48 protein-coding genes (1 of these 48 only partly in view) are annotated in these 48406 nt (G+C 68.0%); 23 read left to right on the forward strand and 25 right to left on the reverse strand.

Features of this window, described 5'->3' with window-relative positions; all coding sequences use genetic code 11:
- The 3 genes from VF522_RS02220 to VF522_RS02230 form a co-directional block, all read right to left on the reverse strand.
- A protein-coding gene (locus tag VF522_RS02220; RefSeq protein ID WP_330906576.1) for a 4a-hydroxytetrahydrobiopterin dehydratase crosses the window boundary here: on the reverse strand, window positions 1–15 show its 5' end (the start). It extends 375 nt beyond the left edge of the window; 15 of the gene's 390 nt are visible here — the first part of the coding sequence; its start codon is at window positions 13–15; its stop codon lies off the left edge, out of view.
- 45 nt (window positions 16–60) lie between these two features.
- Window positions 61–264 carry a hypothetical protein gene (locus VF522_RS02225; RefSeq protein ID WP_330906577.1) on the reverse strand — a complete coding sequence of 68 codons (204 nt, stop codon included), beginning with the start codon at window positions 262–264 and terminating at the stop codon, window positions 61–63.
- Window positions 265–347: 83 nt separating this feature from the next.
- The gene (locus tag VF522_RS02230) at window positions 348–521 is read right to left on the reverse strand and encodes a hypothetical protein (protein ID WP_330906578.1); all 174 of its coding nucleotides are present in this window, start codon (window positions 519–521) and stop codon (window positions 348–350) included.
- A 163-nt stretch (window positions 522–684) separates the two neighbouring features.
- Here VF522_RS02230 and aat point away from each other — a divergent pair, with 163 nt between their 5' ends.
- The 3 genes from aat to VF522_RS02245 all read left to right on the forward strand — a co-directional run bounded on the left by aat (window position 685) and on the right by VF522_RS02245 (window position 3043).
- Window positions 685–1431 (forward strand): leucyl/phenylalanyl-tRNA--protein transferase, encoded by a 747-nt coding sequence (aat, locus tag VF522_RS02235; RefSeq protein WP_330906579.1) that lies wholly within the window; start codon window positions 685–687, stop codon window positions 1429–1431.
- Window positions 1428–2168, forward strand: coding sequence for an arginyltransferase (locus tag VF522_RS02240; RefSeq protein WP_330906580.1), 741 nt, complete (start codon window positions 1428–1430; stop codon window positions 2166–2168). Before aat ends, VF522_RS02240 begins: the two co-directional genes overlap by 4 nt.
- Before the next feature lie 77 nt (window positions 2169–2245).
- On the forward strand, window positions 2246–3043 hold the full coding sequence (locus VF522_RS02245; RefSeq protein ID WP_330906581.1) for an IclR family transcriptional regulator: 798 nt from the start codon (window positions 2246–2248) through the stop codon (window positions 3041–3043).
- Between the two features lie 7 nt (window positions 3044–3050).
- On the opposite strand, the gene VF522_RS02250 is transcribed toward VF522_RS02245, so the two are convergent.
- The 8 genes from VF522_RS02250 to VF522_RS02285 form a co-directional block, all read right to left on the reverse strand.
- Window positions 3051–4196 (reverse strand): 2OG-Fe(II) oxygenase, encoded by a 1146-nt coding sequence (locus VF522_RS02250; protein WP_330906582.1) that lies wholly within the window; start codon window positions 4194–4196, stop codon window positions 3051–3053.
- A gap of 104 nt (window positions 4197–4300) precedes the next feature.
- The gene (gene pbpG / locus VF522_RS02255) at window positions 4301–5329 is read right to left on the reverse strand and encodes a D-alanyl-D-alanine endopeptidase (RefSeq protein WP_414709425.1); all 1029 of its coding nucleotides are present in this window, start codon (window positions 5327–5329) and stop codon (window positions 4301–4303) included.
- Window positions 5330–5485: 156 nt separating this feature from the next.
- On the reverse strand, window positions 5486–7036 hold the full coding sequence (locus VF522_RS02260) for a 2-isopropylmalate synthase (RefSeq protein ID WP_330906583.1): 1551 nt from the start codon (window positions 7034–7036) through the stop codon (window positions 5486–5488).
- On the reverse strand, window positions 7021–8715 hold the full coding sequence (gene leuA, locus VF522_RS02265) for a 2-isopropylmalate synthase (RefSeq protein ID WP_330906584.1): 1695 nt from the start codon (window positions 8713–8715) through the stop codon (window positions 7021–7023). The genes VF522_RS02260 and leuA overlap by 16 nt, the downstream gene beginning before the upstream one ends.
- 267 nt (window positions 8716–8982) lie before the next feature.
- Window positions 8983–9795 carry a CDP-diacylglycerol--serine O-phosphatidyltransferase gene (gene pssA, locus VF522_RS02270; RefSeq protein WP_330906585.1) on the reverse strand — a complete coding sequence of 271 codons (813 nt, stop codon included), beginning with the start codon at window positions 9793–9795 and terminating at the stop codon, window positions 8983–8985.
- 135 nt (window positions 9796–9930) lie between these two features.
- On the reverse strand, window positions 9931–10947 hold the full coding sequence (gene ilvC, locus VF522_RS02275) for a ketol-acid reductoisomerase (protein WP_330906586.1): 1017 nt from the start codon (window positions 10945–10947) through the stop codon (window positions 9931–9933).
- A gap of 41 nt (window positions 10948–10988) precedes the next feature.
- Window positions 10989–11480, reverse strand: a complete 492-nt coding sequence (ilvN, locus tag VF522_RS02280; protein ID WP_330906587.1) for an acetolactate synthase small subunit — start codon at window positions 11478–11480, stop codon at window positions 10989–10991.
- Window positions 11481–11663: 183 nt separating this feature from the next.
- Window positions 11664–13439, reverse strand: coding sequence for an acetolactate synthase 3 catalytic subunit (locus VF522_RS02285; RefSeq protein ID WP_330906588.1), 1776 nt, complete (start codon window positions 13437–13439; stop codon window positions 11664–11666).
- Between the two features lie 268 nt (window positions 13440–13707).
- Here VF522_RS02285 and VF522_RS02290 point away from each other — a divergent pair, with 268 nt between their 5' ends.
- The 6 genes from VF522_RS02290 to VF522_RS02315 are packed head-to-tail and all read left to right on the forward strand — an operon-like array spanning window position 13708 to window position 16956.
- Window positions 13708–14274 (forward strand): RNA polymerase sigma factor, encoded by a 567-nt coding sequence (locus VF522_RS02290; protein ID WP_330906589.1) that lies wholly within the window; start codon window positions 13708–13710, stop codon window positions 14272–14274.
- Window positions 14271–14699: a DUF3619 family protein gene (locus VF522_RS02295; RefSeq protein ID WP_330906590.1), complete on the forward strand. Its 429-nt coding sequence runs from the start codon at window positions 14271–14273 to the stop codon at window positions 14697–14699. The genes VF522_RS02290 and VF522_RS02295 overlap by 4 nt, the downstream gene beginning before the upstream one ends.
- Window positions 14700–14712: 13 nt before the next feature.
- The gene (locus VF522_RS02300; RefSeq protein WP_330906591.1) at window positions 14713–15447 is read left to right on the forward strand and encodes a DUF3106 domain-containing protein; all 735 of its coding nucleotides are present in this window, start codon (window positions 14713–14715) and stop codon (window positions 15445–15447) included.
- Window positions 15444–15962: an RDD family protein gene (locus VF522_RS02305; RefSeq protein ID WP_330906592.1), complete on the forward strand. Its 519-nt coding sequence runs from the start codon at window positions 15444–15446 to the stop codon at window positions 15960–15962. The genes VF522_RS02300 and VF522_RS02305 overlap by 4 nt, the downstream gene beginning before the upstream one ends.
- Window positions 15959–16372, forward strand: a complete 414-nt coding sequence (locus tag VF522_RS02310; protein ID WP_330906593.1) for a diacylglycerol kinase — start codon at window positions 15959–15961, stop codon at window positions 16370–16372. The genes VF522_RS02305 and VF522_RS02310 overlap by 4 nt, the downstream gene beginning before the upstream one ends.
- Window positions 16369–16956, forward strand: coding sequence for a TIGR00730 family Rossman fold protein (locus VF522_RS02315; RefSeq protein WP_330906594.1), 588 nt, complete (start codon window positions 16369–16371; stop codon window positions 16954–16956). Before VF522_RS02310 ends, VF522_RS02315 begins: the two co-directional genes overlap by 4 nt.
- Before the next feature lie 72 nt (window positions 16957–17028).
- Here the strand turns inward: VF522_RS02315 and VF522_RS02320 are convergent, their stop codons facing one another.
- Entirely contained in the window at window positions 17029–17367 is a 339-nt protein-coding gene (locus VF522_RS02320) for a P-II family nitrogen regulator (protein WP_330906595.1), read from the reverse strand.
- Between the two features lie 26 nt (window positions 17368–17393).
- Window positions 17394–19058 carry an NAD+ synthase gene (locus VF522_RS02325; RefSeq protein WP_330906596.1) on the reverse strand — a complete coding sequence of 555 codons (1665 nt, stop codon included), beginning with the start codon at window positions 19056–19058 and terminating at the stop codon, window positions 17394–17396.
- Between the two features lie 7 nt (window positions 19059–19065).
- Between VF522_RS02325 and VF522_RS02330 the strand changes: the two genes are divergently transcribed.
- The gene (locus VF522_RS02330; RefSeq protein ID WP_330906597.1) at window positions 19066–20217 is read left to right on the forward strand and encodes a GNAT family N-acetyltransferase; all 1152 of its coding nucleotides are present in this window, start codon (window positions 19066–19068) and stop codon (window positions 20215–20217) included.
- Window positions 20218–20253: 36 nt separating this feature from the next.
- Here the strand turns inward: VF522_RS02330 and ppa are convergent, their stop codons facing one another.
- On the reverse strand, window positions 20254–20796 hold the full coding sequence (gene ppa, locus VF522_RS02335) for an inorganic diphosphatase (RefSeq protein ID WP_330906598.1): 543 nt from the start codon (window positions 20794–20796) through the stop codon (window positions 20254–20256).
- Window positions 20797–21022: 226 nt separating this feature from the next.
- Here ppa and VF522_RS02340 point away from each other — a divergent pair, with 226 nt between their 5' ends.
- The gene (locus tag VF522_RS02340; protein WP_330906599.1) at window positions 21023–23089 is read left to right on the forward strand and encodes a sodium-translocating pyrophosphatase; all 2067 of its coding nucleotides are present in this window, start codon (window positions 21023–21025) and stop codon (window positions 23087–23089) included.
- A 122-nt stretch (window positions 23090–23211) separates the two neighbouring features.
- Here the strand turns inward: VF522_RS02340 and VF522_RS02345 are convergent, their stop codons facing one another.
- Together VF522_RS02345 and VF522_RS02350 are read right to left on the reverse strand one after the other, a co-directional pair.
- Window positions 23212–26076, reverse strand: coding sequence for a PAS domain-containing protein (locus VF522_RS02345; RefSeq protein ID WP_330906600.1), 2865 nt, complete (start codon window positions 26074–26076; stop codon window positions 23212–23214).
- A gap of 120 nt (window positions 26077–26196) precedes the next feature.
- Window positions 26197–26781: a TetR/AcrR family transcriptional regulator gene (locus tag VF522_RS02350; protein ID WP_330906601.1), complete on the reverse strand. Its 585-nt coding sequence runs from the start codon at window positions 26779–26781 to the stop codon at window positions 26197–26199.
- Window positions 26782–26865: 84 nt separating this feature from the next.
- On the opposite strand from VF522_RS02350, the gene VF522_RS02355 reads away from it, so the two are divergent.
- The 3 genes from VF522_RS02355 to VF522_RS02365 all read left to right on the forward strand — a co-directional run bounded on the left by VF522_RS02355 (window position 26866) and on the right by VF522_RS02365 (window position 30099).
- Complete coding sequence (locus tag VF522_RS02355; protein WP_330906602.1) at window positions 26866–27684, forward strand: metal-dependent hydrolase; 819 nt, start codon at window positions 26866–26868, stop codon at window positions 27682–27684.
- 60 nt (window positions 27685–27744) lie between these two features.
- Entirely contained in the window at window positions 27745–28563 is an 819-nt protein-coding gene (locus tag VF522_RS02360) for a metal-dependent hydrolase (protein ID WP_330906603.1), read from the forward strand.
- Between the two features lie 102 nt (window positions 28564–28665).
- A complete protein-coding gene (locus VF522_RS02365) occupies window positions 28666–30099 on the forward strand; it encodes an aldehyde dehydrogenase family protein (protein WP_330906604.1) in 1434 nt (477 codons plus the stop codon).
- Between the two features lie 111 nt (window positions 30100–30210).
- On the opposite strand, the gene VF522_RS02370 is transcribed toward VF522_RS02365, so the two are convergent.
- From VF522_RS02370 to VF522_RS02380, 3 genes are read right to left on the reverse strand one after another with little or no spacing between them, the layout of a single operon-like run.
- Window positions 30211–30816 carry a hypothetical protein gene (locus tag VF522_RS02370; RefSeq protein ID WP_330906605.1) on the reverse strand — a complete coding sequence of 202 codons (606 nt, stop codon included), beginning with the start codon at window positions 30814–30816 and terminating at the stop codon, window positions 30211–30213.
- Window positions 30816–31997, reverse strand: coding sequence for a tetratricopeptide repeat protein (locus tag VF522_RS02375; protein WP_330906606.1), 1182 nt, complete (start codon window positions 31995–31997; stop codon window positions 30816–30818). The genes VF522_RS02370 and VF522_RS02375 overlap by 1 nt, the downstream gene beginning before the upstream one ends.
- A gap of 8 nt (window positions 31998–32005) precedes the next feature.
- A complete protein-coding gene (locus tag VF522_RS02380; protein WP_330906607.1) occupies window positions 32006–32662 on the reverse strand; it encodes a hypothetical protein in 657 nt (218 codons plus the stop codon).
- A 305-nt stretch (window positions 32663–32967) separates the two neighbouring features.
- Here VF522_RS02380 and moaA point away from each other — a divergent pair, with 305 nt between their 5' ends.
- From moaA to VF522_RS02410, 6 genes are all read left to right on the forward strand, one after another.
- Window positions 32968–34083, forward strand: coding sequence for a GTP 3',8-cyclase MoaA (gene moaA, locus VF522_RS02385; RefSeq protein WP_330906608.1), 1116 nt, complete (start codon window positions 32968–32970; stop codon window positions 34081–34083).
- A 9-nt stretch (window positions 34084–34092) separates the two neighbouring features.
- Window positions 34093–34728, forward strand: a complete 636-nt coding sequence (gene mobA / locus VF522_RS02390) for a molybdenum cofactor guanylyltransferase MobA (protein ID WP_330906609.1) — start codon at window positions 34093–34095, stop codon at window positions 34726–34728.
- The gene (gene glp, locus VF522_RS02395; RefSeq protein ID WP_330906610.1) at window positions 34725–35993 is read left to right on the forward strand and encodes a gephyrin-like molybdotransferase Glp; all 1269 of its coding nucleotides are present in this window, start codon (window positions 34725–34727) and stop codon (window positions 35991–35993) included. The genes mobA and glp overlap by 4 nt, the downstream gene beginning before the upstream one ends.
- A gap of 280 nt (window positions 35994–36273) precedes the next feature.
- Complete coding sequence (locus tag VF522_RS02400) at window positions 36274–36867, forward strand: PIN domain-containing protein (RefSeq protein ID WP_330906611.1); 594 nt, start codon at window positions 36274–36276, stop codon at window positions 36865–36867.
- Between the two features lie 8 nt (window positions 36868–36875).
- Window positions 36876–37382, forward strand: coding sequence for a hypothetical protein (locus tag VF522_RS02405; protein ID WP_330906612.1), 507 nt, complete (start codon window positions 36876–36878; stop codon window positions 37380–37382).
- Window positions 37383–37396: 14 nt separating this feature from the next.
- A complete protein-coding gene (locus tag VF522_RS02410) occupies window positions 37397–37954 on the forward strand; it encodes a hypothetical protein (RefSeq protein WP_330906613.1) in 558 nt (185 codons plus the stop codon).
- A 19-nt stretch (window positions 37955–37973) separates the two neighbouring features.
- On the opposite strand, the gene VF522_RS02415 is transcribed toward VF522_RS02410, so the two are convergent.
- From VF522_RS02415 to VF522_RS02440, 6 genes are all read right to left on the reverse strand, one after another.
- A complete protein-coding gene (locus VF522_RS02415; RefSeq protein WP_330906614.1) occupies window positions 37974–39062 on the reverse strand; it encodes an exo-alpha-sialidase in 1089 nt (362 codons plus the stop codon).
- Window position 39063: 1 nt separating this feature from the next.
- Window positions 39064–39333, reverse strand: coding sequence for a MoaD/ThiS family protein (locus tag VF522_RS02420; protein ID WP_330906615.1), 270 nt, complete (start codon window positions 39331–39333; stop codon window positions 39064–39066).
- Window positions 39334–39500: 167 nt separating this feature from the next.
- The gene (locus tag VF522_RS02425; RefSeq protein WP_330906616.1) at window positions 39501–42650 is read right to left on the reverse strand and encodes an efflux RND transporter permease subunit; all 3150 of its coding nucleotides are present in this window, start codon (window positions 42648–42650) and stop codon (window positions 39501–39503) included.
- 16 nt (window positions 42651–42666) lie between these two features.
- The gene (locus VF522_RS02430) at window positions 42667–43971 is read right to left on the reverse strand and encodes an efflux RND transporter periplasmic adaptor subunit (RefSeq protein ID WP_330906617.1); all 1305 of its coding nucleotides are present in this window, start codon (window positions 43969–43971) and stop codon (window positions 42667–42669) included.
- Window positions 43972–44134: 163 nt separating this feature from the next.
- Window positions 44135–44581, reverse strand: coding sequence for a ribonuclease HI (gene rnhA, locus VF522_RS02435; protein ID WP_330906618.1), 447 nt, complete (start codon window positions 44579–44581; stop codon window positions 44135–44137).
- Entirely contained in the window at window positions 44578–45345 is a 768-nt protein-coding gene (locus VF522_RS02440) for a class I SAM-dependent methyltransferase (protein WP_330906619.1), read from the reverse strand. Before VF522_RS02440 ends, rnhA begins: the two co-directional genes overlap by 4 nt.
- Window positions 45346–45364: 19 nt before the next feature.
- Here VF522_RS02440 and gloB point away from each other — a divergent pair, with 19 nt between their 5' ends.
- From gloB to VF522_RS02455, 3 genes are all read left to right on the forward strand, one after another.
- A complete protein-coding gene (gene gloB, locus VF522_RS02445; protein ID WP_330906620.1) occupies window positions 45365–46138 on the forward strand; it encodes a hydroxyacylglutathione hydrolase in 774 nt (257 codons plus the stop codon).
- On the forward strand, window positions 46135–47649 hold the full coding sequence (locus tag VF522_RS02450) for a transglycosylase SLT domain-containing protein (RefSeq protein ID WP_330906621.1): 1515 nt from the start codon (window positions 46135–46137) through the stop codon (window positions 47647–47649). The genes gloB and VF522_RS02450 overlap by 4 nt, the downstream gene beginning before the upstream one ends.
- Before the next feature lie 154 nt (window positions 47650–47803).
- Window positions 47804–48259 carry a hypothetical protein gene (locus VF522_RS02455; RefSeq protein ID WP_330906622.1) on the forward strand — a complete coding sequence of 152 codons (456 nt, stop codon included), beginning with the start codon at window positions 47804–47806 and terminating at the stop codon, window positions 48257–48259.
- The last annotated feature ends 147 nt before the right edge of the window (window positions 48260–48406 follow it).

Raw genomic sequence — 48406 nt, forward strand, 5'->3', positions numbered from 1 at the left:
GCGCCATTGAGCCATGGGGGCCTCCTTGCGATGCCGCGAAAGGGGCGGCAGGACAGGAGGCTAGTGCCGCGAGCGCAGTTCGCGCAACGCCTTTTCCATCTGCGGGAATACCGGATTGCGGATCGAGGCGGCGGCCTCGGCCTCGGCCGCGCGCGCGTCGAGCAGCGCCGCGAGATAGGGCAACACGCTGTGCGCGCCAAAGCCCCAGCGGCGGCCTTCGGGCAGCAGGCGGGAATGGGGCGGATGGAAGGGGGACTGGCGCATACGCAAGCTCGACACCGGCAGTGTGTCACAGAGCTCCGGTACAGGCCCCGCTTTTTTATTGGCCCACCGGGGACGCAGGGAATTCAGGCGGTCGTGAGCAGGAATGCGAGCGCGGTCCACAGCAGCAGGCCCGCGCCTCCGGTGAGCCAGACCGCGGCGGCTTCGACGCCGCTTTCGGCCGGATCGCTGGACGGGATGCCCCAGGCCATCATGGTCGTGGGGGTCTCGGTACGGCCTTCGCGCTGGATCTCCGGCATCGCCATTCCTTCACGCAACGAGCGGCCATCGTGGGATGCGGGTGCGGCCCACCTTGTCGGATTCCGCCTTCGCCTTGCGTAGTCGGCCCGCTGCCGGGTACGCCCGCCGGCGACCGACCTGGCGGGCGGCAGGCACAATGGGCGAGCGATCCGCGTTTCGACGATGCACCTGCCCTGGCTCCAACCCGGCGACCCCTTCCCCGATCCCACCCACGCCTGGGACCAGAAGCAGCCGGCCCCCGGACTGCTGGCCGCCGGCGGCGCGCTCGACGTCGACAGCCTGCAGCGCGCCTACGCCCGCGGCATCTTCCCCTGGTTCAGCGAAGGCCAGCCCATCCTGTGGTGGAGCACGGACCCGCGCATGGTGCTGTCCACCGGCGAGTTCAGGCTGCACCGGTCGCTGCGCAAGACGATCGCGCGCTTCGCCGCGGATCCTCGCTGCGAGATCCGGTTCGACAGCGACTTCGACGCGGTGATCCAGGCCTGCGCCACCAGCGACCGGCCCGGCCAGTCCGGCACCTGGATCGTGCCGGCCATGGTGCAGGCCTACCGCGCCTTCCACCGCGCGGGCTTCGCGCACAGCGTCGAGACCTGGATCGACGGACAGCTCGCGGGCGGCCTCTACTGCGTGGTCCTGGGCCGCGCCGTGTTCGGCGAGTCGATGTTCACGAACGTGCCCGATGCGTCGAAGATCGCGCTCGCCGCGCTGGTCGCGTGGTCGCGCGCGCACGAGGTCCCCGCGATCGACTGCCAGCAGAACACGCGGCATCTCGCCTCGCTCGGCGCGCGCGAGATCCCCAGGGCGGAATTTGTTCAACAAGTCGCCTTGCAGGCGCGCCGACCCCCTGCTCCGTGGCGATTCGAGCCCGTATACTGGAACGCAATCCTGCCGGACCCCCGAAGCGCGTGACGCACCTCAAGGACCTCCCGCTCCAGACGCTGCAGTTCTACGCAACGGCGCCTTACCCGTGCAGCTATCTTCCGGGCAAGCAGGCCCGCTCCCAGGTGGCCACGCCCAGCCACCTGATCCACAACGACGCGTACTCGGACCTGGTCACCAGCGGTTTCCGCCGCAGCGGCATGTTCACGTACCGGCCCTATTGCGACGGTTGCCGCGCCTGCGTGCCGCTGCGCGTGGTGGTCGATGCGTTCGGCGCGACGCGCAGCCAGCGCCGCGCATGGAAGCAGCACGAGCACCTGCAGGCGCGCGTGCTCAAGCTCTGCTTCGTGCCGGAGCACTACCACCTGTACCTGCGCTACCAGACGGGCCGCCATGCGGGCGGCGGCATGGACCACGACAGCATCGACCAGTACACGCAGTTCCTGCTGCAGAGCCGGGTCAACTCGCGGCTCGTGGAATTCCGCGAGAAGCTGGCGGACGGCAGCACCGGGCCGCTGCGCATGGTGTCCATCCTCGACGTGCTCAACGACGGCATCTCCGCCGTGTACACCTTCTACGAGCCGACCTCGGACGCGAGCTACGGCACCTACAGCGTGCTGTGGCAGATCGACCAGGCCCGGCGGCTGAAGCTGCCGCACGTGTACCTGGGCTACTGGATCGGCGAGAGTCCCAAGATGAATTACAAGGCCCGCTTCCACCCGCACGAAGTGCTGGTCGACGGCGAGTGGAAGCCCGGCCATTCCTGAGGCCGGCGCTGCGGAATGCACCCGGAACTGGCCGGGCTCTTTTCACCAGGTAAAATGGCGGACGAGGAAAAACCGCCATGCGAAAAACCGACCCCCACGCCCCGGCCACGCCCACCATCCAGGTGATCGAGCGCATGTTCGCGCTGATCGACGTGCTGGCTTCGCGCGAGGAAGCGATCTCGCTCAAGGAGATCAGCGAGAAGACGGGCCTGCATCCCTCGACGACGCACCGGATCCTCAACGACCTCGCCACCGGCCGCTTCGTGGACCGGCCCGAGGCGGGCAGCTACCGGCTCGGCATGCGCCTGCTGGAACTCGGCAACATGGTGAAGGCCCGCCTCAACGTGCGCGACGCCGCTCTCTCGCCGATGCGCGAACTGCACCGGCAGATCCAGCAGCCGGTGAACCTCAGCGTGCGCCAGGGCGACGAGATCGTGTATGTCGAGCGCGCCTACAGCGAGCGCTCCGGCATGCAGGTGGTGCGCGCGATCGGCGGCCGCGCGCCGCTGCACCTCACCTCCACCGGCAAGCTGTTCCTGGCCGCCGACGACGCACAGCGCGTGCGCGCCTATGCGACGCGCACGGGCCTCGCGGGCCACACCAAGAACAGCATCACGCAGCTGCCCATCCTCGAGCGCGAACTGGCCAAGGCGCGCCAGTACGGCATCGCCCGCGACAACGAGGAACTGGAACTCGGCGTGCGCTGCATGGCCGCGGGCATCTACGACGACCAGGCCAAGCTGATCGCGGGCCTGTCGATCTCCGCGCCGGCCGATCGCCTCGACGAGAACTGGCTGGTGAAGCTGCAGGCGACGGCCCAGGAGATCTCGACGGCGCTGGGATACAAGTCGCCGGCGCAGCGGCTGGCGGCCTGAAGCCCGCCTACGTCCTCGCCGCCCGGTAGTCGCGGCCGGCCCCCAGCAGGAAGCTGCTGTTCCTTTCGCGCAGCGCGGCCGCTTCGTCGTCGTACAGGAACGGCAGGAACGCAAACCGGCGCCCCGCCGTGACCGGCGACACGGCATGCAGCAGCGAGCAGGAAAAGACGATCGCCGTCCCGGGCGGCGGCTTGTAGCCGCGCGGACCGTACTCGGGAAACGCGAGCTCCCCGCCGTCGAACGCGGCATTGAGGTTGATGGTGACGGCGAAGCGGCGGTGCGCCGTGCCCATCGTGGTGTTGTCGCGGTGGGGCCGGAAATGGCCGCCGTCTTCCGCCGAATAACAGGACACGATGAAACGCTCCATCCGCGTGGCCTGGAAGAAGTGGATCTTCTCGATCTCCGGCCGCACGCGCCGCGCGAACCGGCCCTGCAGGGCGGCCATGAGGCCTTCGTCCTCGATGAGGTAATCCTTGCGCACCTTGTGTCGGTGGTCGTTGACGAGCACGGTCTTGCCCTCGACGGTGCGCATGAACCCGCTGTCCGCGCCTCCGTTTCGCTCATAGAGGTCGATCAGGTGCCGGCACAACTCCGGTTCGAACACGTTGGAGATGGTGAGGATCGGTGCCTGCACCTCGAAGCCCGGGTAGGCCGACACCGGCGGAAGCGCGCGGAGGTACTCGAAGACCTGTGCTGGCGCGCCGCCGTCCGCGTCGAAGGGGAACACGGCGCGAACGCGCAGGTTGGGATCGAGCACGAACCAGAGCCGCCTGAAGTGGGGCTTCGGATTCTCGACGTCCCCGGGCACCGCTCCGAAGAGGCCGGCCACGCGGCAGTCGAAGTCCCAGAAATAGCGGATCCCGGGCAGCTCCCCACGCACCCGTGCCGCCGACCGGTCCTCGGGATCGGCGCTGATGCCGAAGAAGCATGCATGCGTGTCGTCGAACAGCTGCCGATGGGCCTGCACTGCCTCGATCGCGGCGCGGCCCGCCGCATCCCCGGCGGTGCCGAAGAAGCACATCAGGATGTACCGGCCTGCCGCCGTGTCGAACTTGTACCTGGGGTTGGTCGTCGAGGCCTGCTCGAACCACGGCGCCGCATCTCCCGGTTGCAGATTCCGGTAGCGCAGCTGGGCCGGTTCGGATCGCGACATGGCTGTAACGATGCTAACCCAGCGCATCGGAAAAACACAAAGCGGCCGGATGGCCGCTTTGCTTGGAATCCCCGGGTCCCGCCTGCGCGGGAATGACGCGACGGTCAGCCGCTGACCTGGCGGATCAGCGTGTTCCCGTTCGACGGCACGACGCCGTTCGGCGCATGCGTTTCCACCCAGCGGCGCACGCGCTCGGCGTCGCCGATGCGGCTCAGTTTGCCGGCGGAGTCGAGGAACACCATGATCAGCTTGCGGCCCGCGACCTTCGCCTGCATCACCAGGCACTGGCCCGCTTCCGAGATGTAGCCGGTCTTCTGCAGGCCGATTTCCCAGTTGGGGTTCTTCACCAGGCGGTTGGTGTTGTGGAAGGCGAGCGTGCGGCGCCCGATCTCGACTTCGTGGCCGGGCGAGGTGGACAGCTCGCTGAGCATCTTGTCCTGTGCGGCGAAGGCCACCAGGCGCGCGAGGTCCTGCGCGCTGGACTGGTTGCGGCTGGACAGGCCGGTCGGCTCGACGTACTTGGTGTCGTTCATGCCCAGCAGCTTGGCGCGCGAGTTCATCGCCTCGACGAAAGCGTTGAGGCCGCCCGGGTAGGAGCGGCCCAGCGCGTGCGCGGCGCGGTTCTCGCTGGACATCAGCGCCAGGTGCATCAACTCGCCGCGGCTCAGCGTGGTGCCCACGCGCAGGCGCGAGCTGCTGCCCTTCTCGGTGTCGACGTCGTCCTGGCCGATGGTGATCTGCTCGTCCATCGGCAGCTTGGCCTCGCTGACGACCAGGCCCGTCATCAGCTTGGTGATGGAAGCGATGGGCAGCACGGCGGAATCGTTCTTCGACAGCAGCACCTGCTGCGTGTCCTGGTCGATCACGAGCGCGACGCTGGACTTCAGCTCCAGTTCATCCTGCGTCGAATGCAGGCCGGCGAGCTGGCCGAAGGAAGGTTTCGCGGGGGCCAGGCGGATGATCGAAGCGCGGCGCGACTGTTTCGCGACGAAGCTCTTGCTCACGCGGGCACGCTTCACCACGCTGGTGCTTTCCTGCTTGGCGGCGCGCTTGCCGGTGCCGGCCTCTGCACTGGCCGGCGCGAGAGCCAGCGCCAGGAGACTCAGCGCGATGGTGTGAACAACTCGATTCAAGTTCGGATACTCCTGGCAACAGCGCACGGATGTAGGAAACAACTGACATCCGGAAACGCAGTGTACTTCGGCCGTGTACCTCGTGTGGGTAAAGTTACAAAAATCAAGGACTTACGAAGGTAACTTCACGGCCGAGTCAGAGTATCCGTAGTAACCCTATACGTTGCCTCCACCCTGCGCCGCGACCCGTTCGACCTTGCTGCGGAGCTTGTTCAACGCGCTGAGGTACGCCTTCGCCGACGCGACCACGATGTCCGGGTCCGCGCCGACCCCGTTGACCACGCGGCCCGAGTTCTGGAGACGGACGGTCACCTCTCCCTGACTCTCGGTGGAGCCCGAGATGGCGTTCACGGAATACAGCACCATCTCGGCGCCGCTCTGCACCAGGGTTTCGATCGCCTTGAGCGAGGCGTCGACCGGGCCGTTGCCGTCCGACTCGCCGCGCACCTCCTTGCCGTCGGCGGTGAAAACCACCTCGGCATGCGGCCGCTCGCCGGTCTCGCTGTGTTGCCGCAGCGAGACAAGGCGATAGGTTTCCTGTTCGTGCGTTACAGCTTCGTCGCTGACCAGCGCCAGGATGTCCTCGTCGAAGATCTCGCTCTTGCGGTCGGCGAGCTCCTTGAACTTGGTGAAGGCGGCATTGATGTCGGCCTCGCTCTCCAGCTGCACGCCCAGCTCCTGCAGGCGCTGCTTGAAGGCATTGCGGCCCGACAGCTTGCCCAGCACGATCTTGTTGGCCGACCAGCCGACGTCCTCCGCCCGCATGATCTCGTAGGTGTCGCGCGCCTTGAGCACGCCGTCCTGGTGGATGCCGCTCGCGTGCGCGAAGGCGTTGGCGCCCACCACGGCCTTGTTCGGCTGCACCACGAAGCCGGTGGTCTGGCTGACCATGCGGCTGGCGGGCACGATGTGCTTGGTGTCGATCCCGACGTCCAGCCCGAAGTAGTCCCTGCGGGTCTTCACGGCCATGACGATCTCTTCCAGCGAGCAGTTGCCCGCGCGCTCGCCGAGGCCGTTGATGGTGCACTCCACCTGGCGCGCGCCGCCAATCTTCACGCCGGCCAGCGAGTTGGCCACCGCCATGCCGAGGTCGTTGTGGCAGTGCACCGACCAGACCGCCTTGTCGGAGTTCGGGATGCGCTCGCGCAGCGTCTTGATGAAGTTCCCGTACAGCTCGGGGACGGCGTAGCCGACCGTGTCGGGCACGTTGATCGTGGTCGCGCCTTCCTTGATCACCGTTTCCAGCACGCGGCAGAGGAAGTCGACCTCGCTGCGGTAGCCGTCCTCGGGCGAGAACTCGATGTCGGCGCACAGGTTGCGCGCGAAGCGCACCGACTGCTTCGCCTGCTCCAGCACCTGCTCGGGCGTCATCCGCAGCTTCTTCTCCATGTGCAGCGGCGACGTGGCGATGAAGGTGTGGATGCGGGCGCGGCTCGCGCCCTTCAGTGCCTCGGCGGCCCGCGAGATGTCGCGGTCGTTGGCGCGCGACAGCGAGCACACCGTCGAGTCCTTGATCGCATGGGCGATCGCCTGCACGGCCTCGAAGTCGCCGTTGGAGCTGGCCGCGAAGCCGGCCTCGATCACGTCGACCTTCAGCCGCTCGAGCTGGCGCGCGATGCGCAATTTCTCGTCCTTGGTCATGGACGCGCCGGGCGACTGCTCGCCGTCGCGCAGCGTCGTGTCGAAGATGATCAGTTGGTCTGCCATGTCTTTTCCTCTTGCTCGGTGGCCAGCCCGGCGCGCTGCAGGCCGGAGACGATCGCCTTCAGCGAAGCCGAGACGATGTTGGAATCCATGCCCACGCCGAAGCGCGTGCGGTCGCCGACGCGCAGTTCCAGGTAGGCGACGGCGCGCGCATCCGCACCGGAGGCGATCGCGTGCTCATGGTAGTCGAGCACGCGGATCGTTTCGCCGGTGACCTGGCTCAGGCCTTCGACGAAGGCGTCGATCGGGCCGTTGCCGGCGCCGCGCACGGCCATGCTGCGCCCGCCGAGGTCCACGTCGGCGGCGAGCGTGACGAGCTCCCCGCTCGCCCCGGCGCCCTGCTCCAGCACCTGGTGCGCCACCGAAGCGGCGCCCAGCTTGTACTCGCGCTGGAACAGTGCCCACAGGTCCTGCGCAGAGAGTTCCTTGCCGCTCGCGTCCATCACGCCCTGCACCACCTGGCTGAACTCGATCTGCAGGCGGCGCGGCAGCTCCAGGCCGTACTCGGCTTCCAGCAGGTAGGAGATGCCGCCCTTGCCCGACTGGCTGTTGACGCGGATCACCGCCTCGTAGCTGCGGCCCAGGTCCTTCGGGTCGATCGGCAGGTAAGGCATGTCCCAGAGCTCGCCTTCCCTGCGCGCGGCGAAGGCCTTCTTGATCGCGTCCTGGTGCGAGCCGGAGAAGGAGGTGTAGACGAGGTCGCCGACGTAGGGATGGCGCGGATGCACCGGCAGCTGGTTGCAGTGCTCCACGGTGCGGCGGATCTCGTCGATGTCGGAGAAGTCCAGGCCCGGGTCCACGCCCTGGCTGTACATGTTGAGCGCCACGTTCACCAGGTCGAGGTTGCCGGTGCGCTCGCCGTTGCCGAACAGGCAGCCTTCGAGACGGTCGGCGCCGGCCATGATCGCGAACTCGCCGGCGGCGGTGCCCGTGCCGCGGTCGTTGTGCGGATGGACCGACAGCACGATGGCATCGCGGCGCGCCAGGTGGCGGTGCATCCACTCGATCTGGTCGGCGAAGATGTTGGGCGTGGAGTGCTCCACCGTCGACGGCAGGTTGACGATGCACTTGCGCTCGCGCGTCGGCTGCCAGACTTCCGTCACCGCGTCGACCACGCGCTTGGCGAAGGCGAGCTCGGTGCCCGAGAACATCTCGGGCGAGTACTGGAAGACCCAATCGGTCTGCGGCTGCTGCGCCGCGAGTTCCTGGAACAGGCGCGCGTTGGCGGTGGCGAGTTCCACGATGCCGTCCTCGTCCAGCCCCAGCACCACCTTGCGCATCACGGGCGCGGTGGCGTTGTACAGGTGGACGATCGCGCGGCGGGCCCCCTGCAGCGCCTCGAAGGTGCGGCGGATCAGGGGCTCGCGTGCCTGCGTCAGCACCTGGATCGTCACGTCGCGCGGGATCAGGTCCTCGTCGATCAGCCTGCGCAGGAAGTCGAACTCCACCTGCGACGCCGAGGGGAAGCCCACCTCGATCTCCTTGAAGCCGATGTCCACCAGCGCCTCGAACATGCGCAGCTTGCGCGGGATGTCCATCGGCTCGATCAGCGCCTGGTTGCCGTCCCTCAGGTCGACGCTGCACCACACGGGGGGCTTCGTGATCACGGCGTCCGGCCAGCGGCGGTCCGCCAGGCGCACGGGCGCGGAGGGGCGGTACTTGCTGGCGGGGTTCTTCAACATCGGCATGGTCGTGTCTCGCTTCGGGGGGGTTGGGCGCCAGCAGCCCCAATAAAAAACGGCCCGCTGCTGGTGCAAACGGGCCGTGATCCGGGAATCTTCTACGCGTGCGCGCTACCGTCTCCGCCCGTGGGGGATTAGCAGCAGTAGGGCCAGCGCGATGCGGTTCATGGGTTCAATGTAGCACAGAAAATTCCGTCATTCCCGCGGAGGCGGGAACCCAGGGCTTTCCTGGATGCTCCGGATCCCCGCCATCCGCGGGGATCACGTTCAACGGTGCAGGCCGCTCTCCTCGGGCTCTTCGGTGGACGTGCTGATCACGCTGGCGCGCTCGCCGCGCGCCTTGCGCCAGAAATACAGGACGTAGCCGGAGAGGCCGTAGACCACGAACAGGCCGAACAGCACGATCGGCGGGTGGATGTTGATGACGGCGATGCCCAGGGCGATCAGCACGATCACCACGAAGGGCACGCTCTTCTTCATCTGGATGTCCTTGAAGCTGTAGAACGGCACGTTGGTGACCATGGTCAGGCCCGCGTACAGCGCCACGCCGAACATCACCCACGGCACGTCGTAGGGCTTCACCGCCGACTCCGTCATGATCCAGATGAAGCCCGTCACCAGCGCCGCGGCCGCCGGCGAAGGCAGGCCCTGGAAGTAGCGCTTGTCGACCACGCCGGTGTTGACGTTGAAGCGCGCCAGCCGCAGCGCGGCGCAGGCGCAGTAGACGAAGGCGGCGATCCAGCCCCAGCGGCCCAGGCCCTTGAGCGCCCATTCGTAGGCGATCAGCGCCGGCGCGGCGCCGAAGGACACCATGTCGGAGAGCGAGTCCATCTGCTCGCCGAAGGCGCTCTGCGTGTTGGTCATGCGGGCCACGCGCCCGTCGAGGCTGTCCAGCACCATGGCGCTGAACACGCCGATGGCGGCGAGGTCGAAACGGCCGTTCATGGCCATCACGATGGCGTAGAAGCCGCCGAACAGCGCGGCCAGCGTGAAGAGGTTCGGCAGGATGTAGATGCCCTTGCGGCGCTTGCGCACCACCACTCCCTCGGCAGGCATCTCGTCTTCGTGTCCGTCGTGCATCCGGCAAGTGTAGGCGACCGGCCACGCCCCCCGTCACCCCCGCGAAGGCGGGGGCCCAGGGCTCCCAAAGAAAAAGCCCGCACTGCGGGCTTTCTCCAACGCTCTGGATCCCCGCCTGCGCGGGGATGACAGGGTTTAGTTACGGGTCTGATCGACCAGCTTGTTCTTCTTGATCCAGGGCATCATCGCGCGCAGCTGCTCGCCCACCACCTCGATGGAGTGCTCGGCGTTCAGGCGGCGGCGCGACTGCAGGGTCGGGGCGCCGGCGCGGTTTTCCAGGATGAAGCTCTTGGCGTATTCGCCGGTCTGGATGTCCTTCAGCACCTGCTTCATCACCTTCTTGGTCTCCTCGGTGATGACGCGCGGGCCCGTGACGTACTCGCCGTACTCCGCGTTGTTGGAGATCGAGTAGTTCATGTTGGCGATGCCGCCTTCGTAGATCAGGTCCACGATCAGCTTCAGCTCGTGCAGGCACTCGAAGTAGGCCATCTCGGGCGCGTAGCCGGCTTCCACCAGCGTCTCGTAGCCGGCCTTGATCAGTTCCACGGTGCCGCCGCACAGCACGGCCTGCTCGCCGAACAGGTCGGTCTCGGTCTCTTCGCGGAAGTTGGTCTCGATGATGCCGGCCTTGCCGCCGCCGTTCGCCATCGCGTACGACAGGGCCAGGTCACGGGCGCGGCCCGACTTGTCGGCATGCACGGCCACCAGGTGGGGCACGCCGCCGCCCTGGGTGTAGGTGCTGCGCACGGTGTGGCCGGGGGCCTTGGGGGCGACCATCCACACGTCGAGGTCGCCGCGGGGCACGACCTGGCCGTAGTGCACGTTGAAGCCGTGGGCGAAGGCGAGCGAGGCGCCCTGCTTGATGTTCGGCTCGACGTCGTTCTTGTAGACGGTGGCGATCTGCTCGTCGGGCAGCAGGATCATGACGACGTCGGCCATCTTCACGGCCTCGCCGACGGCGGCGACCTTCAGGCCGGCCTTCTCGACCTTCGGCCAGGAAGCGCCGCCCTGGCGCAGGCCGACGACGACCTTCACGCCGCTGTCGTTCAGGTTCTGCGCGTGCGCATGGCCCTGCGAGCCGTAGCCGATGATGGCGACCGTCTTGCCCTTGATCAGGCTCAGGTCACAGTCCTTGTCGTAATAAACCTTCATGGTTCTCTCCGGGGGGTGAAATCGTTTCAGGAAAAATGCGTTCAGACGCGAAGGATCCGTTCGCCGCGGCCGATGCCGCTGGCGCCCGTGCGCACCGTCTCGAGGATGGCGCTGCGGTCGATCGCCTGCAGGAAGGCGTCGTTCTTGGCCTGGTCGCCGGTGAGCTCGATGGTGTAGCTCTTGTCGGTGACGTCGATGACGCGGCCGCGGAAGATGTCGGCCATGCGCTTCATCTCCTCGCGTTCCTTGCCCACCGCGCGCACCTTCACCATCATGAGCTCGCGCTCGGTGTAGCTGCCCTCGGTGAGGTCGACCACCTTCACCACCTCGATCAGGCGGTTCAGGTGCTTGGTGATCTGCTCGATGACGTCCTCCGACCCGGCGGTCTGGATCGTCATGCGCGACAGCGACGGGTCTTCCGTCGGCGCCACGGTGAGCGACTCGATGTTGTAGCCGCGGGCGGAAAACAGGCCCACCACGCGGGAAAGTGCGCCGGGCTCGTTCTCGAGCAGCACGGCAATGATGTGCTTCATGTCGTCGATTCCTCTTTTCGCCGCCCTCCCCTGGTGCCGGTAAACACCAGGCTCGGCGGGCAATAGATTCGTCTTGCTTTCGTCATCCCCGCGGAGGCGGGGATCCAGGGCATCCGGACTGCGCGCTGCGCGGGCAGCTTGAACGCCCTGGGTTCCCGCCTTCGCGGGAATGACGGCCTTGGGTTACAGGTCCTCCGACCCGAGCAGCATCTCCGTGATGCCCTGCCCGGCCTTCACCATCGGCCAGACGTTTTCCGTCGGGTCGGTGCGGAAGTCCATGAACACGGTGCGGTCCTTCAGCTTGCGCGCCTCGCGCAGCGCCGGTTCCACGTCCGCGGGCCGCTCGATCAGCATGCCGACGTGGCCGTAGGCCTCGGCGAGCTTCACGAAGTTGGGCAGCGCGTCCATGTAGCTGTGGCTGTAGCGGCCCTCGTAATCGAGCTGCTGCCACTGGCGCACCATGCCCAGGTAGCGGTTGTTCAGGGAGATGACCTTGATCGGCGTGTTGTACTGCAGGCAGGTCGAGAGCTCCTGGATGCACATCTGCACCGAGCCTTCGCCGGTGACGCAGTACACCTCGGACTCCGGCTTGGCCAGCTTGATGCCCATGGCGTAGGGGATGCCCACGCCCATGGTGCCCAGGCCGCCGGAGTTGATCCAGCGGCGCGGCTCGGGGAACTTGTAGAACTGCGCGGCCCACATCTGGTGCTGGCCGACGTCGGACGTGATGTAGGTCTCGACGTCCTTCGTCATGTTCCACAGCGTCTCGATCACGTGCTGCGGCTTGATCACGTCGCGGTTGCCGCGGTCGTAGCGCAGGCAGTCGCGCTTGCGCCAGCCCTCGATGGTGTCCCACCAGCCGCCCAGCGCGCCCTGGTCCGGCTTCTGGCCGGATTCCTTCAGCTGCGCGATCAGCTCGGCGAGCACCTCCCTGACGTCGCCGACGATCGGGATGTCGACCTTCACGCGCTTGGAGATGCTGGAGGGATCCACGTCGATGTGGATGATCTTGCGGTCGCTGGAGCCGAAGTGCTTCGGGTTGCCGATCACGCGGTCGTCGAAGCGCGCGCCCACGGCCAGCAGCACGTCGCAGTTCTGCATCGCGTTGTTGGCCTCGATCGTGCCGTGCATGCCCAGCATGCCCAGGAACTTCGGGTCGGTGCCGGGGATGGCACCCAGGCCCATCAGCGTGTTGGTGCAGGGGAAGCCGAGCAGGTTCGCCAGCGTGCGCAGTTCCTCGCTGGCGTTGCCCAGGACCACGCCGCCGCCGGAGTAGATGTAGGGACGCTTGGCGGCCAGCAGCAGCTGCAGCGCCTTGCGGATCTGCCCGCTGTGGCCCTTGCGCACCGGGTTGTACGAGCGCATCTCCACCTTGTCCGGGTAGCCGGTCCAGGCGGTCTTGTTGAACGAGACGTCCTTGGGGATGTCCACCACCACCGGGCCGGGACGGCCGCTGCGGGCGATGTGGAAGGCCCGCTTCATCACCGTGGCCAGGTCGCGCACGTCCTTCACCAGGAAGTTGTGCTTGACGATGGGACGCGTGATGCCGACGGTGTCGCACTCCTGGAACGCATCGAGGCCGATCGCCGCCGTGGGGACCTGCCCCGTGACGATCACCATCGGGATCGAGTCCATGTAGGCGGTGGCGATGCCGGTGATCGCGTTCGTCACGCCGGGGCCGGACGTCACCAGGGCCACGCCGACGTCGCCGGTGGCGCGCGCATAGCCGTCGGCCGCGTGCACCGCCGCCTGCTCGTGGCGCACCAGCACGTGCTGGATGGTGTCCTGCTTGTAGAAGGCGTCGTAGATGTGCAGCACCGCGCCGCCCGGGTAGCCCCAGACGTATTTCACGCCTTCGGCCTGGAGGGACTTGACGAGGATTTCGGCGCCGCGAAGGTCTTGCGAGGGGCCGCCCTGGACGGCGGCCGCGGAGCTCAGCTCCGTGCGGGAGATTTCCATGATCAACCTTTCGGGTTTCGATTCGAACCTTGGGGTGCCCCTTCGCCCGCCCTCGTGAGGCTGCGTCGGGACTTAGAACACCGGGCCATGGGCGCGCGCTTCGCTTCGCCGGATCCGGGCTCGTTTGCCTTTTGACTTGCGGGCGCATTATCGCACTGCAACAGAAGAGTGCCCAGCCCCCCGGCCGCGCGATGCCATAATTTCCGGCTGTCCGGCAGTGCCACGTCCTGCCGCGCACTACGAACAACGACACCGCCCGCGGGACTCCTTGGCCACCGAACGCGAACTTTCCGACTTCCTGCTGAGCGTCGAGAAACGCGCTTTCAAGCGCACCGTCTACCACGTGCGCGACGAGGAAGCCGCCCTGGACATCGTCCAGGACAGCATGATGAAGCTGGCCGAACACTACGGGGACAAGCCGCCCAACGAGCTGCCCATGCTGTTCCAGCGGATCCTGTCCAACTGCACCCTGGACTATTTCCGCCGCCAGAAGACGCGCAACGCGCTGTTCTCGAACCTGAGCGACTTCGAATCCGCGTCGGAGGACGGGGATTTCGACCTGCTGGAAACTTATGACTCGTCCGACAAGTCACAGCAGGTCGAGAGCGCGGAAGACGCCACCCGGCGGGCGCAGATCCTGCGGGAGATCGAGGCCGAGATCATGGAATTGCCCGCCCGTCAACGGGAAGCGTTTCTGATGCGTTACTGGGAGGACATGGATGTTGCCGAAACGGCGGCGGCCATGGGCTGCTCGGAAGGCAGTGTCAAGACGCACTGTTCCCGGGCGGTCGCCGCCCTCAGCAAGGCACTGAAGGCCAAGGGAATTCAACTATGACCAGCACGGACCACCTGAGAAAGCAAGACCTGGCCGACCAGTTCGGCCGGTCGGTGGCCGCCCGCCTGTCCGCCGGAACGAGCGCCCTGCCCTACGAAGCGCGCGAGCGGCTGCGCGCCGCCCGCGTGCGTGCCCTGCAGGCCCGCAAGATCCCGGCCGTTGCACCGGTGATCGTGCGCAACGGCGGAGGTTCGGCGGCCCTGGCGCTCGGCGACGGCCGTCCCGGCCTGTTCACGCGCATCGCCTCGGTGCTGCCGCTCGTCGTGCTGGCGGCGGGCCTCGTCGCGATCCACTCCGTCCAGAGCGACCAGCGGGCGAGCGAGCTCGCCGAAGTCGATGCCGCCCTGCTGACGGACGACCTGCCCCCGGCGGCCTATGCCGATCCGGGCTTCGTCCAGTTCCTGAAGCAATCCGGGCGCGAGTGACAAGGCGCCCGGCATGACCCCGCCCCACCGCCTGCACCTGGCCATCGCCGGCACGCTCCTCGCCGCCGCCGGTTGGGCCTGGGCGCAAGCCGTGCCGCCGGGGCTGGCCCCCGCGCCCCCGGCAACGGCGCAGCCGTCGCGCAGCGCCCAGATCGCCCCCTCCGTCTCCACCCAGGCGCCGATCCGCCCGGCCAAGGTGCGCAACGCCCCCGCGCCCAAGCCCGAGGCGCAGCCCACCTGGGCGGGACTCAATCCCCAGCAGCAGCAGTCGCTGGCCCCGCTGGCCGCCACCTGGCGCACGCTGAGCGAGGCGCACAAGCGCAAGTGGATCGCCCTGTCCGCCAACTACCCCACCATGGCGCCGTCGGACCAGGCACTCCTGCACAGCCGCATGGCCGAATGGGCCGCGCTGTCGCCGCAGCAGCGCACCCAGGCCCGCCTGAACTTCGCCGAAAGCAAGGCGGTGCCGACCACCGACAAGAAAGCCAAGTGGGAGGCCTACCAGGCCCTGCCGCCGGAGGAAAAGCGCAGGCTCGCCGCCGGCGCCGCCGCCGCCAAGCCCGCGCCGCCGCCCACCGCCCCGGCGCTGAAGCCGGTGCCGCAGCAGAAGCTCGCCAGGATCCCCAAGCCCAAGAAGCCGGACAGCACCGCCAAGATCGCCGTGGTCCCCGGCCAGCTCGATCGCAACACCCTGCTGCCGCAGCCGGGCCTCGCGCCGATCCAGCCGCCCCCGCCGCAACCCAATTGACCGTTCCCGCTCCCCTGGTCGCGCCCAGCCTGCGGCGCCGCATGGCGTGCTGGCTGTACGAGGCGCTGATCCTGTTCGCCGTGGCGCTGATCGCCACGCTCGTGTTCTCGGTCGCGGCGCAGATGCGCCACGGACTCGATCCGCGCCAGTGGCTGCTGCAGCTGTTCATCGCCGCGGTGTTCGGCGTCTACTTCGCCTACTTCTGGTCCAGGGGGCAGACGCTGCCGATGAAGACCTGGCGCATCGCCATCGTCGATCGCGAAGGCCGGCCGCTGACCCAGGGCCGCGCCTTCCTGCGTTACGTCTTTTGCGCGATCTGGGTGCTGCCCCCGCTGGCCGCGTTGGCTTCGCGCCACTTCACCTTGCCGGAGCTCGGGGTCATCTTCGCCGGCTGGGTCGCCTTCTGGGCACTCCTCAGCCGCTTCCATCCGCAGCGGCAGTTCTGGCACGACGCCTGGGCCGGGACCCGGCTGGTGGATGCGCCCGAACCGGTCCGCGCCACAATCCGCGCATGACGCCACCCGAGCAAACCATCGACAAGTACGTCAACGAGCAGAAGGGGCGCACCGGTTTCACCCGGCTGCGCTATGCGGCGATGTATTCCTGGCAGGGACTGCGCGCGGGCTGGGACGAGCCGGCCTTCCGGCTCGAGGCCGTGTTCTCCTTCGTGTTCGTCCCGCTCGCCTTCTGGGTCGGCCGCACCTGGGTGGAAGTGGCCCTGCTCGCCGGCTCGATCCTGCTGGTGATGATGGTCGAACTCCTCAACACCGCGGTGGAGGCGGCCATCGACCGCATCGGCCCCGAACGCCACGACCTCTCCAAGCGCGCCAAGGACATGGGCAGCGGCGCCGTGCTGTTGTCCGTCCTGCTCGCCCTCGGCATCTGGCTCGCGGCGCTCTACCAATTCTTCGCCCAGCTGAAATGACCCCGAAGTTCTCGCTCTGCGTGTATTGCGGCTCGCGCCCCGGCGCCACGCCGAAGTTCGCCGACGCCGCCATCGCGGTCGGCCGCTGGATCGGCCAGAACGGCGGCCAGCTCGTTTACGGCGGCGGCAACAACGGAACGATGGGCATCCTCGCCGATGCGACGCTCGCCGCCGGCGGCCGCGTCGTCGGCGTCATCCCGCGCTCGATGGTGGAGCGCGAGTGGGCCAAGCAGGATTGCGACGAACTGCACGTCGTGGACAACATGCACCAGCGCAAGAGCCTGATGGCCGAACGCGCCGATGCCTTCCTGGCGCTGCCCGGCGGGCTGGGGACCTTCGAGGAATTCTTCGAAGCCTGGACTTGGCGGGTGCTGGACTTCCACCGCAAGCCGGTGGCGCTGCTGGACCTGGACGGCTACTACGCGCCGCTGCTGGCCTTCCTGCGCCAGAGCGTCGGCCATGGCTTCATGAACGACTGGCAGATGGACATGCTGACGGTGGGCAACGATGTGGGCACGCTGTTGCCGCAGATCGTCGAGGCTGCGTTGCGCAGTCCGGGCGGGATGGATACGTCGGAGATCTAGCGTTTCGTCATCCCCGCGCAGGCGGGGATCCAGGGCGCCCTGGGTTCCCGCCTCCGCGGGAATGACGGAACGTCAGACCGCCGACTCGTCCAGTTCCCCGGTGCGGATGCGCACCACGCGCTCCACCGAGGTGATGAAGATCTTGCCGTCGCCGATCTTGCCGGTGCGGGCGGCCTTGATGATCGCGTCGACGCAGCGGTCCACCTCGTCGTCCTTCACCACCACTTCCACCTTCACCTTGGGCAGGAAGTCCACGATGTACTCGGCGCCCCGGTACAGCTCCGTGTGGCCCTTCTGCCGGCCGAAGCCCTTGACCTCCGTGACCGTCAAGCCCGTCACGCCGCATTCGGCAAGGCCCTCGCGGACCTCCTCCAGCTTGAACGGCTTGATGATGGCGGTGATCTGTTTCATGCGCTCTCCAGGATGATGTTCTCGTTCTAGGCCTTGAACTTGCCGGTAATAGGATAGCGCCAATCCTTGCCGAAGCTGCGGTGCGTCACGCGGATGCCCACCGGCGCCTGCCGCCGCTTGTATTCGTTGATGCGGATCAGGCGCGCGACGCGCTCCACCACCGCGCGATCGAAGCCCTCCGCCACGATGTCCTCGATGCCGCGGTCGTTCTCCATGTAGCGCGAGAGGATCGCGTCGAGGACCTCGTAGGGCGGCAGGCTGTCCTGGTCCACCTGGTCGGGCCGCAGTTCGGCGCTGGGCGGGCGCGTGATGATGCGGTCGGGGATCGGGTTCCCGCCGGTGCCGTAGGGGTCGTTCGCGTTGCGCCAGCGCGCGAGCTTGAACACCACCGTCTTGAGCACGTCCTTGATCACCGCGAAGCCGCCCGCCATGTCGCCATACAGCGTGGCGTAGCCGGTGGCCATCTCGCTCTTGTTGCCGGTCGTCAGCACGATGCTGCCGAACTTGTTCGACAGCGCCATCAGCAGCACGCCGCGGATGCGCGCCTGGATGTTCTCCTCGGTCGCGTCCTCGGGCTTGCCGGCGAACTCCTGCGCCAGCGCCTGCTTGAAGGACTCGAACATCGGCTTGATCGAGATCTCGTCGTAGCGCACGCCCATCCGCCGGGACATCTCCGCCGCGTCGATCCAGGAGATGCTCGCCGTGTACGGCGACGGCATCATCACCGCGCGCACCTTGTCGGCGCCGAGCGCGTCGACCGCGATCGCCAGCACCAGCGCCGAGTCGATGCCGCCCGACAGGCCCAGCAGCACGCCCGGGAAGCCGTTCTTGCCGATGTAGTCGCGCACGCCCATCACCAGCGCGTGCCACAGTTCCGCCTCGCCATCGGGCTGGTTGGCCTTGGGGCCGGAGAGCTGGATGCGGTCGCCGTCGATCGTGGCGTCGACGTAGAACAGGTCCTCGACGAAGGCCGGCGCGATCGCGGCCAGGCTGCCGTCGGCGTTCACCGCGAAGGAAGCGCCGTCGAACACCACTTCGTCCTGCCCGCCCACCAGGTGCGAGTACACGAGAGGAAGGTCGACGTCCTGCGCCCGGTCCACCATGCGCGCCAGGCGCTCGCCGCTCTTGCCGGCGTGGAAGGGCGATGCGTTCGGCACCACCATCAGCTGCGCGCCGGAAGCGCGCGCCAGCCGCGCCGGTTCGGCGAACCAGGCGTCCTCGCAGATCATCAGGCCGACGCTGATGCCTTCGACCTGGAACACGCAGGTGCCCTGCCCCCGCGTGAAGTAGCGGTACTCGTCGAACACCTGGTAGTTGGGCAGCTCGCGCTTGGCGTAGGTCTCGAGCACGCGGCCTTCGCACAGCACGCTGGCGGCGTTGTAGCGCTGCTGGACTTCCACCGACTTGCCGCGGATCGCGGTGCCGTGGGGATGGCCCACGACGACGTGCAGGCCCTTCAACCCCGCGAGTTCGCGGGCCACCAGTTTCACGGCATCATCGCAGGCATCCATGAACGCGGGCCGCAGCAGCAGGTCTTCGGCGGGATAGCCGCAGATCGACAGCTCCGGGGTGACCACGAGGCGGGCGCCCTGCGCGTAGGCGGTGCGGGCGGCGGCGATGATTTTTTGCGCGTTGCCCACCGTGTCGCCGACGGTGACGTTGAGCTGCGCCGTACAGATTTTGAGTGTCATACCAGACGTGCCGGACATCTCGAACGATTATGTCACCCGGGTGCTCGCCGCGCCGTCGGAAGCGGACGCCTGCGCATGGAACGCGCTGCTCGCGATGGCGGGCGGCTCGCCCTTCATGCGGCACGAATACCTCGCGGCCCTGCACGACAGCGACAGCGCCACGCGCGACACGGGCTGGTCGCCGCAGTTCCTGACCCTCTGGCGGGACGACGAACTGCAGGCGGCCTGCCCGCTGTACGTGAAGAGCCATTCCTACGGCGAGTACGTCTTCGACTGGGCCTGGGCCAACGCCTACGAGCAGCACGGCCTGCGCTACTACCCCAAGGCCCTCACCGCCGTTCCCTTCACGCCGGTGCCAGGCCCGCGCCTGCTCGCGCGCGATGCGAAGGCGCGCGCCGCGCTGGTGCAGGCGGTGCTGGCCTGGTGCAGGAAGAAGAAGGTGTCGTCCTGGCACCTGCTGTTCGGTGATGACGACGACGTGCAGGCCTGCGGCGATGCCGGCCTGATGCTGCGCCACACGGTGCAGTTCCACTGGATGAACCAAGGTTACGCCGACTTCGACGCCTTCCTCGCGAGCCTCGCGCAGGAGAAGCGCAAGAAGATCCGGCAGGAGCGGCGCAAGGTGCAGGAGGCCGGCGTCGCGTTCCGCCACGCGCAGGGCAGCGCGATCACGCGCCCGGACTGGGACTTCTTCTACCGCTGCTACGAGCGCACCTACCTCGAACACGGCAACCCGCCCTATCTCACCCGCGAGTTCTTCCGTCGCATGGCCCATGCGATGCCGAACAACTGGCTGCTGTTCCTCGCGGAGCGGAACGGCAAGCCCGTTGCCTGCAGCCTGATCGGGTTGGAAGGCAAGGTCGCCTACGGCCGCTACTGGGGCGCGCTGGAGCGGGTGGACTGCCTGCACTTCGAGGCCTGCTACTACCAGCCGCTCGCCTGGTGCATCGCCAACGGCTACGAGCGCTTCGAAGGCGGCGCGCAGGGGGAGCACAAGATGGCGCGGGCGCTGATGCCGGTGAAGACCACCAGCGCGCATTGGCTGGCGCATCCGGGGTTCGCGGATGCGGTGGAGAAGTTCCTGGCGCGCGAGGGGCGGGGGATCGGGAACTACATGGAGCATCTCGAGGCGCGCTCGCCGTTTCGACACGACGCCTGACGCCCTGGGCCCCCGCCTCCGCGGGGGTGACGAGGTTCAACCCTTCGGGTTCACCTTCTTGTAGTTCGCGATCCCGTCCAGCACTTCCTGCTTCGCCGACTCCGGGCCTTCCCAGCCCAGAACCTTCACCCACTTGCCGGGCTCCAGGTCCTTGTAGTGCTCGAAGAAGTGCGAGATGGTCTTCAGGCGCAGCGGGTTCAGGTCTTCCGGCTTCTGCCACTGCGTGTAGATCGACAGGATCTTGTCGGTGGGCACGGCCAGCACCTTGGCGTCGTCGCCGGCCTCGTCCTGCATCTTCAGGATGCCGATCGGGCGGCAGGTCACCACCACGCCGGGGATCAGCGGCACCGGGGTGATCACCAGCACGTCGACCGGGTCGCCGTCGCCGCTGATGGTCTTGGGCACGTACCCGTAGTTGGTCGGGTAGTGCATCGAGGTGCTCATGAAGCGGTCGACGAAGATCGCGCCCGTCTCCTTGTCCACTTCGTACTTCACGGGGTCCGCGTTCATCGGGATCTCGATGATCACGTTGAAGGCGTCGGGAACGTTCTTGCCGGGGGTGACTGCGTCGAGCGACATGGTTTGGTTCTAAGGGAGAGGAGTAAGGGGTCGGGAGAAACCCTGATTTTAGTTGGTGTCACGACGCTTTCCCCGTCGAGTCATTTGTGTGTAAAGCGCACGCCTGTATAGTGCGCCGGTTGGCCAATCGCCTCCTCTTCGGGGAGTCACGAGGAAGCAACGCAGCGGGGGCTCCGCGGCGTTGGCGCCCCCGCAAAGACTCACGAATCGACAGGAGAAACTTCAGATGAATGGCAACATGGCGCTGATCCTGGCGCTCGTCTGCGGCCTCGCGGCCGTGGTCTACGGCTTCTGGGCCCGCAGCTGGATCCTCGCAAAAGATCCCGGCAATCCCCGCATGCAGGAGATCGCGGCGGCCGTGCAGGCCGGCGCAGCCGCCTACCTGGGCCGGCAGTACCGCACCATCGCCGTCGTCGGCGTGGTGCTGGCGATCCTCATCGGCATCTTCCTCGACGGGCAGACCGCCGTCGGCTTCATCATCGGAGCGGTCCTGTCGGGCGCGTGCGGCTTCATCGGCATGAACGTGTCGGTACGCGCGAACGTGCGCACCGCGCAGGCGGCCACGCAAGGCATCGGCCCCGCGCTCGACGTCGCCTTCCGCGGCGGCGCCATCACCGGCATGCTGGTGGTGGGCCTGGGCCTGATCGGCGTCACGGTCTTCACCTGGTTCCTCATGGGCAACGGCCAGCTCACGCCGAACGTCAAGCTGGCCACCCTGCTCACCCCGCTGATCGGCCTGGCCTTCGGCGCTTCGCTGATCTCCATCTTCGCGCGCCTGGGCGGCGGCATCTTCACCAAGGGCGCCGACGTCGGCGCCGACCTGGTGGGCAAGGTCGAGGCCGGCATCCCCGAGGACGATCCGCGCAACCCGGCGGTGATCGCCGACAACGTGGGCGACAACGTCGGCGACTGCGCCGGCATGGCCGCCGACCTGTTCGAGACCTACGCGGTCACGCTGATCGCCACCATGGTGCTGGGCGCCCTGCTGGTCGCCTCCGCTCCCGTCAACGCGGTGCTGTATCCGCTGGCGCTGGGCGCCGTGTCGATCATCGCGTCGATCATCGGCTGCTTCTTCGTCAAGGCCTCCCCCGGCATGAAGAACGTGATGCCGGCCCTCTACAAGGGCCTGATCGTCGCCGGCGTGCTGTCGCTGATCGCCTTCTTCTTCGTCACCAAGTGGCTGATCCCCGACAACGCCATCGCGGCCTCCGGCAGCCAGATGAAGCTGTTCGGCGCCTGCATCATCGGCCTGCTGCTCACCGGCCTGCTGGTGTGGATCACCGAGTACTACACGGGCACGCAGTACCACCCGGTGCAGCACGTCGCGCAAGCCTCGACCACCGGCCACGGCACCAACATCATCGCGGGCCTGGGCGTGTCCATGCGCTCCACCGCCTGGCCGGTGCTGTGCGTCTGCGCCGCGATCATCGCGGCCTACTGGCTCGCCGGCCTGTACGGCATCGCGATCGCCGCCACCTCGATGCTGTCGATGGCCGGCATCGTCGTCGCCCTCGACGCCTACGGTCCGATCACCGACAACGCCGGCGGCATCGCCGAGATGGCGGAAATGCCGGCCTCGGTGCGCGAAATCACCGACCCGCTGGACGCCGTGGGCAACACCACGAAGGCCGTGACCAAGGGCTACGCGATCGGTTCCGCCGGCCTCGCCGCGCTGGTGCTGTTCGCCGACTACACGCACAAGCTGGAGAGCTACGGCCGCCAGGTCAGCTTCGACCTGTCGGACCCGATGGTGATCGTGGGCCTGTTCATCGGCGGCCTGATCCCCTACCTGTTCGGCGCCATGGCGATGGAAGCGGTCGGCCGCGCCGCCGGCTCGGTGGTGGTCGAAGTCCGCCGCCAGTTCCGCGAGATCCGCGGGATCATGGAAGGCACGGCCAAGCCGGAATACGGCGTCGCCGTCGACATGCTGACCAAGGCGGCCATCAAGGAAATGATGATTCCGTCGCTGCTGCCCGTGGTGGTGCCGATCGTGGTCGGCCTGCTCCTCGGGCCGAAGGCGCTGGGCGGCCTGCTCATGGGCACGATCGTCACGGGTCTCTTCGTCGCGATCTCCATGTGCACCGGCGGCGGCGCCTGGGACAACGCCAAGAAGTACATCGAGGACGGCCACCACGGCGGCAAGGGCTCCGAGGCGCACAAGGCGGCCGTGACCGGCGACACCGTGGGCGACCCCTACAAGGACACCGCCGGCCCCGCGGTGAACCCGCTGATCAAGATCATCAACATCGTGGCGCTGCTGATCGTGCCGCTGGTGGTGAAGTTCCACGCCTGACCGTCCTCCCCGCGCAGGCGGGGACCGAGGGCATCCAAGACAAAAGCGGCCTGCGGGCCGCTTTGTTCTTTTGGAGTCGGAAAGCCCTGGTTTCCCGCCTGCGCGGGAATGACGAAGTCGCATCAATGCCTCTGCACCGCCGCGCCTTCGCCCGCCACCGGCCCGCGCGGCATCTCCCCCAGCAACAACGCCTCCAGCTCCTCCCGATCCACCGGCTTCGTCAGGTGGAAATCGAAGCCCGCCTCGCGCGTCAGCTCGCGATCCCTCGCCTGGCCCCAGCCGGTCACGGCGATGATGCGGACCTCCCAGCCCACCTGCCGGCGCAGCTCGCGCGCCACCTCCAGCCCGTTCATCCCGGGCATGCCGATGTCGAGAAGCACGACCTCGGGCTCGAACGCGAAGGCGATGCGCAGGCCTTCCTCGCCGCCGAGCGCCAGGCGGACCTCGTGACCATCCTGCGACAGCAGCGATGCGAGGCTGTGGGCGGCGTCCTCGTTGTCGTCGACCACCAGCACGCGCCGCATGCGCTTCGCCCGCTCCCCGACCGCCTCGGCCTGCACCGCACGCTCCACCTGCCCGGGCAGCAAGGGCAGGCGGATGGTGAACTTGCTGCCCTTGCCGGTGCCGCCGCTGTGCGCGCGGACGCTGCCGCCGTGCAGTTCGACGAAGCCGCGCACCAGCGCGAGGCCGATGCCCAGCCCGCCGTGGCTGCGCTCGCGCGCGCTCTGCACCTGCGAGAACATGCCGAAGATCCCGCCCAGGTGTTCCGGCGCGATGCCGATGCCGTTGTCGGCCACGCAGACGCAGGCGTTGTCGCCATCGCGCCAGGACGACACCACGATGCGGCCGCCGCGCGGGGTGAATTTCGCGGCGTTGTTCACCAGGTTGACCACGGCCTGCGCGATGCGCGTGGCGTCGGCCTCCGCCAGCAGCGGATCGGGATCGGCGTGCACTTCCAGGTGGTGGCCTGCCGCCTCCACCGCCGGACGCGCGGCGTTGACCGCGTCGTGCACGCAATCGAGCAGCGACACCTTCTCCCGGTGCAGCATCAGCTTGCCCTGGGTGATGCGCGAGACCTCCAGCAGGTCGTCCACCAGGCGCGAGAGGTGCCTCGACTGGCGGTCCATGATGTCGCGGCTCCGCGTGACCATGGCCGGCAGCGCGCCGGCGCGCTTCATCAGTTCGACCGCGTTGCGGATGGGGGCGAGCGGGTTGCGCAGCTCGTGGGCGAGCGTCGCCAGGAATTCGTCCTTGCGCCGGTCCGCGATGCGCAGCGCCTCCTCTTCGGCGCGCTGCTGGCTGATGTCGGTGTTGGTGCCGAACCAGTTGAGGATCCTGCCCGCGGAGTCGCGCACGGGCGCGGCGCGCGAGAGGAAGGGACGCGGCACGCCATCCGACCCCTGCACGCCGAAGACCATCTCGAAGGGCTCGCCGGTGGCGATGCTGTGGCGCCATCGCTCAAGCATGGGCGCCACCGTGTCCGGATCCAGCACGCCCTGCCAGCCCGCGCCCTCCATCTGGTCCGGGCTGGTGCCGGTGTACTCGTACCAGCGGCGGTTGTACCAGTAGGGCTGGCCGTCGGGCCGCGCCATCCAGACCTGCTGGGGCATCTCGTCCGCCAGCGTGCGGAAGCGCTGTTCGAGTTCCGCGGCAGCCTCCTCCGCCTGCTTGCGGTCGCTGATGTCGACGACGACGCCGAACAGGCGCGTGGGCCGCCCTTCTTCGTCCAGCCGGACCTGCCCGCGGGCATCGAGCCAGTGCCAGCCGCCGTCGGCATGGCGCAGGCGGAACTCCACCGCGAACTCCTCGCCCGGGACCGCGGACGCATCCATCGCTCCGCGCAAGGCCACGCGATCCTCCGGGTGCACGCGGTTGACCAGGAAGGAATCCGAGGCGGCCAGCGCTTCCGCGGGCCAGCCGGTGAGCTCTTCCACCTCGGGACTCCACCAGCTCGTGTGCGCGGCGAGATCGCGGGTCCACGCCGCCATGCGGCCGCCGTGCATGGCCAGGCCCAGCACCTCGCGGCTTTCGCGCAGGGCCGCTTCCGAACGCGCGGTCTCCTGGGCGGCCGCGAGCTCGCGGTAGATCTTCCAGTGCTCGCCCAGCAGCATCAGCAGCACGACCGAGGACGCGACCGTCGCGTACACCCGCCCCGCATAGAAGCCGAGGTCGAAGCGGCCGGCATTGACGATCGACACGAGGGCGATCTCGAAGAAGGTGTTGCACAGCATCACCATCAACCACAGGTCCAGCACCGAATGCTGCCGGCGCCGCTGCCAGAGGAAGAGAAGCGCCAGGGCCGTCAGGACCCACTGCCCATAGCGGCCGATGTTGAAGGCCGAGGAGTACTGGTTGCCCGCCAGCAGCGGCGGCAGGAGGTCGTTGCCCCAGGTCGTGATCAGGGCCAGCGCGAGCGTGATCGCCACGACCACGCCGACGGCGCGCCCGATGGTGAGGCCTGTCGGCCCGGCCAGCGTGGTGCCCCGCTCGCGCAACAGCGCGTAGCCGACCACGGCCACCGGCATGCCGAGATGCCAGAAGACGTGCAGGTAGGCCGTGGTCTGCGCGCCGCCGCCGAGCAGGCCCGTGGCGGTGAAGACGCCCGGGAAACTCAGGAGGTGCAGCGTCGCCATGATGGCGCCGAACACATAGCCGCTGGCGAGCACGAGCGCCGGCCCCGCGCGCGTGAGCCGCAGCTGGCCGAACAGGAGTGCCGCAGTCACCAGGTCGTTGATGATCAGGACCGACTGGAACAGCGGGATGAACCACGCGGCGGGCGGGAACTGCATCTTCGCCAGCGGCGCGAGCGCCAGGAAGACACCGGTGGAGAGGGCGACGACGATGAGCGCGGCGCGGCGCGAGCTCGCGTCGGCCGGGCGGTCCGTCAGCGTCACCGAGTCCTTCCAGTGCGAGGCCGCTGCGTCATCCGGCGCAGGTCGCTGCGCCGGGCTGTGCTGGCTCGGATGGATGGGCGGCGGGAGATGCATGGAGTCGGCGACCAGGACGGTGCGTGGCTTGCGCCCGATGCTATGGCGCCGTGCCGCCGGGCACGTCGGACTGTGCGCCGAGCGCCCATCGGCGCGGGTCCTGCCGGGCCCGAACGGTCGCTAGGCGCGCGCCACGGCCCGCACCAGGGCGGTGGCCGTCGTCGTCAGGACCGGCAGTTCATCCACCTGGCCGTCCTCGATCGCCTGCAGCACCAGTTCGTGGATGCCGCCGACCACCGCCATCGCCACCTGCGGCGTGACGTGCGGCGTGTTCACCACCCCCACCATGTAGTCGGCGATCGCCTGGTTCACGTGGCGACGGGCCGCGAGGCCTTCGGGGCCGAGATGCAGGATCTCGACGAACAGCGTGCGCAGCAGCACCGGGTTCGCCGCCATGCAGCCCAGATAGGCGCGGATCCCCGCTTCCAGCTGCTGCTCCCAGCCGCGCCCCGGATCGATCGCCTCCCGCAGCACCTTCAGCGCGTTGTGGCTCGCGGCGGTGTACAGGGCGACCAGGCACTCGGCCTTGGTGGAGAAGTGTTCGTAGAAGGTGCGGCGCGAGACGCTGGCTTCGCGCACGATGTCGGCGATCGTCGTGTCCGCGTAGCCCTTTTGCGAGACCGCGACCGCCATCCCCTCCAGCAGCCGGCTGCGGTGCTGGTGCGACGTGGTATCGGGCTCGAGGATGACGAAATCGGACGGCATGGTGCAACGGTACTTGACGGTACCAAGGAGGGTCGTCATCATGGTACGCCCAGGTACCACGGTGTCCACCCTCGTCGCTATCTTATGACCGATCTCGTCGTCCGCCGCCTCCTCGTCAAAATGGAGGAGCCGATCGCGCGCCACTGGTGCGCCGGCGATGCCTTCCGCACGGCCTTCTTCGATGCACTGTCGCTGAGCTTTCCCATCGGCGAGCAGTTCTTCATCGACTCGGTGCGCAACGGTTTCAGGGAACTGCCGGCGGACCGGCAGGAGCGCTTCCGTGACGAGGTGCAGGGTTTCGTCGGGCAGGAGGCCACGCATCGCCGCCTGCATTCGCTCTACAACGAGCACCTCGGGAAGCTGGGCTACGTCAACGAGTGGGAGCCGCGCGCCCGCGCGCGCCTGAAGCAGATGGAGGACGTGGACGTGCGCCACTGGCTCGGAGTGACCGCGGCCAACGAGCACTTCACGGCCATCTTCGCCGACTTCATGCTGCGCAATCCCGACCTGCTCGGCGACCGCGACGAACGCCTGAAAACGCTGTGGCTGTGGCACTGCGCGGAGGAGTCGGAACACAAGAGCACCGCCTTCGACCTGTACCAGGCGCTTGGCGGCAACCACGCGTGGCGGGTGAAGTGGATGCGCCGCGTGACGGTGTTCTTCCTCGCCGACACGCTGCGCCAGACCTTCGCCAACCTGCGGCACGACGGCCTGCTGTGGAAGTGGAGCACCTGGAAGAGCGGCTTCGCCTTCCTGTTCGGCGAGCGCGGACTGGTCACGCAGACCTATCGCCCGTGGAAGGACTACTTCGAGCACGACTTCCATCCGGAGCAGCAGGACGCGAGCGCTTCGCGCCAGTGGCTGCGGGAACACGGCGACCGCTTCGTTCCCGTCGGCGCCTGAACGCCGCGCGTTGACACTGCCCGGAGGGGCATGCATCATGGTACGAACAGGTACCAATGCATGACCGCACTCGTCGTCCGCCGCCTCCTCGTCGACATGGAGCAGCCCATCCCGCGCCACTGGTGCGCGGGCGATGCCTTCCGCACGGCGCTGTTCAACGCCTTGTCCTTCAGCTTTCCCTTCGGCGAGCAGTTCTTCATCGATTCCGTGCGCGATGGCTTCGCGAAGCTGCCGCCGGAGGTGCAGGAAAAGCTGCGCGATGACGTGCAGGGCTTCGTCGGCCAGGAAGCGACGCATCGCCGCCTGCACGGCCTGTACAACGCGCAGCTGGAAAAGAACGGCCTCGTGAACGTCTGGGAGCCGCGCTCGCGCGAGCGCTTCAAGGCACTGGAAGGCGTGGACGTGCGCCATTGGCTCGGGATCACCGCCGCCAACGAGCACCTCACCGCGATCCTCGCGGACTTCATGCTGCACAACCCCGACCTGCTGGGCGAGCAGGACGAACGCCTGAAGACGCTCTGGCTGTGGCACAGCGCCGAGGAGTCGGAACACAAGTCGGTGGCCTACGACGTCTACCAAACCCTCGATGGGGATTACGGGTGGCGCATCAAGTGGATGAAGCGTGCCACCTTCCTGTTCGTGTCCGAGAGCCTGCGCCAGACCGTCGTGAACCTGAAGCGGGACGGGACGCTGTGGAAGTGGAGCACCTGGCGGAGCGCGGCGAGCTACCTGTTCGGGAAGCGGGGCATGGTGCGGCTGGTGTACGGGCCGTGGAAGGAATACCTCCGGCGGGATTTCCATCCGGCGCAGGTGGGGTCGGAAGCGGCGCGGAAGTGGCTGGCGGAGAACGGGGACGTGTTCGTGCCTGTCGGCACGTAGGAAGCTCTGGGTCCCCGCCTGCGCGGGGATGACCAGGGGGAGCGGGGACGACAAGGGGGAGCGGGGACGACGGGGGTATGGGCAAGTGGGCACAATCGGTCCATGCAGCTCCATTTCATCGCCAACACCCCGGTGCGTTCCACCTCCGAGCGCACGCTGCCCGTCATCGACCCTTCTGACGGCCAGACCTACGACACCATCCAGCGCGGCACGGCGGACGACGTCAACGAGGCGGTCCAAGCCGCCCGCCGGTGCTTCGAGGGCCCCTGGAGCAAGCTGAGCGCCGCCGAGCGCGGCCGCCTCCTGATGCGCCTGTCGATGAAGGTGGCGGAGCACGCCGACGAACTGGCTGCGCTGGAGCAACGCGATTGCGGCAAGCCCACCAGGCAGGCCAGGGCCGACGCGGTGGCGCTGGCGCGCTACTTCGAGTTCTACGCCGGCGCCTGCGACAAGCTGCACGGCGAGACCCTGCCCTACCAGGAAGGCTACACGGTGATGACCTGGCGCGAGCCGCACGGCGTCACCGGCCACGTCATCCCCTGGAACTACCCGATGCAGATCTTCGGCCGCAGCGTCGGCGGCGCGCTGGCGGCGGGCAACGTCTCGGTGGTGAAGCCCTCGGAAGACGCCTGCATGTCCCTGATCCGCGTGGCGCAGTTGGCGGCGGAAGTGGGCTTTCCGGCCGGCGCGATCAACATCGTCACCGGCTACGGCCACGAAGTCGGCGACGCGCTGGCGCGGCATCCCGGCATCGACCACATCAGCTTCACCGGCAGCCCGCGCGTGGGAACGCTGATCCAGCAGGTGGCCGCGGAACGCCATTGCCCGGTGACGCTGGAGCTCGGGGGCAAGAGCCCGCAGATCGTGTTCGCCGATGCGGACGTCGACCAGGTGCTGCCGGTCGTGATCAACGCGATCGTGCAGAACGCCGGCCAGACCTGCTCCGCCGGCTCGCGCCTGCTGGTGGAACAGAGCCTCTACGAGCCGCTGCTGGAGCGCCTGGGCGAAGCCTTCACGCGATTGCGCGTGGGTCCGGCCGACATGGACCTGGACCTCGGCCCGCTGATCCGCCAGACGCAGCAGCAGCGCGTGTGGGACTTCCTGTCCGACGCGCAGCACGCCGGCATCCCGGTGGTGGCGCAGGGCAGCATCGTCGACGAGGCCCCCGAGTCGGGCTACTACCAGGCGCCCACGCTGCTGCGCGACGTGCCGATCACGCACCGCCTGGCGCAGGAGGAAGTGTTCGGCCCGGTGCTCGCCGCGATGAGCTTCCGCGACGAGGACCACGCGGTGGAACTCGCGAACGGCACCGACTTCGGCCTGGTCGCCGGCATCTGGACGCGCGACGGCAGCCGCATGCTGCGCATGGCCAAGCGCGTGAAGAGCGGCCAGGTGTTCATCAACAACTACGGCGCCGGCGGCGGCGTGGAACTGCCTTTCGGCGGCGTGAAGTCGTCGGGGTATGGGCGCGAAAAGGGATTCGAGGCGCTGTATGGGTTCACGACGCTGAAGACCGTGGCGATCAAGCACGGGTGATCCGTCACCCCCGCGCAGGCGGGGGCCCAGGGCTTCGAAAACAAAAGCGGCCGAGTGGCCGCTTTTGTCTTTGGACGCTCTGGGTTCCCGCCTTCGCGGGAATGACGGGGATCAACCCTTCACCCGCGCCGTCTTCACCACCGCCTCCGCCATCGGCAACAGCCGATCGAAGAACGACAGCTTCGGCGCCACGAAGGTCGCCGCGTACAGCTCCTCGCCGTACGTCGCGTCCGGCCGCACCGCGACCCAGCCCACGCCCTGCATCGTCAGGTCATCCCGGCGACGCGCCAGCGTGAACTCGAAGCGCACGCCCTTCTGGCCGACGAACACGGCCGGTTCCATCTTCGTGATGGTCACCGTGCCAGCCGTCGCGTAGAGCTCCTCGAACAGGCTCACCAGCTTCTCGGGCGGCAGCCCGGGGCGAAAGGTCGGCACGCGGGGGGCCTTGGCGTCCGGCGCGCGCGAGAACAGCGCCGGCTTGGTCATGAGCGTCTGGCCGGGGCGCACGCCGCCCCAGAAGCGCAGGTGGTCCAGCGGGATGCCTTCGCGCGTCCAGGTGTCGTAGGGATCGACGTCCCACGGGTCGCTCACCTTGTTCCAGTCCTGCGATACGGTCACCGCGAGCCGCTCGTTGACGATCTGTTCGCCCGACATGCGCTGCACGTTGGCGCAGGCCGCCAGCAGCAGCGCGAGCACGAAGGGAAGCCAGCGCCGCATCACTTGAGTTCCTCCAGGTAGCTGCGCACCATGGCCGCATCGGGCGCCTGCGGCGCCTTGGCGAGATAGGTGTCGAAGGCCTTCACCGCGGACGCCCTGTCCTGCCGCTGCTTGTGCAGCAGGCCCAGCGAGCGGAAGGTCTCGGCCGGCGCCTGGGGCAGGACCGCCGCGCGGTCCAGGTCGGCGATCGCCTTCACGGCATCGCCGTCGTCGTCGCGCAGGCGGTAGACCTCGCCGCGCGCGTACAGCACCTCGGCATCCTTCGGATCCTTCTTGACCATGCGGTCGAACAGCACCAGGCTCTCTTCGTACTGCCCGCGCTTCACTTCGTCCTGCAGCCAGCCGAAGCGCAGCGGCGCGATCACCTTGCGGAAGCTGTCCTCGCCGACGATGCCGCCGGCGTCGCCCGCCAGCTGCAGCAGCTCGTCGCGGCGGCCTTCGGTGGGCGGGTGCGTCTCGAACAGGTCGCCGCGCTTGCCGGCTTCCTTGCCGCCCGTGACCTTCAATTCGGCCAGCAGGTTCTCCCACACCGTCGCCGCCTCGCGGCCGTCGTAGCCGGCATGGCGCATCAGCCGCATGCCCATGCGGTCGGCGCGCGCCTCGTGCTCGCGCGAAAAGGCGAACATGTTGGCCAGCAGGCCCATCTGCCCGAGGAAACCGCCCACGCCGCCCACCATGCCCACCATCGTGGACAGGATCGCGCGGTCCTTGGCGGCGCGCAGTTGTTCCACCTGGTGCTTCTCGAGATAGTGGCCCAGTTCGTGGCCGAGGATCGCCACCAGCTGCGCCTCGTTCTCCACGCGCAGCAGCAGGCCGCTCCAGATCAGCATCATGCCGTTGGGCGCCATCATCGCGTTGAAGTGCGGCACGCGCACCGGGTGGATGCGGATGTCCGGGCAATGCCCGTCACTGAGCTTGCAGACCAGGCCGGTCAGGTAGTCGTTCAGCTGCTTGTCGCGGATCTGCAGCGGGCTGCGCTTCAGGCGCGTCTCCTCGCGGTCCATCAGGCCCCACAGGCCGCCCTCGTCGGTGTCGGCGGCGGGGCGGGCGAAACGCGGGGGCACCTTGATGGCCGACAGGTCCTGGGCGATGGCGCCGCCGCCCACGAGGGCGCCGAAGCCCAGGCAATGGCGGCAAGCGGAGCGGAGGAAGCCGCGGCGATCGGGTTGGGGCTGGTTCATGGCGGGCCTCACTTCATGCCGGGGAAGCCCTTGAGCAGGGCCTCCACCGTTTCGATGGCAGGTTTCGCTTCGCGCAGGTCGCCGGACATGCGGTTCAGCTGGTTGAACCAGACGACGCGGCCGGTATTCAGGTCCACGAGCGAGGCGTAGCCGACCTGCTCGCCGCCGAGGCTGATCGCCCCGAGCGCCGCCAGGGCCACCATCGCCAGCTTGCGCTCCTTGCTTGCATAGCTGTCGCGCATCCACGTGAAGAGCGCGTAGTCGGCGCCGGTGCGCTCCTTCAGCGGCTTGATGGCGTCGCCCAGCGACCAGTCCAGCGCCCGGTGCTTGGTGGGCAATTCCATCCAGCCGCCGCGGTGATGCAGCGAGATGGCGTCGGCCACGGCGCGGTGCAGCGCGGTGATGTCGGCGAACTCGTCGGCCTGGGCGGCGTCCAGCGTCCGCACGTGGGGGCCCAGGCGCTGGCCCTGGGTGGCGAGCGCGCTGGCGAAATTCTTCTGGGCCGCCTCCGTCCAGTCGGCACGCGGCTCCACCACGCCACCGGCACTCATGGAGAACAGCTCCATGTCCGCCGGCAGCACCACGATCGTGGACTCCGCGGCGCGGGTGGTGAAGCCCGGGGCGAGGTGCCGGGACGGCTCCTCCGCCTGGACGGACGATGCCACCAGAAGGGTGGCGAGCAACAAGGGTCGGGTGAAACGCGCTAGGGACGCGGGCATGTGGTACTCCTGCCTCTGGGGCTGGTTCGCGCGGGAACCCGAAAAATCCCGCGGCCGAATTCAGCAACAATGCAACTCTATGCAGAGGTTCGCGGCGGTCCAGTGCTCGAAGGTGAGCTCGCGTAAATCTATGCACGCGCGCCGAATTTTCACGCGGGTGTGCGGGTTAACCCACACGTGGAAGGATCGATCGGGCCGCCTTCATCTCCCCCGCGATTGGCAGGACAAGGCATCCACCGGACAATGCACCCATGGCTGAACGCGTGATCCCCCTGGTCGACCAGCGCCTGACGGCGCTGCGGGCTGCCCTGCCCGACCGGCCGGTGGCGGCCACCGGCCTGCTGGCGGATACGCTCGGCCGGCCGCTGCGGGACCTGCGCATCTCGGTCACGGACCGCTGCAACTTCCGCTGCAGCTACTGCATGCCCAAGGAGGTGTTCGACAAGGACTACCAGTACCTGCCGCATGCGTCCCTGCTGAGCTTCGAGGAGATCACGCGCGTCGCCCGCCAGTTCCTGGCCCACGGCGTGCACAAGATCCGCCTCACCGGCGGCGAGCCGCTGCTGCGCAAGAACATCGAGATCCTGATCACGCAGCTGCGCGAACTGCGCACCGTGGATGGCACGCCCCCCGAGCTGACCCTCACCACCAACGGCTCCCTGCTCGCCCGCAAGGCGCAGGCCCTGAAGGAAGCCGGCCTGCAGCGGGTCACCGTGAGCCTGGACGGCCTGGACGACGCCGTGTTCCGCCGCATGAACGACGTCGACTTCCCGGTCGCCGAGGTGCTGGAAGGCATCGCCGCCGCGCGCGAGGCGGACCTCGGCCCGGTCAAGGTCAACATGGTGGTCAAGCGCGGCACCAACGAGCACGAGATCCTGCCGATGGCCCGCCACTTCCGCAGCAGCGGCATCGTGCTGCGCTTCATCGAGTACATGGACGTCGGGGCCACCAACGGCTGGCGCATGGACGAGGTGATGCCCTCGTCCGAAGTCCGCGACCTGATCGCCCGCGAATTCCCGCTGGTGCCGCTGGAGGCCGCCGCGCCCGGCGAAACCGCCGAACGCTGGGGCTACGCCGACGGCACCGGCGAAGTCGGCTTCATCAGCAGCGTGACGCAGGCCTTCTGCGGCGACTGCAACCGCGCGCGGCTGTCCACCGAAGGCAAGCTGTACCTGTGCCTGTTCGCGCACAACGGCTACGACCTGCGCGCGCTGGTGCGCGGCGGGGCGAGCGACGAGGAACTGGCCTCCGCGATCGGCCACATCTGGCAGGGGCGCGGGGATCGCTATTCCGAGCTGCGCGCGACCATGCCCCCGGACGCGTCCACCGGCGTACGCCGCGTGGAGATGAGCTACATCGGCGGATAATCCCCGCCCATGATCGCAAGGGAAGACATCACCGGCCTGATCCTCGCCGGCGGCCGCGGCTCGCGCATGGGCGGCGTCGACAAGGGCCTGCAGAACTTCCGCGGCGTGCCGCTCGCGCTGCACACCATGCTGCGGCTCGCGCCGCAGGTGGGCGAGGTGATGGTCAACGCCAACCGCAACCTGGCCGCCTACGAATCCTTCGGCGTACCGGTCTGGCCCGACGTGCTCTCCGACTATGCGGGCCCGCTGGCGGGCTTCCTCACCGGGCTGGAGCGCTGCGAAACGGCCTACATGGTCACCGTGCCCTGCGACACCCCCCTCTTCCCGCAGGACATGGTCGCGCGCCTGGCCGAAGCGATGGAGCGCGAGGACGCCGACATCGCGATGGCGGCTGCGCGCGAGGAAGACCCCGGATCGGAGTCCGGGGCAGGCTCCCAAGTGCGCGCGCAGCCGGTGTTCTCGCTGATCAGGCACGAACTGATGGAAAGCCTGGTGCAGTTCACGCACGGCGGCGGCCGCAAGATCGATGCGTGGACCGGCCAGCACAAGACGGTGCTGGTGCCCTTCGACCGGCCGGGCGACGACGCGTCGGCCTTCTTCAACGCCAACACGCTGGCGGAACTGCACAAGCTGGAGCAGCAGTGAGCAAGTCCATCGCCGAGATCGCGGCGCAGCTGCAGGGCTACGACCCGCAGGCGCTCTCCGCCGACGGCGTCGGCGAATTCCTCGCGCGGCTCGTCACGCCCGTCACGCAGACGGAGAAGGCCGGCGTCTTCGACGCCCTCGGCCGCGTGCTCGCGCGCGACCTCGTCTCGCCGATCAGCGTGCCGCCGCACGACAACTCCGCCATGGACGGCTTCGCCTTCGACGGCGCGCAGCTCGCGCAGGGCGCGCTGCAGCTCGAGGTGGTGGGCACCGCGCTCGCGGGCAAGGCCTGGCAGGGCGAGATGCGCCCCGGTCAGTGCGTGAAGATCATGACCGGCGCGATCATGCCGGCCGGCCTCGATACCGTCGTGCCGCAGGAATTCACCAAGACGCTCGCGGACGGCCGCGTGGAGATCCCCGCCGGCCTGCTGCAGCCGGGCGACAACCGCCGCCACAGGGGCGAAGACCTCATGGAAGGCCGCCCGGCCCTGCAAGCCGGCGAACGCCTGGGCCCCGCGGCCTGCGGCCTCGTCGCAAGCCTCGGCATCGCGCAGGTGGAAGTGTTCCGCCGCCTGCGCGTGGCCTACTTCTCCACCGGCGACGAGATCCTCTCGCTCGGCGAGCCGCCGCGCGAGGGCGCGGTGTACGACAGCAACCGCTACACGGTGCACGGGCTGCTCACGCGGCTCGGTTGCGAGGTGATCGACCTCGGCGTCGTCCGCGACGAACCCGCGCTGCTGGAACAGGCCTTCCGCGACGCCGCGTCGCGCACCGACGCGATCATCACCAGCGGCGGCGTGAGCGTCGGCGAGGCCGACTTCACCAAGGCCATGATGAAGAAGCTGGGCGACGTCGCGTTCTGGAAGATCGCGATGCGGCCGGGAAGGCCGATGGCGGTGGGACGGATTGGCGAGTCGGTGCTGTTCGGGCTACCGGGGAATCCGGTGGCGGTGATGGTGACGTTCCTGGCGTTCGTGCGGCCGGCGCTGCTGCGCATGATGGGTGCGCGCGCGGCTGCGCCGCCTTATCTGAAGGCACGCAGCGCGGAGGCGATGCGGAAGAAGCCGGGGCGGACAGAGTATCAGCGCGGCACGGTCACGCGCACGGCCGACGGTGGACTCGAGGTCCGCACCACGGGCAACCAGGGCTCGGGGGTGCTCAGCTCCATGGTGCAAGCCAATGGCCTGATCGTCCTGCATCACGCGCAAGGGAACGTCGCATCGGGCGACGAAGTTGACGTGATGGTGTTCGAGGGTGTGATCTAGGGGTCGGCTCGTAGGGTGGGCACGCTTCGCGTGCCCACCGTTTCCGGTCGCCACATGCGGCTGCCGTTGGTATTTCGCAATCCCCACTCCGCCGGCGCGCCCCACCCGCCAGATGACACTTGAACTCCGCGTTCCTCGACCGTAGCATCCTGGCAGAAACCCAGGAACGGGGACGACCCGTGCGCGTACCCATCACTTTGGTGCCGACTGCCTTATCTCGTTGTCGCGATGAATCCGGGAAAATGCAGACAGGGAGGATGACTTGCGGCTGAACATCGTCATGATCGACTTCGAGAGCGTGCAGCCGCCGTCACTCGCAGCTCTCGCCCCCGATTTCTTTCGAGCGAAGATATTCGTTGGTGCGACTCAGACCAAACTGCCCTTTGACGTGGTTACCGCCATTCAGCAGATGGGCGATCGCGCGGAGTACATCAAGATTTCAGGGGTGGGCCGAAATGCGCTGGACTTTCACATTGCCTACTACATCGGGCGCATTGCCGTACAGGAGCCAGACGCCTTCTTCCACATCGTCTCGCTTGACACAGGTTTTGACCCGCTGATCCACCATCTGAGAGACAAGAATATCTTTTGCGGCCGCTGGGCTTCTCTCGAAGAGATTCCGGCCGTGAAGTCGACGCAAGTGAAATCTCCCGAGGAACGAGCCATCCTTTTCCTCTCGAGGATTTTCCAGGACAAGGCAACAAAGCCTCAAACCGAGAAGGCCCTGCGCAGCGCAATAGGCGCGCACTTCCAGCGCCAGCTTACGCCGGACGATGTTTCTTCGATTGTTGACGCACTTCAGCGGCCCGGGCACGTGGCGATCGCGAACGGTAAAGTGACATATGCGGCTCCGCTTGACACTCATAACGCCTGACGTGCGCGATGAATATCACTCCCGAAAAGCGCAGGCGCATCTACATCCTTCTGGCTGCAAGCGTAACGGTTGGGCTCCTGCTCATCGGCTTTGGTCCGCCTGAGGCGAAAGACGTTGGCTACTTCCTCGTTTTCGTGTGGATTGTTCCGGGCTCGCTCGCGCTGCTCTACTTCGCGAAGCCACGGCAGCGCGTCGTCGCAGCACTCCCGACGTTCCTCTCCAAATCACCGTTCGTTCCCCATGTACACACGCGCATATCGTTCAGTGATCCGCAACGGTCGAACGCGCGCGCCGACGAACAGGACATGCTTCATTGCATTTTCGTGGTCGACTCGGAGGGCTTCACCGTCCGCCTGCCTATGGACAACCCGGCATCGGCAGTGGAGTGCGAGGCAGAATTTCTTTTCCCGGGCAAGGCGCTCGTTCGCATGAACCCGGGTACTCGGTTCGCAGTTCTCGTGGACGGCAGCACGCGCGGTACTGGTGAAGTCCTGGCGCAGGTGAACTGCGCCTGAACGACTCCCACAATATGCGCGGCTACATCACCCTCAAACGCCTCACAATCTTCGGTGCGACCTTGCGGATTCACTGGTCCGCCATCCTGGCAGCTGGCATCCTGTTCGGCACGATGATCCGCGAGCCCGTCCACGCCATGCTCGCGGTCGGCGCCTACGCAAGTGTCATCCTCCTTCATGAAGCGGGGCACGCCTTCGTGGCCAAGAAGCTGGGCTATCCGCCCTCGAACATCTACCTCACCTTCATCCACGGCCTCTGCGAATTCGAGGAACCCTACACACTGAAGGAGCACGCGATGATCGCGTGGGGCGGAGTGCTGGCGCAGCTCGCGGTCGCGCTGCCGCTGATGGCCTTGGGGCACTTGACGTCTCTTGGATCCATGTCGCCGAGTGCCCTGCTCATCTCGATCCTCGGCTACTTCAGTCTACTCATTGCGCTGATCAACCTCGCACCGGCGAGGGGACTCGATGGTTCCATCGCATGGCAGATCATCCCGATCCTTGCCCGTGACCTGCGATACTGGTTCGGCTCGAAGAGAACCACGAAGGCTGTTCTCCGGCGCTTGAAGTAAGTGAGGCGCGTAGCAGCCGCTACACAAACCGCACCACCGCCACCGGCGGCAAATCCCGCGACACGCACTCCCAGCTCTCCCCGCCATCCTCGCTGACCCACAGCCCTCCGGTGGTCGACGCCATCGCCAGCGTCTGCCCATCGGCCGCGCACGCGAGCCCGTGCCGGTACACCAGGTGATACGCATCCCGCGACGGCAGCCCTTCCCCGTACGTATGGAAAGTCGCCGCGCCATCCCGCGTGACGTTCACCACCATCCGCCCATCCACCGGCATGCGCTGCGCATCCGAATGCGCGGGCGCGAACCACGCGGTCTGCGGGTCCACGGGGTGCGCTGCCACCGGGAAGCCGAAGCCGCTCGGCGCGGGTGACGTGATGGCCTGCCAATGCAGGCCGCCGTCCACTGAACGATAGATCCCGACATGGTTCTGCGCCCACACCACGTCGGGTTGCGCGGCGCAGGCGGCGATGCGGTGCACGTCCTGCACGTTGCCGTCATACCTTCGCTCCGGCGGCATGTAGGCTCCGGCGTCCATGCCTTCCGACGTGTTGGTCCAGCTCACACCGTGATCGCGCGTCTGCCACACGCCCGCGCAGGAAATGGCGAGCGTCACGTGCGCCGGATCGCGCGGGTCGACGAGGATCGAATGGATGCCCGCGTAGTCGTAGCCGCCGCCGAACCACTCCGCACGCCCAGGTTGCTCCCAGAGGCTCGTGATCAGCTGCCAGCTCGCGCCGCGGTCGTCCGAGACGAACAGGCCCGCGGGCAGGCAGCCGGCCCACAAGCGATTCGGGCCGGCTTCGAGGGCCCACACCATGTCGACCGTCCACGGCGTCTTGTCGTCCGCCAGAGGGCCTTCGGTAGGCTTGGGCGGAAACGCCGGCGTCGCGACGTCTTCCCAGCTCGCGCCCTGGTCGGTGCTGCGCTTGATCTTCACGCCGAAGTGCCCGAGGCGCAGCGCGGCATACCACTCGCCGGTGCGCGGGTCGGCGACGACCTGCGTGACCGGCTCGCCGGCAAAGGCGGGTTGCCCGAGGCGCCAGCCCGTGGGCGTGCGGCGGACGGTGAAGAGGCCCTTGCGGGTCCCGACCTGCACTAGCTGCTGCATCTCAACCTCCCGTGAGCGCCTGGATCACCATGACGCGGTCGCCAGCGGCCAGCGGCTGGCCGAGCTCGCTGCGGCTCGCGATCATCTCGCCGTTGACGAAGACGGCGACGTGCTTGCGCACGGCGCCCTGCTCGTCGAGGACGTAGTCGCGCAAGGCGGGGGCCGCGAGGAAGGCCGTGGCCAGGGCGTCGCACAGGGTCGACGCCGGTACGTCCTGCGGTGGGCAGGGGACATGGCGGGTCAGCGCCGGGGCGAAGGTGACCGTGGGCATGAGAGCGGATTGCACACCGGCAAGTCATGCAGGTCAACCTCGGCTACCACCTCGTCATTCCCGCGGAGGCGGGAATCCAGCGCGTTCCAAAAGCAAAAGCGCCGCGGTGCGGCGCTTTCCGGATGCTCTGGGCCCCCGCCTCCGCGGGGGTGACGGAGGCGTGGGCGTTACTTGGCGATCAAGTCGCCATGCGGCGCATGCTCCGCATGCTCGTGCGCTTCCGCCTTGTTCGCGCCGGGCACTTCCTTGCGGGCGAACAGCATGTACATGGTCGGCACCACGAACACCGTGAGCACGGTGCCCAGGCTCATGCCGCCCACGATCACCCAGCCGATCTGCTGGCGGCTTTCGGCGCCGGCGCCGTGCGCGATGGCCAGCGGCAGCGCGCCCAGCACCATGGCGCCGGTGGTCATCATGATCGGGCGCAGGCGCTGCGAGGCCGCCTTGATCACGGCTTCGACCGTCTCCAGCCCCTGCTCGCGCAGCTGGTTGGCGAATTCCACGATCAGGATGCCGTGCTTGGTGATCAGGCCCACCAGCGTGATCAGGCCGATCTGCGAATACACGTTCAGGGAGCCGCCGCTCCACTTCAGCGCCAGCAGCGCGCCGATGATCGACAGCGGCACCGACAGCATGATCACGAACGGGTCGACGAAGCTCTCGAACTGCGCGGCCAGCACCAGGAAGATGAACAGCAGCGCCAGCACGAAGACGATCATCAGCGCGCCCTGCGAGTTCTTGAACTCGCGCGAGGTGCCGTTCAGTTCCGTCGTGTAGCCGGTCTTCAGCACCTTGCTCGCCGTCTGGTCCATGAAGTTCAGCGCCTGGCCCAGCGAGTAGTCCGGCGACAGGCTGGCCGTGATCGAGGCGGAGCGGCGCTGGCCGAAGTGGTTCAGCTCGCGCGGGCTCACGCTCTCGCGCACCTTGACCAGCGCCGACAGCGGAATCATGGTGTCGTTGCGGCCGCGCACGTTGATGCCGTCGATGTCTTCCGGCGTGCTGCGGCCGCTGGCCTGTGTCTGCACGATCACGTCGTATTGCTCGGCGTCGCGCTTGTAGCGCGTCACCACGCGGCCCCCCAGCATGGTTTCCAGGGCCTTGGCGACCACTTCGACGCTCACGCCCAGGTCGGCGGCCTTCTCGCGGTCGACGTCGATGCGCAGCTCGGGCTTGTTCAGGCGCAGGTCGACCTGCGGCGAGACGATGCCCGGGTTCTTGGCGATCTCGTCCATCATCTCGCGCACCACCCGGTTCAGGTTCTGGTAGCTGTCGGAGGTCTGGATCACGAAGTTCAGCGGCCGCTCGCGGAAGCCCTGCCCCAGCGAAGGCGGCGTGATGATGAAGGCGTCCACGCCGGGCAGCGTGTTGGTCTTGGGCCCGAGCTCGCGGGCCAGGTCCAGCGTCGTGCGCTTGCGCTCTTCCCAGTCCACCGTGCGGTACACCACGCTGGCCTGCGACACCGTGGGGTTGCCCACGTTGGCGAAGACGCGGTCGAACTCCTTGTAGCCGTTGCCCAGCTTCTCCAGTTCCATCGCGTAGCGGTCGGTGTACTCGATGGTGGAGCCGTCCGGCGCGTTGACGTTGGCCAGGATCGTGCCGCGGTCCTCCAGCGGCGACAGCTCGGACTTCATCGTCGGCCAAACGCCGACGATGGTCACCAGGCTGAGCAGCATGACGCCGATCACGATCCAGCGTGCCTTCAGCAGGCCGCCCATGAAGCGGTTGGCGCCCGGCTTCGGCGTCCAGCGCGTGAGCAGCACCCAGCGCAGCAGGCGCGCGTAGCCGCTGGAGAAGGCCGTGAGCCAGCGCTCCATGTGCGCGTCGAACCAGCTCGGCTTCGGGTTGTGGCGCAGCAGCTTGGAGCACATCATGGGCGTGAGCGTCAGCGCCACGAAGCCCGACACCAGCACCGCGCCGGCCAGCGCCAGCGCGAACTCCACGAACAGCCGGCCCGTGCGTCCCGGCGTGAACGCCAGCGGCGCATACACGGCCACCAGCGTCAGCGTCATCGTCATCACCGCGAAGGCGATCTCGCGCGCGCCCTTGATCGCCGCCGAGAACGGGTCGAGCCCCTCCTCGATATGCCGGAAGATGTTCTCCAGCATCACGATGGCGTCGTCCACCACCAGGCCGATGGCCAGCACCAGCGCCAGCAGCGTGAGCGTGTTGATGGTGAAGCCGGCCAGCGCCATCATCGCGAAGGTGCCGATCAGCGACACGGGAATCGTGATGATCGGGATGATCGACGCCCGAACGGTGCGCAGGAAGAAGAAGATCACCAGCGCCACCAGCAGGATGGCCTCGCCGATGGTGCGGTACACGTTCTTCACCGAGCGGTCGATGAACAGCGAGTTGTCGTTGGCCACTTCGATCTGCACGTCCGAAGGCAGGTCGGCCTTCAGCTTGGGCATCATGTCGCGCACGCCCTCGGCCAGCTGCAGCGGGTTGGCCGTGGCCTGGCGGATCACGCCGGCGGAGATGGCGTACTTGCCGTTCAGGCGCACGCGGCTGCGCTCGTCGGCGGCGGCTTCCTGCACCCGCGCGACGTCGCGGATCTTCACCGGGAAGCCGTTGACGTTGCGGATCACGATCTCGGCGAACTGGCCCGGACGCACCAGGTCGGTCTGCGAGGTGACGCTGAATTCGCGCTGCTGCGACTCGATGCGGCCGGCGGGCAGTTCGAGGTTGCTGCGCCGGATCGCGTCTTCCACGTCCTGCGTGGTCAGGCGGTAGCCGGCCAGCTTGTCCGGATCGAGCCAGACGCGCATGGCGTACTTGCGCTCGCCGTAGATGCGAACGTCGGCCACGCCCGTCACCGTCTGCAGGCGCGGCTTGGCGATGCGGTTGACGAGGTCGTTGATCTGCAGCGGATTGAGCGTGTCGCTGCTGAAGGCGAGCCAGATCACCGGGAAGGCATCGGCCTCCACCTTGGCGATCACCGGCTCCTCGATGGCCTGCGGCAGGCGGTTGCGCACGCGCGAAGTCCGGTCGCGCACTTCGGCGGCGGCGGCGTCGGCGTCCTTTTCCAGGCGGAAACGCACCTGGATCTGGCTCTGCTCGGCACGGCTGATGGAGGTGATCACGTCCACCGCGTCGATGCCGGCGATGGAGTCTTCCAGCGGCTTGGTGACCTGCGACTCGATCACCTCGGCCGACGCGCCGGGGTACTTCACGCTCACCGTGACCATCGGCTCGTCGATCTTGGGGTACTCGCGCACGGCGAGCCGCGTGAAGCTGACCAGTCCGATCAGCAGCACCAGCAGCGACAGCACCGTGGCGAACACGGGCCGCCGGATGGCGATCTCGGGCAATAGCATCGCTGGCTCCTGGCGCTCAGCCGCCGGTGGCGGGGTGGCGCGCGGCGTTGCGCGGGGCGGCGGGGCGCACCGCGGGCGCCGACGCCACGCAGGGATTGCCGGCGGCCGCCGCCACGACTTCGGAAGGGGCCGCCTTGTTGCGCGCGGCCGGTCCACCGGCCGTCGCCACGGCGGGGGCGCCGTTGGCGCCCTTGCCGATGTCCAGCACGCGCACCGGCGTGCCGTCCTTCTGGATGCGCTGCTGGCCGGCGGTGACGACCACGTCGCCGGGCATCAGGCCTTCCACGATCTCCACCTTGCCGGGCTGGCGGATGCCGACCTTCACCTCCACGCGCTGGGCGATGCGGGTGTCGTGGTCGGGGCCGTCGACGAGGCGGTAGACGTACTGGCGGCCGCCTTGCGGGACGATCGCCTCTTCGGGGATCACCCTGGCGTCGTCGCGCACGCCGAACACGGGCGTGACGCGGGCGAACATGCCGGGGCGCAGCTGCAGCTGGCGGTTGTCGATGCAGCCGCGCACGCCGACCGAGCGGCCATTGGCGTCGACCAGGGGGTCGACGGCCAGCAGCACCGCGCCGAAGCGCTTGCCGGGCAGCGCATCCACCTCGACCTGCGCCGACTGGCCGGGCTGTACCTTGGTCTGGAAGCGCTCGGGCAGGCGGAAGTCGACGTAGATCGCTTCCAGGTCCTCGATGTTCACGATGTCGGCGCCGTCCTTGAGGTAGTCGCCGATGTTGATGTTGCGGATGCCGGCGATGCCGTCGAAGGGCGCCATGATCTTCAGGCGGGCCAGCGTGGCGCGGGCCAGGGCCAGCTTGGCATCGGCCACCTGCACGTTGGCCGCGCTTTCGTCCACGGCGCGCTGGGCGATGAACTTCTGCTCGACGAGTTCCTGGTTGCGGCGGTGGTTGGCGCGGGCGATCGAGAGCTCCGCCTCGGCCTGCTTCACCTGCGCCAGCGGCAGCTGGTCGTCCAGTTGCACCAGCAGCTGGCCCTTGCGCACGCGGTCGGCGTCACGGAAGTTGATCTGCGTCACGCGGCCGGACACTTCGGGCCGCAGCATCACGCTCTGGCGCGAACGCAGGCTGCCGACCGCCTGGGCGTCGTCGGTGATGCGCAGGAGCTCGACCCGCGCGATCTCCACGGCGGGGACCCGCACCGGACCGGCGGCCGTGGGCGCGGCGGCGGGTGCAGCCGGCGACTTCCCTTCGGACTGGATCTCCTTGGGCTTCTGCGGTTGCTGCTGGTACCACCATGCGGCGCCCGACGCTGCCACGATGCCGACCGCTGCGACCGCGGTGTAGAGGAACTTCGATGCCATTAAGCTGATCCGTGGAAAGGCCCGCAGGCGCGCCGCCAGCGTAGGTAAACGACGCAATGTAACAGCAGGTGTGCGCTCGGGCATAGCCCCCGGAACCCGATCGTTGCGGCCCTGACGCCCTGTCGCGGGCTTTTTACCTGCCCTTTACACAGGCGTTGGCACGCTAACGTTTCAGGGTGCTCGCGACGCCCAGGTTGGCCAGCGCATCCGCCCGCTCGTTGCCGGGGTCCCCGTTGTGGCCGCGCACCCAGCGCCAGTCCACCACGTGCCCGCCCTTCTGGAGCAGATCATCGAGGCGGCGCCACAGTTCCGCGTTCTTCACCGGCTGCTTGCTGGCGGTCTTCCAGCCCTTGGCCTTCCAGCCGGGAAGCCACTCGGTGATGCCCTTCAGCACGTACTGGCTGTCCAGGTACAGCGTGACGGCGCACGGGCGCTTGAGCGCCTCCAGCGCCTGGATCACGGCCATCAGCTCCATGCGGTTGTTGGTGGTGCTGGTTTCCCCGCCGTACAGCTCTTTCTGGGTGGTGCCGGAGCGCAGGAGCACGCCCCAGCCGCCCGGGCCGGGATTGCCCTTGCAGGCCCCGTCGGTGTAGATCTCGATCTGGTTCATTCAATACTTGTGAGCTCGCGCGTCTCGCGGTGGCTGCGGTTGGCCACGGGCACCGGCGCCCTGGCGACGCGCTGGGCCTTCTTCCAGCTGGGGCCGATCGACTGGACCCCGCGCACCCGCTTCACGGCGACGATGAAATAGACGGACCCGAAGATCGGCCACCAGCGCTGGCCGAGGGAGTCCATCCAGTCGAAGCGTTGCAGCCACTTCTCGCTGGAGAAGGCCGGGCGCCAGCAGCCGAAGCTGCTGGTCTCCACTTCGAAGCTGAGAAGCCGCAGCCAGTCGCGCAGCCGCCAGTAGCCGATGTAGTCGCCGGCGTCGGGCAGGTAAAGCTCGCCCAGGCCGAGGCGGTGATAGACGTGGGCGCGGCGCTGGCGCAGGCCCCAGAGGCTCGCGGGATTGAGGCAGCAGATCACCACCTTGCCCTCGGGCACCAGCACCCGCTCGACCTCGCGCAGCGTGGTGTGCGGATCGACGTTCAGTTCCAGGGAGTGCGGCAGCACCACGAGGTCGAGGCTGTTCTCCTCGAAGGGCAGCGCGCTGTAGTCGGCGATCAGGTCGGGCTGCACCAGGTCCTCGGCGGCTTCCGCCTCGCTGAGCGCGAGCCACTTGTGGGGCATGCGGTTGGTTTGCAGGGCGTCCAGTTCCGGCAGGCCGAGTTGCAGCGCGTGGTAACCGAAGATGTCGCTGACCGCGCGGTCGAATTCGGCCCGCTCCCAGGCGAGCAGATACCTGCCCGGCGGGGTTTCGAACCACTGCTGCATTCCTATAATCCGCTCGCTCATGAACTTGATCCCGCTGCCCGCCTTCCAGGACAACTACCTGTGGCTGCTGCACGACGGACAGCGGGCGCTGGTCGTCGATCCCGGCGATGCCGGCCCCGTGCAGTCGTACCTGGATGCGAACGGGCTGCAACTGGACGCGATTCTAGTCACGCATCACCACCCGGATCACATCGGCGGCGTCGACGCGCTGCGCGAGGCGACGGGGGCCCGCGTCTGGGGTCCCGCGCGGGAGCGCATCCCCGAACCGCTCACGCGCCTGGCCGATGGCGACCGGATCGAAGTCCTGGGCCTGCCCTTCGAGGTGCTCGATGTCCCGGGCCACACCGCCGGCCACATCGCCTATTTCTGCCCCGGCTTCCAGGGCGCCCCGCTGCTTTTCTGCGGGGATACCCTCTTCTCCGCCGGCTGCGGCCGCCTGTTCGAAGGCACGCCGCGGCAGATGTTCGACTCGCTCTCCAGGCTCGCGGGCCTTCCCGGCACCACGCGCGTCTGCTGCACGCACGAATACACCCTCGGAAACCTGGAATTTGCCACGGCGGTGGAACCCGGCAATACACAGCTGATCCATTACCGGCAACAATGCGAGGCAAGGCGCTCGCGTGGCGAGCCCACCCTGCCCTCCACCATCGCGCTGGAGAACCAGGTCAATCCTTTTTTGCGCGCGAGCCAGCCGGCCGTGACGCGTGCCGCCCACGGCTTCAACGGGGCGGACCCAGCAGACCCCGTCGCGGTGTTCGCGGCCCTACGCCAATGGAAGAACGAGTTCAGATGAAGAAGTACAACCTGCTCGCCCTCACCGCCCTGCTCGCGCTGGCCGGCTGCGCCACCACCTCGGGCCCCGACGGGGTCGCCGTGGACAACCGGGACCAGCCGCAGCCCGCGAAGATCGCCGAGGCGAAACCGGCGCTTCCCGCCGTGATCCCCTCGGGTCCGATGAGCGCGATCCAGCCATCCGACCTGCGCTCGCAAGGCGTCACGGCCCTGGAGACGCCGCCCGACCTGTGGTCGCGCATCCGCCGCGGCTTCAACATGCCGGCGCTGGACAACGACTACGTACGGCGCCACGAGCAGTGGTACTCCTCGCGGCCCGATTACATCCAGCGCATGACGGACCGCTCGCGCAAGTACCTGTTCCACGTCGTCGAGGAACTGGAGCGCCGCAACATGCCCACGGAGCTCGCGCTGCTGCCCTTCATCGAGAGCGCGTTCAATCCGCAGGCGGTGTCGAGCGCGCGCGCCGCCGGCATGTGGCAGTTCATGCCCGCCACCGGCAAGGACTACGACCTGAAGCAGAACGTGTTCCGCGACGACCGCCGCAACGTGCTCGCGTCGACGCGCGCGGCGCTGGACTACCTGCAGAAGCTTTACGGCATGTTCGGCGACTGGCACCTGGCGCTGGCCGCGTACAACTGGGGCGAAGGCAACGTGAGCCGCGCGATCCAGCGCAACCAGCGCGCCGGCCGCGGGACGGGCTATGCCGACCTGAACATGCCGGAGGAAACGCGCAACTACGTGCCGAAGCTGCAGGCGGTGAAGAACATCGTGCTGAGCCCCGAGCAGTTCCGCGCCGACCTGCCCCTGATCGAGAACCATCCTTACTTCCAGTCCGTGTCCCTGAAGCGGGACATGGACGTCGAACTCGCGGCGCGCCTGGCCGACGTCAACATCGAGGACTTCAAGGCCCTCAATCCGCAGTTGAACCGCCCGGTGATCCTGGCCGCGGGCACGTCGCAGATCCTGCTGCCCTGGGACAACGCCACCGTCTTCAAGCGCAACTTCGAGGCCTACGACGAAGGCAAGTACGCCTCGTGGACGGCCTGGAGCGCACCGTCCACCATGAGCGCCGCGGAAGCCGCGCGCCGCCTGGCCTGGAACGAGAACGAGCTGCGCAACGTGAACACCATCCCGCCGCGCATGTTGATCAAGGCGGGCTCGGTGCTGATCGTGCCGCGCAAGAACGCCGCCCAGGACGTCCCCGATCACGTAGCCGACAACGGCCAGCTGAGCCTCGCGCCGGAAGCGGCGATGCGCCGAACGGTGATCCGCGCGGGCAAGCGCGACACGGTGGCGAGCATCGCCAGCCGCTACAAGCTGAGCGCCTCGCAGGTGGCCGACTGGAACAACGTCGGCGCGTCCGCCGCCTTCCGCGCGGGCCAGCAGGTTGTGTTGCACCTGCCGGTGCGGGCCACGCGTTCCGCCGTGCGGGCCACGGCCAAGTCGGGCCATCGTTCGCCGGTGCGCTCCACCGGCCGCACCACCGCGATCCAGAAGAAGCGCCGCTGAGCTTCGCCTCGTGCTGCGGTGCGCATGCATCGCGTCATGAGGGAACTGGCCCGTCCCCTTGCAGGACGACTCCGACGGCCGATGCCGCCGCGCTCCGATGCGGTACGGTCCGCCGTCGCGCCACAGTCAGTGATCTGTTGAAGGAGTACTGACCATGAACAAACCCCTGCTCGGCGCCGTCCTGGCCGCCACCCTGATGGGCCTCGGCGCCGCGGCGCACGCCCAATACAACGCCATCGTTTCCGTCGCGCCGCCGGCGCCGCGCCACGAAGTCGTGCCCACGGCGCGACCCGGCTGGGTCTGGGCCCCGGGCCACTATGTCTGGCGCGGCAGCGAATACGCCTGGATGGAAGGCAGCTGGATGCGCGATCGCTCCGGTTACGAGTACCGCGAGCCCCGCTGGGTGCAGCGCGGCAACGGCGAGTGGGTGATGGTGGGAGGCAACTGGGAACAGCGCATGGCGCAGCGTGAAGCGCGCCGCGCCGAACGCCGCAGCCCGAACGGCGACTTCGACGGCGACGGCATCCTCAACTTCCAGGACCGCGACATCGACGGCGACGGCGTGCGCAACCGCCGCGACGCCTTCCCGTACAACCCGCGCCGCAGCTGAGGCAGCGCGTCCGACAAAAGGGGCCTTCGGGCCCCTTTTTTTTCGGTGGTACTTTTGGCTAAGGGCAAGACCGACGGGCTTAACAGGAGTGGTCCGATGGGCCCGGAGCGGCCGCAGCGGCACAGTGGGACCATCCCTTTGAAAGGA

The sequence above is a fragment of the Ramlibacter sp. genome (genome assembly GCF_036383835.1).
Taxonomy (GTDB): domain Bacteria; phylum Pseudomonadota; class Gammaproteobacteria; order Burkholderiales; family Burkholderiaceae_C; genus Ramlibacter.

Excerpts from the sequence above, each read along its gene's own strand:
- VF522_RS02245 (WP_330906581.1), top strand. The coding sequence starts at position 2,246 with ATGCGAAAAACCGACCCCCACGCCCCGGCCACGCCCACCATCCAGGTG.
- pssA (WP_330906585.1), bottom strand. The coding sequence starts at position 9,795 with ATGCACGACGGACACGAAGACGAGATGCCTGCCGAGGGAGTGGTGGTG.
- VF522_RS02405 (WP_330906612.1), top strand. The coding sequence starts at position 36,876 with ATGAATATCACTCCCGAAAAGCGCAGGCGCATCTACATCCTTCTGGCT.
- VF522_RS02425 (WP_330906616.1), bottom strand. The coding sequence starts at position 42,650 with ATGCTATTGCCCGAGATCGCCATCCGGCGGCCCGTGTTCGCCACGGTG.
- VF522_RS02420 (WP_330906615.1), bottom strand. The coding sequence starts at position 39,333 with ATGCCCACGGTCACCTTCGCCCCGGCGCTGACCCGCCATGTCCCCTGC.
- mobA (WP_330906609.1), top strand. The coding sequence starts at position 34,093 with ATGATCGCAAGGGAAGACATCACCGGCCTGATCCTCGCCGGCGGCCGC.
- VF522_RS02225 (WP_330906577.1), bottom strand. The coding sequence starts at position 264 with ATGCGCCAGTCCCCCTTCCATCCGCCCCATTCCCGCCTGCTGCCCGAA.
- ilvC (WP_330906586.1), bottom strand. The coding sequence starts at position 10,947 with ATGAAGGTTTATTACGACAAGGACTGTGACCTGAGCCTGATCAAGGGC.
- VF522_RS02345 (WP_330906600.1), bottom strand. The coding sequence starts at position 26,076 with ATGCATCTCCCGCCGCCCATCCATCCGAGCCAGCACAGCCCGGCGCAG.
- VF522_RS02250 (WP_330906582.1), bottom strand. The coding sequence starts at position 4,196 with ATGTCGCGATCCGAACCGGCCCAGCTGCGCTACCGGAATCTGCAACCG.
- VF522_RS02415 (WP_330906614.1), bottom strand. The coding sequence starts at position 39,062 with ATGCAGCAGCTAGTGCAGGTCGGGACCCGCAAGGGCCTCTTCACCGTC.
- aat (WP_330906579.1), top strand. The coding sequence starts at position 685 with ATGCACCTGCCCTGGCTCCAACCCGGCGACCCCTTCCCCGATCCCACC.
- VF522_RS02440 (WP_330906619.1), bottom strand. The coding sequence starts at position 45,345 with ATGCAGCAGTGGTTCGAAACCCCGCCGGGCAGGTATCTGCTCGCCTGG.
- VF522_RS02300 (WP_330906591.1), top strand. The coding sequence starts at position 14,713 with ATGACCCCGCCCCACCGCCTGCACCTGGCCATCGCCGGCACGCTCCTC.
- VF522_RS02455 (WP_330906622.1), top strand. The coding sequence starts at position 47,804 with ATGAACAAACCCCTGCTCGGCGCCGTCCTGGCCGCCACCCTGATGGGC.
- VF522_RS02360 (WP_330906603.1), top strand. The coding sequence starts at position 27,745 with ATGACCGCACTCGTCGTCCGCCGCCTCCTCGTCGACATGGAGCAGCCC.
- gloB (WP_330906620.1), top strand. The coding sequence starts at position 45,365 with ATGAACTTGATCCCGCTGCCCGCCTTCCAGGACAACTACCTGTGGCTG.
- VF522_RS02310 (WP_330906593.1), top strand. The coding sequence starts at position 15,959 with ATGACGCCACCCGAGCAAACCATCGACAAGTACGTCAACGAGCAGAAG.
- VF522_RS02295 (WP_330906590.1), top strand. The coding sequence starts at position 14,271 with ATGACCAGCACGGACCACCTGAGAAAGCAAGACCTGGCCGACCAGTTC.
- VF522_RS02340 (WP_330906599.1), top strand. The coding sequence starts at position 21,023 with ATGAATGGCAACATGGCGCTGATCCTGGCGCTCGTCTGCGGCCTCGCG.
- rnhA (WP_330906618.1), bottom strand. The coding sequence starts at position 44,581 with ATGAACCAGATCGAGATCTACACCGACGGGGCCTGCAAGGGCAATCCC.
- VF522_RS02450 (WP_330906621.1), top strand. The coding sequence starts at position 46,135 with ATGAAGAAGTACAACCTGCTCGCCCTCACCGCCCTGCTCGCGCTGGCC.
- moaA (WP_330906608.1), top strand. The coding sequence starts at position 32,968 with ATGGCTGAACGCGTGATCCCCCTGGTCGACCAGCGCCTGACGGCGCTG.
- VF522_RS02375 (WP_330906606.1), bottom strand. The coding sequence starts at position 31,997 with ATGAACCAGCCCCAACCCGATCGCCGCGGCTTCCTCCGCTCCGCTTGC.
- ilvN (WP_330906587.1), bottom strand. The coding sequence starts at position 11,480 with ATGAAGCACATCATTGCCGTGCTGCTCGAGAACGAGCCCGGCGCACTT.
- VF522_RS02350 (WP_330906601.1), bottom strand. The coding sequence starts at position 26,781 with ATGCCGTCCGATTTCGTCATCCTCGAGCCCGATACCACGTCGCACCAG.
- VF522_RS02230 (WP_330906578.1), bottom strand. The coding sequence starts at position 521 with ATGCCGGAGATCCAGCGCGAAGGCCGTACCGAGACCCCCACGACCATG.
- VF522_RS02410 (WP_330906613.1), top strand. The coding sequence starts at position 37,397 with ATGCGCGGCTACATCACCCTCAAACGCCTCACAATCTTCGGTGCGACC.
- VF522_RS02285 (WP_330906588.1), bottom strand. The coding sequence starts at position 13,439 with ATGGAAATCTCCCGCACGGAGCTGAGCTCCGCGGCCGCCGTCCAGGGC.
- VF522_RS02370 (WP_330906605.1), bottom strand. The coding sequence starts at position 30,816 with ATGCGGCGCTGGCTTCCCTTCGTGCTCGCGCTGCTGCTGGCGGCCTGC.
- VF522_RS02400 (WP_330906611.1), top strand. The coding sequence starts at position 36,274 with ATGATCGACTTCGAGAGCGTGCAGCCGCCGTCACTCGCAGCTCTCGCC.
- VF522_RS02325 (WP_330906596.1), bottom strand. The coding sequence starts at position 19,058 with ATGACACTCAAAATCTGTACGGCGCAGCTCAACGTCACCGTCGGCGAC.
- VF522_RS02355 (WP_330906602.1), top strand. The coding sequence starts at position 26,866 with ATGACCGATCTCGTCGTCCGCCGCCTCCTCGTCAAAATGGAGGAGCCG.
- VF522_RS02430 (WP_330906617.1), bottom strand. The coding sequence starts at position 43,971 with ATGGCATCGAAGTTCCTCTACACCGCGGTCGCAGCGGTCGGCATCGTG.
- VF522_RS02320 (WP_330906595.1), bottom strand. The coding sequence starts at position 17,367 with ATGAAACAGATCACCGCCATCATCAAGCCGTTCAAGCTGGAGGAGGTC.
- leuA (WP_330906584.1), bottom strand. The coding sequence starts at position 8,715 with ATGTTGAAGAACCCCGCCAGCAAGTACCGCCCCTCCGCGCCCGTGCGC.
- VF522_RS02315 (WP_330906594.1), top strand. The coding sequence starts at position 16,369 with ATGACCCCGAAGTTCTCGCTCTGCGTGTATTGCGGCTCGCGCCCCGGC.
- VF522_RS02365 (WP_330906604.1), top strand. The coding sequence starts at position 28,666 with ATGCAGCTCCATTTCATCGCCAACACCCCGGTGCGTTCCACCTCCGAG.
- ppa (WP_330906598.1), bottom strand. The coding sequence starts at position 20,796 with ATGTCGCTCGACGCAGTCACCCCCGGCAAGAACGTTCCCGACGCCTTC.
- VF522_RS02260 (WP_330906583.1), bottom strand. The coding sequence starts at position 7,036 with ATGGCAGACCAACTGATCATCTTCGACACGACGCTGCGCGACGGCGAG.